This window comes from Actinoplanes sp. KI2, assembly GCF_025630775.1.
GTDB lineage: Bacteria > Actinomycetota > Actinomycetes > Mycobacteriales > Micromonosporaceae > Actinoplanes.
The window spans coordinates 111809-157962 of sequence record NZ_JAOSZE010000027.1 but is presented as its reverse complement, the minus strand read 5'-3'; the positions used below and the strand labels follow the sequence as shown (position 1 = coordinate 157962).

The following is a 46154-nucleotide window of genomic DNA, read 5'->3' as shown; positions in this document are numbered from 1 at the left end:
CGGAGGCGCCCGGCCGGCACGGCTGAACGCCCGGAGGCGCTCGGCCGGCACGGCTGAACGCCCGGAGGCGCTCGGCCGGCACGGCTGAACGCCCGGAGGCGCTCTGGCTCGACGCCGACGGACGGGTGCTGCCGTTTCAGCGCCACGTCAGCTCGGTATCAGCCCGCTGAGGAGGCTGTGCATGCCGGGAGCACGAGGCTGCTCGACGGACGGCCGGCGCGGGTATGGCGAAGGCAATCTGGTGGCCCCTACGGCGCGCAGGCGTCGGGATGGATCCCGGCCTCGAACGCACAGGGAGGACACAGATGAACGGCCGTTGGCAAGCAAGGCTGTTGGGCGCGGTGGTGCTGGCGGGATTGACGGTGGCGTCGGCCGCAAGTCCGGCCGGCGCGGACGAGCCTCCGGATCCGGCTCCGCCGCCGTCGTTCTCGGTGGCGTTCCAGGGGTCCAACGGGGATCTGTGGACGCTCGACACGGCCGGCACGCCGCACGACCGGGGCCTCGGCATGGCGGCACGCACGAGCCCGTCCGTCGTCAACTCCTGCGCCGGAGGGTGCCGGAACACCATCGCGTTCCAGGCGAACACCGGGACCCTGTGGCTGCTCGACCTCCTGACCGGAGCAGCAACCAATACCGGGATCCGGATGGCCTCCGGAACCAGCCCCAGCGCGTCGTCCACGCTGGCGGGCACCGTGAAGATCGCCTACCGCGGTACCAACGGACACCTCTGGACGTACGTGCTCGGGAGCAGTCCCGTCGACACCGCCCTGCCGATCCGCAACAGCCCCAGTATCAGCCAGCCGCTGAACTTCGTCCGGGAGGCGGTCATCGCCTACCAGACGCCGACCGGGAACCTGATGTGCCTGCTGACCGGCGACGGACAGAACTCGTGTCCCGGTGTGGCCATGGATCCGGCCACCAGCCCGAGCATCGCCGTCATCGGGTCGACCTCGCTGCTGGACGGTGTCGCGGTCGCCTACGAGTCGGCCGACCACGTGCTCTACACGTACAACTCGGTCAAGCGCACCAACTCCCGGATCGACCTGGGCCTGACACCCGGAGCCGGGCCCGGTGCCGCCGCGGACGGGCTGATCGGGCCGGACGGGTCCGGCGAGATCCAGGTTTCCTTCCGGGCCGTCACCAGCGCACTGTGGCGGGTCACTCCGGCCATCTCGTTCCAGGAGAGCTGGACGGTCGGCGTGGCGACCGGGACCACGCCGTCGGTCATGCCATGGATCCTGGCGTTCCAGGGCAGTGACGGGCACCTGTGGACCGAGGCGAGCTTCGGCGCTCCGGTCCAGAGCCCCGCGCTCATGGCGGCCGGCACCAGCCCGGATCTCTACTGAGCGGACACGTCGGCCGCGGATGAGCGGTGGCGGTGGCCGGGCACGCGTGCTCAGGGGGCGCGGTTGTCCTCCGAGTCTCGTGGCCGCCGCCGCTGCCGGCCGCGGCTGACGGCGCCAACGATGACTTTGAGTCCGAGCCCGAGGAAGACGATGTCGGCGATCATCTGGCCGGTGACCACCAGCCGTGCCGTCTGGGTCTTGGCGGTGATGTCGCCGAAGCCGACGGTGGAGAACACGGTGACGGTGAAATACAGCGCGTCCGCACGCGTCAGCGGGGCGCTGAAGCTGTGCGGGGCGAACCTGGCCATTTCGAAGTACGTGCTGGCGAACAGGATCAGGAACAGCGGGCCGGTGGTGGCGAGGGCTTCGATCGCCCGCAGGCGTGGCCGCGGGTCCATGACGATCTGCCGGACCTGCCAGGCGACCAGCACGATCAGCAGGACGAGCCCGACGATCAGGACGGTAATGGCCGCCTGGCTCGGATAGCGATCGAGGGGGAGCCAGAAGTACACGGCCAGCAATGCGGCAACGGACACCAGGACGCGCAGGATCGTCCACGCGACCTGACGGTGGAGGCTGCCATCGGGCTCTGCCACGCCACCATCATCCCTAGGATGAGGGCAAGCGGCGAGCCGCTGGGTTCGCCGAAACCTGCCGATGCCCGGGATGGGATGGGAGAGTGCGCGAAGCCGACATGAGCGAGAGTCGTCCGGAACGGCCTGCGATCGAGCCGCCGGTCACTCAGAAGCGGGAGTTCTGGGTCCTGATCGGCTACGCGGTGGCCCTCGGGGCGTTCGGCGCGGCCGCCGCGCTGATCTTCGTCGGCGCGATCACCTACGGCGGCAAGTGGTACAGCGACTCCCATCCGGGCTGGTTCGGCGGCCATTGGTGGTGGGTGGTGGTGGCCGCGGCGGCGGGTGTCGTGGTCGGCCTTGTTCGCCGCCTGACCCGCCTGCCCTGGAAGACTCCCGGCCTCTTCGACGACCTGCAGACCCAGCACGTCGACCCGGCGCTGGCGCCCGGTATCGCGGCCGTCTCCCTGGTGTCGCTGATCGGCGGAGCCAGCCTCGGCCCGGAGAAGGCTCTGGGGTCGATGGGCGGCGGTCTCGGCAGCTGGATCGCTCAGCGACGAAGCCTCGCGACGGAGGACGCCCAGGCGAGCACTCTGGCGGGCTTCGCGGGCGCGTACGGCGGGCTGTTCTCGAGCCCCGTGATCGTGGTGATGCTGATCATGGAGATCGCCCGACCGGGCGGACAGCGGTTCGTCAAGTCCCTCGCCGCCCAGATCGTGGCGTCGAGCGTCTCGTTCGGTGTCTACTTCGCCATCGCGGGCGCCGTATTCCTGGACTTCTACCAGGTGCCGCCCTTCGAGTACGAGGACTGGCAGCTACTCGCCGGAATCCCTCTCGGCCTGTTCGCGGCCGCGGTGGTGACGGTGCTGATTGGAATCACCGCGGTGACGACGCGGCTGTTCGACCGGCTGAAGGTCCCGGACCTCGCCAAGTCCGCGCTGGGCGGACTGATCTTCGGGGCCGTCGGCGTCGCGCTGCCGCTCACCATGTTCAACGGCGGCGACCAGCTCAAGGTCGTGCTGGGCGGCGCGGGGACCTTCGGCCTCGGGTTCCTCATCGCCGCGCTGGTGGCCAAGATGCTCACCTTCGGCGTCAGCCAGGGCAGCGGCTTCGTCGGCGGACCGATCTTCCCGGCGCTGTTCATCGGCGGAACGGCCGGGGTCATCGTCCATCATGTCATTCCCGGTGTGCCGCTCGGGCTGGCGTTCGCCTGCCTGCTCGCCGCCGTCCCGGGGTCGCTGGCGGCCGCGCCGTTCGCGATGGTCCTGACGGCCGCGTTCCTGACCCAGGTGGGTGCCCTGCAGACCGCGCCCATCCTGATCGCGGTCATCACCTCCTTCCTCACCATGGAGGGCGTGAAGTACCTCCTGGTCAGTCGGAAGGGTCGGCGAAGGAGCTAGAAGGGGCAGGTTTCGTTAACAAGCCTTGCTGATATCTGTTCATAGTCATCAATATGTGAACTGTGAAGCGCGTCGTCGTCGCGGTTGTCACGTTCCTCGCCGTCGTCCTGAGCGGGTCGCCCGCGCAGGCCCGGCCCACCCGTCCGGGAGCCGTGGCTTCCGCCGCCCCGCTTGCCGCCGCGGTCGTCTGCTCGGTCAGCTGCGACCAGCTCGACCCCTCGCGGGCCAAGCAGGACACCTTCCCGGTCGCCGACCGGATTCAGAACGGCCGGCGGATCTCGCTGCATCTTTCCGACGCCGACGCGATGGCGTGGGGCAGCATCGACAACGGCGGCACCGGCGACTCGGTGTGGCTCGATCGCACCTTCGACGGCGGCGCCACCTGGGACGGCCTGCTCGGCAAGGCCTCGATCCCGAGCACCTGGACGGGCACCCGCACGCTCATGTACAACCTGGCCGACCCGTCACATCACCGGCGCGGCATGATCCGGGCGTGCGGCGACGCGGCCGGCGTGCAGTGCACCGACTGGGTGCACGCGCAGGCGTGCGACGTGGTCTGCGACGGGGTCACCACCGCCGTCGGCGACACCCAGCCGGTACCGGCGACGACACTCAGCGGGCGCACCATTGCGCTGCACATCGACACCCGGGGCATGGCCTGGGCCACCATCGGCGGCGGCGCGCCCGGCGACGAGGTGTGGCTCGACCGGTCGTGGGACGAGGGCGCGTCCTGGCCCGGCGGGTCCTCGCTGGGCCGGCTGAGCACGCCGAGCGGCGCCACCGGCACCAGGACGGCCCTCTTCGCGTCCCGGGACACCAAGGCCCTGCTGTACGGCGGCGCCCTGCGCGCGTGCGGCCGGGCGGTCACCGGCAACAACGGCAGCTGCACGGCGTGGGCGCGGCCCGCGGACAACCGGGCCGCGGCCGCGGCCGACGCGCTGATGTGGGCCTATCAGCCGGACACCGCCTGGTGGCCGTCGAGCTGGTGGAACTCGGCCGACACGATCACCACGCTGATGGCCTGGATGAAGCGCTCCGGCCGCACCGACTACCGGTGGGTGGTCGACCGCACGTTCACCGTCAACCGGGTGGCCTTCCCGGCCGGGGTGAAGAGCGGCGACCCGATCGAGGGCGACTTCATCAGCCGCGCGGTCGACGACGCGGGCTGGTGGGGACTGGCCTGGCTGCAGGCGTACGACCTGACCGGCGACGGTAAGTATCTGACCGAGGCGGTGACGATCGCCAACTACGTCAGCGGCTTCTGGGACACCTCGACCTGTGGTGGCGGCGTCTGGTGGGACCGCGAGCGCACGTACAAGAACGCGGTGACGATCGGCCTCTACATCCGGCTGTCCGCGGCCCTGCACAACCGCATCGCCGGCGACACCGCGTGGCTCAACCGGGCCACGACCGGCTGGAACTGGTTCGTCGCGAGCGGCATGATCAATTCGTCGAACCTAGTCAACGACGGCCTGACCACCTCGTGCGCGAACAACAACGGCACGGTCTATACGTACAACCAGGGTCTGGCGATCGGCGCCGCGGTGGAGCTCTACCGGGCCACCGGCGCGAGTGCCGTCCTGGCCAAGGCGCGGGCGCTCGCCGACGCCGCGACCGCCAACGGCGTACTCACCAAGAACGGCATCCTGACCGAGTCCTGCGACGCCGCCGACCGCACCTGCGACGACAACGGCAAGCAGTTCAAGGGCATCTTCATGCGCGGCCTGCTGGAGCTGGCCGACGTGACCGGCCAGGCGAGCTACCGCACGTACGCCCAGACCCAGGCCGATCGCATCTGGACCGCCGACCGCGACTCGCTCAACCGGCTGGGCGAGCGCTGGACCGGCACGACGTCGGCCGCCTACCCGAACGCCCGCGACTGGCGCACCCAGACCTCGGCCCTGGGCGCCCTGATCGCCGCGGCCTCGGGGTAGTTCTCGACCACGCGGTTGCCCGCCCACGCGATCAGCGAGTCGGTCCCGATGATCGCGCGGGCGTCACTTCACCATCGGGGCGGAGCGCGATCCGTCCCGGTAGGGATGCGCCTCGAGGTCGGCGAGGACGCCGAAATGATCGCTGGCCCACACCTCGCCGTCCGGTTCCGCGAACGCCTGCCGGCAGTCGGCGACCCGTAGCGTCGGTCCGTGCCTCGTGGCCCGGACCAGCACGTAGTCGATGCGGCGCCCGATCTCCAACGGCATCTCGCCGAGCCGCACCAGCGGATTGACGGGCGTGAACGTGTGCCCGCCGGCAACCCCGTTCACCGCTTCCCAGGCATCGCGGTACATGACGCTGGTCCGCTCCAGCGACTGCCGCCCGGTCCAGAACCGTACGCTGGCCGCCTCCGGCACCGCGTCGAAGTCACCGGCCAGGACAACGTGCCCGAACTCCCTGCCGACCAGCGCCTCAACGGCGCGGGCCGCCTTCACCGCCTGCAACTCGCGCTCGTACTCGTAACCGCATTGCCACGTCGGTTTGTGGTTGACGAAGATCAGGCCGCCGATCGGATCGGGAGCGTGGAGACGGGCGATGATCGAGACGCCCGGGAACTCCGCGGCACGGTCGGTCACCGACAGATCCACTTCCTGTACGTCCACGAGCGGCCACCGGCTGGCCAGCGAGATCCCGGCGCCGTCCGCGGAACGTTCCCGTTGATGGTGGACGAACCAGCCCGGCCCCAGCAGATCGCGGACCTGGTCGTAGTCCGCGGTCACCACCGTTTCCGCCAAGGCCACCAGGTCCGGTGCGTACTCGCGGAGACCGTTGCGGAGCAGCACCCGGCGGCGGCCCCAATCCGCGGTCCGATGAAAGATGTTCATTTGCAGAACGCGTACGACGCCGGGCCCCTTGATCATCGTCTCACCCTTCGACGCTGCGCAGGACCGTGCCCGGGCACGTCAAGGGGTAAACGTCGCCGGGGACCGGCGTGCCCGCAGGGCGCGCAGCCGGCGCGCCTCGGCCGGGTCCGCGACCGGCACGGCGGCGAGCAGCTCCTTGGTGTACGGGTGCCGCGGCCGGTCGTACACGTCGGCCGTATCGCCGATCTCGACGATCCGGCCCTCGGAGAGCACCGCCACCCGATCGGCGATCTGCCGGAGCACGGCCAGGTCGTGCGAGACGAAGACCATGGTCAGGCCCAGTTCCTCGCGCAGGTCCTCGAGCAGGGCCAGCACCTGGGCCTGGGTGGTCACGTCCAGCGACGACACCGGCTCGTCGCAGACGATCAGCCGCGGGCGCGGGGCGAGGGCGCGGGCGATGCCGACCCGCTGACGCATGCCGCCGGAGAGCTGGTGCGGGTAGCGGTCGTACTCGCGGCGGGCCAGGCCGACCCGCTCGAGCAGGTCCTCGACGCCGGGACGGGGATCGCGTACGCCGGAAAGGCGCAACGGGTCCGCGATGCTCTCGCCGATGCTGCGTCGCGGGTTGAGCGACGACAGCGGGTCCTGGAACACCATCTGCACCGAGCCGCCGCGGCGCCGGGCGATGTCCACGCCGTCCAGCGTGATCGTCCCGGCCGACGGCGCGAGCAGTCCGGTCATCAGCCGGGCGAGGGTGGTCTTGCCGGTGCCGGACTCCCCCACGATGCCCAGCGTCTCCCCGGCCCGCACGTCGAGCGTCACGTCGTCGACGGCCCGGACCGGTTCCCGGCGGCGCTGCCTGAAGTGCTTGCGGACGCCGGCGAGCCGCAGCAGCGGCTCGCCGGCGATCTTCCGCGGCGGCGTCGGATGGGGTGCGGCTTGGAGCAGTTCCCGGGTGTACGCGTCGGTGGGCGCGCCCAGCACGGCGGCGGTCTCGCCCTGTTCGACCGCGACGCCGCGCCGCATGACCACGACCCGGTCGGTGGATCCCGCGACCACGCCGAGGTCGTGGCTGATCAGCAGCAGCGACGTGCCGGTGGTCTCGCGCACCTCGTCGAGCAGGTCGAGGATCTGCGCCTGCACGGTGACGTCGAGCGCGGTGGTCGGCTCGTCCGCGACGATGAGCCGGGGGCGGCAGGCGAGAGCCATGGCGATCAGCGCCCGCTGCCGCATGCCGCCGGAGAACTGGTGCGGGTAGTTCGACGCGCGGCGGGCCGGGTCGGGGATGTGAACCTGGCCGAGCACCTCGACGGCCCGCTGCCGGGCGGCCTTGCGGGAGGCCCCGGTGTGCAGCCGGTACACCTCGGCGATCTGGTCGCCGATGGTGTGGAACGGGCTGAGCGCGGTGAGCGGTTCCTGGAACACCATGGCGATGCGGGCGCCACGTATCTGCCGCCACCGCCGGTCGTCCAGGCCGGTGAGGTCGAGGCCGTCGAAGCCGATCCGCCCCTCGGTCGTGGCGTCGGTGTGCAGGCCGAGCAGGGCCAGCGCGGTGGCGCTCTTGCCGGAGCCGGACTCGCCCACGATGCCGAGCGCACCGCCGGCAGGCAGCTCGAAACACAGGCCGTCGACCGCGACCGTGTCGGCGAAGCGGATGCGCAGGTTCTCGACGGTCAGCGTGCTCATCGCAGCTCCACCCGCGGGTCGACGACCCGGTACAGCAGGTCGGCGATCGTGTTCGCGACGACGATCAGCAGACCGGCCAGCAGCGTGACGCCGACGACCACCGGCAGGTCGATCTGGTTGACCGCGCCGACCAGCAGCTGGCCGACGCCGGGCAGGCCGAACATCGTCTCGGTCAGCACCGCGCTCGTCATGATCGCGGCGAGATCGATCGCGGTCAGCGTGACCAGCGGCAGCAGTGCCCCGCGCAGCGCACGCCGCCGGATGATCCGGCCTTCCGGCAGACCGTACGCGCGGGCGGTGCGAATGTGGTCCTCGGCGAGGGTCTCCTGAATGCCGGCGCGGGTCAGGCGGGCGTACGCGGCGGTCTGAATGACGGCGAGCGCAACCCAGGGCAGAAGCAGGTTCTGCGCCCAGGCCAGGGGGTCCGTGGTGAGCGGCACGTAGCTGGGGAACGGCAGCCATTGCAGCTGCACACAGAAGACGAGCAGGAGCAGCAGTCCGACCAGGAAGACCGGCACCGCGTAGCCGGCCAGCACCAGGCCGTTGACGACCCGATCGAGCCATCGGTGGCGGCGCAGCCCGGAGAGCACGCCGGCGCCGATGCCGGCGGTCAGGGCCAGCACCTCGGCGCCGAGGGCGAGCGACGCGGAGACCGGCAGCCGGTCCAGCAGCAGCCGGGTCACCGGCTGGTCGGTCTCGAACGAGTAGCCGAGGCAGGGCGCCGGGCAGTGCCGGGTCGCCGGTCCGGCCGGGTAGTCACGGCCGGCGACCAGGCCGGTCAGGAAGTGCGCGTACTGGGTGGGCACCGGGTCGTCGACGCCCATCGCGTGCCGCACCTCGGCGAGCCGCTCGGGGGTGCAGCCCTTGCCGCAGGTGAGGATCGCCGGGTCGGAGGGCGCGAGGTAGAAGAGCCCGTAGAGCAGCAGGGAGAGTCCGAACAGGACGAACACCGCCCCGCCGATCCGGCGTACGAGATAGCCGATCATCGCAGCACCTCGCTCTGCCGCGGGTCCAGCACGCGGCGCAGCCCGTTGGCGACCAGCACGAACGCCAGCAGGGTCAGGAACAGCAGGCCGCCCGGGACGAGCACGTACATCGGGTCGGCGCGGAACCAGGTGGTCGCGGTGGACAGCATCTGGCCCCAGGACGGGGTCGGCGGGCGCACGCCCACGCCGAGGAACGAGAGACCGGCCTCGACGACCATGTTGGTGGGCAGCAGCAACGCCGCGTACGTGAGCACCGGCGCGGCCAGGCCGGGCGCGATCTCGCGGCGCGCGATCCGGAACCAGCCCGCGCCGGACAGGCGAGCCGCCGCCACGTAGTCGCGGGTGCGCAGCGTGAGTGTCTCGCCGCGGGTGATCCGCGCGGTACCGCCCCAGCCGAGGACGGCGATGACCGCGGCCAGCAGCAGCGGGCGCGGCCAGTCCTGCGGCACGATCGCCAGCAGCGAGATCGCCAGTACCAGGCTGGGCACGGCCAGGACGAGGTCGACGACCCGGGTCAGCGCCGCGTCGGCCCAGCGGCCGCCGAGCCCGGCGGCGGTGCCGACCAGCACGCCGAACAGGATCTGCAGGATGGTCGCGCCGACCGCCACACCGAGCGACACCCGGGCGCCGTAGACGACCCGGGCGAACAGGTCGCGGCCGGTGCCGGGCTCCACGCCCAGCCAGTGCTCGGCGCTCAGGCCGCCGAACCGGCCCAGCGGCACCCCGCCGCGGGCCGAGTCGAGCAGGTTGTCGTGATAGGTGGTGTAGTCCTGGCCGGCCGCCGCGGCCAGCAGCGGAGCCGCGGCGGCGACCAGCACCATGAGCAGGGCGACCACGGCGCCGGCCAGGAAGCCGCGGTCGCCCCGCAGACGGCGGAGCAGGGTCACTTGACCGAGATCCGGGCCAGGTCGTAGGTGCCGCGCCAGCCGTCCGGCACGGCGTTCTTCACGTTCTTGCCGAACAGGTAGACGTCCTTCTCGTGGGCGAGCGGGACGGTCAGGGCCAGCTTGCCGATCTTCGCGTCCAGCGCGCCCCACCGGGCCTGGGCCTGGGACTGGTCGGTGAGGGCGTTGATCGCGTCGATCTCCGCGTTGACCGACGGGTCGTCGTACTGCGCATGGTTGAAGTTGCCGCCGGCCTGGATGATCTGGCGGCCGTCGAAGATCGGGATCAGGAACGGGCCGCCGGACGGCCAGTCGGCGCCCCAGTACTGCAGCGCCAGGCCGGGCTGGGTGGCCGGCTTGCCGGTGACGTCGCGGTAGGTGGCGGCGTCGATCGCGGTCAGCTTCACCGTGATGCCGGCCTGCTTGAGCGCCTCCTGGACGGCGGCGGCGACCTTGGGGCCGAGGCCCTCGTCGTCCGCGTTCTCGTGGGCGAGCTCGATCGTCAGGTTGGTCACGCCGGCCTCGGCGAGCGCCTGCCTGGCCTTGGCCGGATCGCCGGTGTCGCCGGCCGGGAAGTAGTCGTAGGGCTGGTAGCCGAGCGCCTTCTGCGGCGGCAGGAACGTCGTCGAGGCGCCGGCCACGGTGCTGCCGCCGAGCGCGTTTACGACCGAGGTGCGATTGACCGCGTACGAGATGGCCTCGCGCACCTTCTCGTTGTCGAAGGGTGCCTTCTTGGTGTTGAAGGCCAGGTAGTACGTGGCGGGGAACTCGCCCCGCGCGACCTGCTTGTCCAGCGGGCCGCCGGTGCCGAGCTGGGCCAGTTGCTCGGGGCCGACCACGGCGTCGGTGGTGACCGCGTTCGCGTCCTGGCCGGCGCCGCTGACCAGGCGCTGGTTGATCACGGCGGCGTCCAGGCCCGCGGTCACCTCGATGCGATCGGGGCAGGCGTAGCGCAGGGTGTCGCTCTTGGCCGACCAGTGCGGGTTGCGGACCAGCACGAGCGACTTCTTCGGCTCGTACGACTCCACCTGGTACGGACCGGAGGAGACCGGGTGGGCCTCGTACCCGACGCCTTTGTCCTTGGCCTTGGGGACGGGGGCGAACTGGGTGGCGGTGGCCAGATACGGGAAGTCGCCCTCCGGCTTGCGCAGCTTGAAGACGATCGTCTTGTCGTCCGGCGTCTCGATCGCCTTGATCCCGTCGGGCTGCTTGTACGGCCCCTGGTAGCTCGCCGCGTCCTGCAGCCAGTCGCGCAGGTAGGGCGCGCCGCCGGGCAGCTCGGGGGCGAACGACCGCTCGATGCCGTACTTGATGTCGGCCGCGGTGATCGGGGTGCCGTCCTCGAAGAAGACGCCGTCGCGCAGGTGGTAGGTCCACGTGCGCGCGCCGTCCGACGGCGTGCCCAGGTCGGTCGCCAGGTCGGGGGCGGGCTTCGCGCCGGCCTCCCCCTGCTGCCGGTTGCGCGTGGTCAGCGTCCGGAACAGCAGCGACGGGATGTTGCCGCCGCCGGAGGTGTAGAGCCGAGCCGGGTCGAGGTGGGTGATCCCGCCCTGGTTGAGCACCGACAGCGTGCCGCCCTGGCAGGTCGCCGGGTCGAAGGCCGCGCTCGGCGACGTGGCGCCGCCTCCGCCGTCGCATCCGGCGGCCAGCAACAGGGTGCCCGCCATGACGGCGGACGCGATCCTACGCATCGACACTCCTAAAGATCTATGGGTTTTGCATGCTATCGGATCCGCCGCCGGTCTTGCCAAATTCCCACATCGGCTATAGGAAAAGAATATGTCCTACCTATCGCGCGGACCGCTGGCCCCGGCATGACCGTCCTGCTGAAGACCGCCGACCGGCACCTGACCGACGACGAGCTGCTCGCGGCCCGGGTGGCCCGGCCGCGCCGGACCGGGCAGTGGCTGGCTGCCGTCGTCGCCGGGGTGCTGCTGGCCATGCTGGTGCACACGGTGCTGACCAATCCCCGCTTCCAGTGGGCGGTGGTCGGCCAGTACTTCACCAGCACGGCCATCCTGCGCGGCCTGGTGCTCACGCTGTGGCTGACCGCCGCGGTGATGGTCTGCGGATACCTGCTGGGCACCGCGCTGGCCGTCATGCGGCTCTCGCACATCTTCCGGCGGGTGGTGCTGCCGCAGGCGATGCCGGCCATCGTGCCCGCCTCCGATCGCCCCGGCGCTGCGCGACGCCGTGAACAAGCTCATCGACTCCGGCGACTACGCGAAGATCCTCGGCAAGTGGGGCGTGCCGGACTCCGGGATCCAGCAGTCGGCGATCAACCCGCCGTCGTCACTGTGATGCGAGGATGCAGATGACCGACCTCAACACCCCGTCGTTCCCGACCAACCAGGATCTCAACCCGGTTCGCCTGCGTCAGGCGTTCGGCATCTTCCCCAGCGGTGTCGTCGCGGTCGCCGCCCAGGTCGACGGCCGCCTCGTCGGGCTGGCGGCCAGCTCGTTCACCTCGGTGAGCCTGGACCCGCCGCTGGTGTCGTTCTCCATCGCCAACGCCTCCAAGACGTGGCCCGACCTGCGCCGCGCCGCTCACCTGGGGGTGACCATCCTGGCGGCCCGGCACGGCGCGCTGGCCCGCCAGCTCGCCGGCCCGCCCGAGTCCCGCTTCGAGGGGGTCGAGGTGCTGCTCAGCGCGCACGGCGCGGTCACCCTGCCGGACGGTCTCGCCCAGTTCGACACCACCATCTACCGCGAGGTGGAGGCGGGTGACCACACGATCGTGCTGCTGCGCCTGCACGGGGTGCGGCACGCCGACCACTCCTTGCCGCTGGTCTTCCATCGCAGCGCGTTCGGTCTGCGCGGCGAGCGCTGACCAGGCCTCAGCGTCCGGGCGCCGGCAGCTCCAGATGCTCGCGCAGGGTGTGGCCGGTGTACGCGGTGCGGAAGATGCCGCGCTCCTGCAGCTGCGGCACCAGGCGGTCGACGATGTACTCGACCGAGCCCGGCAGCAGCTGCGGGATGATGTTGAAGCCGTCCACCGCCCGGTCGCGCAGGTAGCGGGCCCATTCGTCGGCGACCTGGCCGGGGGTGCCGACGAAGGTGTTGTGCCGTGGGGTCACGGCGATGACCAGGTCGCGGATGGAGAGCCCGCGCTCGGCGGCCAGGCGCCGCCAGCCGGCGATGCGCTCGAGCTTGCCGGTGCGGTGCTCGATGGAGATGGTGCCGCGGGACGGGTCCAGCTCGCCGTCGGCCGGCTCGATGTCCGGCAGCGGGCCGTCCGGGTCGTAGCCGGAGAGGTCCTTGCCCCAGTACTGCTCGAGGAACGCGAGGGCACGCGGTCCGGTGGTCTGTTCGCGTTCGATCCAGGCGGCCTTCTCGGCGGCCTGCGCCGGGGTGTCGCCGAGGACCACCGACGCGCCCGGCAGGATCCGCAGCGAGTCGGCGGAGCGGCCGTGGGCGGCCAGTCGGCGGCGCAGGTCGGCGGCGTACGCGATCGCCTTGTCGTAGTCGGTGTTGGCGGAGAAGACGACATCGGCGTGCCGGGCGGCCAGCTCCCGCCCGCCCGCGGAGTCGCCGGCCTGGAACAGCACCGGCCGGCCCTGCGGGCTGGGCGGCACGGTCGGCGCCGCGGTCAGCTTGACCAGATCGGTGTGCCGCTCGACGGTCTCCCCGCGCCACAATGCCTTGGCCGCCTCGACGAACTGGCCGGCCCGCTCGTAGCGCCGCTCGTGCGGCAGCCATCCGCCGTACCGGAAGTTCTCCCCGGTCCACGCGTTGTCGGTGGTCACGATGTTCCAGCCGGCCCGGCCGGCCGAGAGGTGATCGAGGCTGGCGAGCCGCCGGGCAAGGTCGGCCGGGAAGTTGTAGGTGGTGTTCTGGGTGGCGACCAGGCCGATCCGCTCGGTCTCCGCGGCCAGGGCCGCGAGCTGGGTGATGGCGTCCGGCCGTCCGGCGACGTCCAGGTCGTGGATGCGACCGCGATTTTCCCGTACGCGTAACCCCTCGCCCAGGAAGAACGCGTCGAACAGGCCGCGCTCGAGCGTCCGGGCGGTGGCCACGAACGTGTCGATGTGGGTGTGCGAGGCGAAGTCGGGCTCGGCCCACAACAGCTGCGGCCCGACGCCGGTGAAGAACACTCCGAGGTGCAGCATGCGTCCCCCTATCGGGCGGTGGCGAACCGGTTGGCCGGGCGCGGCAGGCGCAACCGGTCCCGCAGCGTGCCGCCGGATCCCGGGCCGGGCCGGAGGGCGGCGGCCAGCCGGGGCAGGTCGGTGGCGAGCACGGCCGGGTGCAGGCGTACGCCGTCCACCAGGCCGGCCAGCCGGGCGAGCAGGGCGCGCAGTTCCTCGGCGCGGCCGGTGTGCCGGAGCCGGACCGGTGGCCCCCATGGGCGGACCGCGTCCAGGCCGGCCAGCCGCTCCGCCCCGAGCAGCACGTCGAGCTCGGCGAAGACCAGCGGCGCGCCGTCGGCGCGGGCCTGCCGGGCGCGCTCGGCCACCTCGTCGAGGCTCGGCGCGGCGATCAGCGCGACGTCCAGGCGGCCGGTGACGCCCAGCGTGTCGGCGCCGAGCACGACCACCTGGCCCTGTGGCGGCCGTGGGGTGATCAGCGGGCCGGTCACGGAGAACCGGGCGCCGGCGAAGTTCACGTGATGCACCCGGTCGGCGTGCAGGAACCGGCCGGTGGCCCGGTCGCGGATGATCGCGTCGTCCTCCCACGAGTCCCACAGCCGGCGGCACACGTCGATGACGTCCGCGACCTCGCGGCGCAGATCCTCGGCCGGCAGCGGCCGGTCGCCGACGGTGGCCAGGGCCGCCGCACTGTTGTCGGCACCGACCACCCAGCCGGCCCGGCCCAGCGACGCGTGGTCGAGCGAGGCGAGCTGGGTGGCCAGATGGAACGGCTCGGTGACGGTGACGTGCAGGGTGGGCGCGATACCGATCCGGCGGGTGCGCCGAGCCAGATAGGCGGCGCGGACACCGGCCTCGAGCCGGAGACCCCCGCCGGGCGGCGGCAACGCCGAGTCGGCCTGCGTGACCAGGTCGAACCCCGCTGTCTCGGCGGCTCGCGCCGCCGCCTGCCCGGCGGTCGCCGCCGCGAGCGAATCCCCATCCCCGTCGGCGGCAGGATGTGCGCCGGCTCCGTCGATCTCCACTGCGAAGTACATCGAACCCCCCGGTCGCCCTCCTCCGCAAATCCTATCGGCGAAATAGGCCAATTGGCGTTCACATGTGTGTACGGCTGCCGCGGTTGCGCTTCTCGACCTCCGCGGCGGCGTCGGCCACCGTACGGCCGTGTGCGGCCGGCCGCCCGCCGTAGGGATCCTGGTCGCTCCAGAGCGTCGTGGGCGCGGCCTTGCGCACGACCGGGATCACCTCGGCGGCCAGGCGTTCGAGCATGTGCAGTTGCTGCTCGTGCGGGATCATCGTGGGCAGACTGAACGACTGCAGGTCATGCCGGTAGGCCTCGTGGAACCAGAGGATCTTCTCGGCGATCTGCTGCGGCGAACCGACCAGGACCGGGCCGCGGGCGACCGCGTCGTCGATGGTCGCGAAGGTCATCTCGTTGCCGGGGGTGTGGTTGCCCGGCTGGTTGAAATAGGCGACCAGCCGCTCGTACGTCGGGCCGAACGCCTCCCGCGCCTGCTGGGTGGTGTCGGCGAGGTAGAGGAACCCGGCGCCCGCGGCAACGTAGGCCAGGCGCGGATCGTGGCCGTGCTCGGCGTACCGCCTCCGGTAGTGCTCGATGAGGACCGTGTAGTTGTCGCGGGGCTGGATTGCGTTGGCGGAGAAGAGCGGGTCGCCCCACCGGGCGGCCAGCTCCGCCGAGGTCTGCGTGGTGGCCGAACCGTGCCAGACCCGCGGTGCGCCGGCGTACGGCCGCGGCAGGCTGGTCACCTCGTGCAGCGGGCCGCGGAACCGGCCCTGCCAGGTGACGCTCTCCTCCCGCCACAGCCGCCGCAGCAGCTCGTACTTCTCGGCCAGGGCGTCCCACTGCTCGCCGTTCTCGACGTTGAACATCGGCAGTTGCCGCAGCTCGTTGCCCTTGCCGATGACCAGCTCCAGCCGGCCGCGGGAAAGCTGGTCGACGGTGGCGTAGTCCTCGGCGACGCGCAGCGGGTCGTGGATCGACAGCACCGAGACCCCGGTCTGGATCCGCACCCGGCTGGTGGTCGCGGCGATCGCGCCGAGCAGCACGGTGACCCCGCTGGACAGGAACGCCCCGGCGTGCCGCTCGCCGAGCGCGACCCCGTCGTAGCCGAACTGTTCGGCGTACCGGGCCGCGGTGAGGGCCTGCGCGAACCGCTCGTCGGGCCGGATCTCACGGCCGGTCACCGGGTTCGTGAGGTGCGGCAGGATGTCGAGGACCTGGAATCGCACCGCTGCCTCGCCTATCTCGCCGGGGCGAGGCGTTCGTACGGGATCTTCTCGCCGGCCTCGACCGCGATCGGCAATCGGTTCTCCGCCGGGGGCAGCGGGCAGGTGGCGAAGTCGGTGTAGGCGCACGGCAGGTTGGTGGCCCGGGTGAAGTCGAGCACCACCGTGCCGTCGGCGGCCGGCGGTTCGATGGCCAGGCTACGATTCGCCGCGTACGTGGTGACGCCGGACGTCCGGTCGGCGAACAGGGCGAAGAACGAGCCCGGCGTACGTCCGTTGAAGACGGTCAGGGCGAGCGGCGTGCCGTCCACCTCGAACTCGACGCGACCCGGCGACTCGTACACGTGCTCCAGGCCCTCGACCGCCGCGCCGACGGTGACGTCGCGGGGCGCGTCGAACGGCACGAACCGGCCGGTGACCACCCAGCGGGGGTCCGGCTCGTAGGCCGGTGTGCCGTGGAACGCCAGGCGCAGCGGGTGGTCCGGATGGCGGGGGCGGACGATGTCGAAGCCGCCGCGCTTGGCCACCTCGATCACGGCGTCGCCGGCCCGGACGTTGACGCCGCTTCGCTCGCCGATCACGCCGAACGCGTGCCGCCCGGTCACCGTGCGGCCGTCGACGATCAGCGTCTCGCCGTCGGCCAGGTCGACGACCACGCCGTCGGCCCTGGTCGACCACTCGCCGGGCGCGTCGGGAAAGCGCCGCGGGATGCCGGTGAGGAAGTTCAGGCTGGTGATGGCGAGGAACCCGTGCGGGTCGGCCAGTTGACGTTCGTGCTCGGCATGCCACTGCGCCCACGGCTGTACGGTCATGGCCCGAGCCTATCCCTACTCGCTAGATAGGAATACGGGTGCGTGTTCACGGACTTGTGACAGAGTCGTGTCGGGCCCCGCTTCGGGCCGCAAGCCGAGCAGCGCGGCACCGAGCAGCGCGACGCCGAAGACGGCGAAGCAGACCGTGTAGGCGGCCGGCGACGGCTGGCCGTCGACGGTGGCGGTCGCCGCCAGCAGCATGCCGGCCAGGTTCGTGCCGAGCGTGCCGCCGACCGTACGCATGATGGTATTGATGCCGGTGGCCACCCCGGTCTGATCGGCGGGCACGGATCGCACGGTGCGAACCGCCACCGCCGCGAACGCCAGCCCGATGCCGGCGCCCTCCAGCAGCAGCGCGAGCAGCAGGCTGACCCGGCTGCCGTGGGCCACCGCCATCCAGCCGTAGGAGACCGCCGCCGCGAGGCCGCCCAGAAACAGCGCGGACCGTGGCCCGGACGCCTCGCCGATCCGCCCCACCAGCGGGGTCACGGCAAGCGTCCCGGCCGCCGTCGGCAGCAGGTAGAGCCCGACGGCGGCGGCCGGCGCGCCGAACCCGACGCCGGTCCGAGGGTCCTGCTGGACGAGCAGCGGCACGATCATCCAGGCGGCGAACATGCCGAGGCCGAGCAGCAGCGTCGCAACGTTGGTGTCCCGCATCTGCGGCCGCCGCAGGGTGCGCAGGTCGACCATCGGCTGGGCGGCACGCAGCTCCCACCACGCCCAGCCGGCGGCGAGCGGCAGCGTAATTCCGGCGAGCGCCAGCACCGTGCCCGGACGGCCCGCGGGCAGTTCGGTGATGGCCATGAGCAGCGTGGTCAGCCACCCGGCGAACAGCAGGACGCCGGGCACGCTGATCCGCCCAGCGTGGACCCGCCGAGTCTCCGGCGCGAACTTCAGCGTGGCACCGGCCGCGGCCACGGCGAGCCCGGCCGGCAGCCAGAACAGCCAGTGGTAGGAAAGCAGCTCGATTACCGGGCCGGCCAGCAGGGTCGCGGCCGCGCCGCCGACGCTGAGCACCGCCGAGATCGCCGCGATCGCCCGAGCCTGCAAGCCGGGCGTCACGTGGTCGCGGATGATCGCGAAGGCGAGCGGGAAGACCGCACCACCGGCGCCCTGGATCACCCGGCCGGCCAGCATCGTCGGAAGGTCCTGAGCGACCGCGGACAGGGCCGCACCGGCCGCGAGCGCGGCCAGGGACCCCACCAGGGCACGCCGCTTGCCGAACAGGTCGCCCAGCCGGCCGATCACCGGGGTGAGCACCGACGCGCTCAGCAGGTACGCGGTGAGCAGCCATGCGACGCCGCTCGCCGTGGTGTCCAGCTGCCGCTGGAACGTTCCGAGCGCCGGAACGACCAGCGACTGGAGCACGGAGTAGGAGGCGGCGGCGCCGCACAGCACGACGACCACCGCCGCGCCAGAGGTGCTACGAGGACGCGTACGGGTTGAAGGCATTGGTGTAGAAGTCGCCGGGCTTGACCTGACCCGCCGTCAGCTCGCCCTTGCGGGTCAGCTGATCGATGTAGAAGTTGATGTCCTCGTCCTTGATCAGCGCGTTGGGACGGCTGCCGAACGGGTAGACGTACTTGCTCAGTGACTCGTCGCCGTTGAAGTCCTTGATGATCGCGGCGGCCTTCTGCTGCAGCTCGGCCGGGTGTTCCCAGGCCCAGGTCCAGGCCTTCACATAGCCCGCGACGAACTGTTTGACCGCCTCCGGGTGCTTGTCGAGGAAGTCCTGTGAGAAGGCGAAGCCGCCGGTGACGAAGTCGCCGAGCATGTCCCCTTCGGTGGCGACCACCTTCACGTTCGGGTCCTCCTGCCCCTTGTTGTAGGCGGGCGTCCAGGAGTAGGCCGCGTCGACCTGGCCCTGCCGCAGCGCCTGGATCTCGTTGGGCGGGGCGACGACCACGTAGTCGATCTTGTCGGGGTCGGCGCCGCCGGCCTGCGCCCACTTGCGGATCGCGTATTCGGCCTGCGCCGAGCGGACGTTGACGCTGACCTTCTTGCCCTCGAGGTCCTTGGCGGTGGTGATGTTGCTGCTCTTCTTGGCGAGCAGCCCGCCGATGGAGATGGTTTTGCCGTTCAGGTCCTTGGTGAGGGTGGTGCCGGCCGCCACGATCGCCTTGATCTTCAGGCCGGAGACGTCGGCGTGGATGATCGGGGCGGTGTTGGTCCACGCGATGTCGTTGGAGCCGGCCGCGATGGCCTGGATGTCCTCGGGCCCCGACTTGGAGATGCCGACGCTCTTGATCTGCACGCTGGTGCCCTCGTAATAGCCCAGCTTGGTGGCCAGCTCGAACGGCGCGATCGAGCCGTACGAGGCGCCGCTCTGGTAGCGGAAGACCACCTTGGGGCCGCCGGCCGCGGCCGCCGCGCCGGACTCCGGTTTCACGTCGGCCTCGCCGGCCTTGCCCGCGCAGCCGCCGAGCAGCAGGGCGGTCGCCAGCAGAGCGATGGTACGTCTCATCGGGGTCACCTTTCTTTCCATCGGGTGGCTCGGCGTTCGAGGCGGACCAGCGCGATGTTGGTGGACAGGCCGAGAATCGCGAGGATCACGATCGCGGCGTACATCTTGGGGATGAGGAAGGCGTACTGGCTGTTGATGACCAGGGCGCCGATGCCGGCCTTGGCGCCGACGTACTCGGCGACGACCAGCATGAGGATCGAGAAGGTCGCGCCCAGCCGGATGCCCGTCATGATCGAGGGCACCGTGGCCGGCAGGATCACCCGGCGGAACAGGTCGAGACGGCGGGCGCCCATCGACCGGGCCGAGGTGACGACCACCGGGTCGACGTCCTTGACCCCGGCGATGGTGTTGAGCAGGATCGGCCACACCGTGCCCCAGAAGATCATGACGACCTTCGACGTCTCGCCGATGCCGAAGAACAGGATGAACACCGGGAACAGCGCCAGCACCGGGGTCTGCCGCAGGGTTTGGACCAGCGGGTCGACGTACTCCTCGACCTCGCGGAACCAGCCGATGAGCAGGCCTGCCGGCACCCCCACGGCCACCGCGAGGGCGAAGCCCTCGAAGCTGCGCGACAGGCTGATCGACAGGTGCTCCCAGATCTCCCCGGTCACGAACAACTGCACGGCGGCGCGCACCACCGTGGAGAACGGCGGCAGGTAGCCGGGTTCGACGAGCGTGCGCGGCAGGACCTCCCAGAGCGCCAGGAAGGCGGCCAGGACCACGCTGCGTTTGAGTCCGCGTCTCATCAGCCGACCGCCACGAGCGGCATCTCGGATTTCAGCAGTGTCCACAGGTCGTGGCGCACCTGGGTGAACTCGTAGCTGGTGCGGATGTCGTCCGCGCGGGAGGCGTCCAGCTCGACGTCGACGATCTGCTTGATCCGGCCGGGGCCGGCGGTCATCACGGCGACGCGTTGGCCGAGGTAGACCGCCTCCTCGATGCTGTGCGTGATGAACACGACGGTCTTGCGGGTCTGCTGCCAGATCCGCAGCAGCTGGCCCTGCAGGCTCTCCCGGGTCTGCGCGTCCAGCGCCGCGAACGGCTCGTCCATGAGCAGCACGTCCGGGTCGTAGGCCAGCGCCCGGGCGATGGCGACGCGCTGCTTCATGCCGCCCGACAGGGTGTGCGGGTAGTTGTCGGCGAATGCGGTCAGTCCGACCAGGGCGAGGTGGTCGGCGGCGATCCGGGCCCGTTCCCGGCGTCCGACTCCCTTGGACTGCAGGCCGAACTCGACGTTCTCGCGGGCCGTCCGCCAGGGGAAAAGGGCGTACTGCTGAAAGACGATCCCGCGGTCGAGGCCCGGGCCGACGATCGGTCGGCCGTCGAGCAGCAACTCCCCGTCCGTCGGCCGGTCCAGGCCGGCGATCAGGTTCAGCGCGGTGGACTTGCCGCATCCGCTGGGACCCACCACGACGAGGAACTCCCCGTCGCGGACGTCGAGGTCCAGGTCGCGCAGCGCCACGAAGCCGGGGCCTTCCCCGCCCGCCGGGGCGGGGAAGGCCTTGGTCACGCCGCGGGCGCTGACCTTGATACCGGCTTCAGACACCGGAGACCGCGGGTTCGCGCTGGGCCCGGAACTCGGTACCGGAGATCAGTTCCGAGACGAAGCCGTCCGGGCCGACCGGGCGGTCGCCGATCAGCGTGACCCGGTGCAGGGTGCGTTCGACGTCGAGATGCTCGAGGTCCTCGGGGGCGAGGTGGGCGGTGGCCGGGTTGTCCCAGAACGCGATGTCACCCGGACGCCAGCGGAACCGCACGGTGTAGGCGGGCCGGGCGATCTGGCTGAACAGCAGGTCGAGGATCTGCCGGCTCTCGGCCGCGGACAGCCCGAGAATCTTCTTGGTGAAGCCCGGGTTGACGAACAGCGCCCGCTCGCCGGTCTCCGGGTGGACCCGCACCACCGGGTGCACCGCGACGAGGAGGTTCTTGCTGATGCGCTCCTGATAGCGGCCGCTGTCGTCGGTCTCCGAGCCGGCCAGGAAGCGGTGCTCGGCACGCAGCCCGTCGGCGAGCCGGCGCAGCGGCTCGGACAGCCCCTCGTACGCGGCCACCAGGTTGCTCCACGCGGTGTCCCCGCCGAACGGCGGCACCGTCTCGGCACGCAGGATGGACGCGGCCGGCGGGTTCACCGCGGCGGTGACGTCGGTGTGCCAGCCGGAGTAGTAGCTGTACTGCCGGCGGGTCTGTTGCCGGCGGTCCAGCCCGTACAGCTGCTCGTAACGCCGCGGGTCGATGGTGAGGATCTCCGGGAAGTCCTCCGGCGGCGCGTCCTCGTGCGGGTGGGCGTGGGTGAGCTCGCCGAACTGGCGGGCGAAGGCGATCTGCCGGCCGTGGTCGAGGTGCTGACCGCGGAAGAAGATCACCTTGTGGGCGAGCAGCGCGGCGCGGATCGCCGCGACGGTGTCGGCGTCCAGCGGCGCGGACAGGTCGACTCCGGAGATCTCCGCTCCGATGTGGCCGGCGACGCGTTCGACGGTGATCGTGGACATGGTCCTACCTTCCGGGGGTGTAGTGGTCGGCGGCGTCGCCCTCGAGGATCTGGCTCGGCCGGCCGTCGATCCCGGCCGGCACGTCGCCGGCGACGGTGACGCGGAACAGCTTGCGGGGCTGGGTGCCGTAGTCGTCGGGGGCGTAGTGCTGGGTGATGCGGTTGTCGAAGACGACGACGTCGCCGACGTTCCACTGCACGCGCAGCACGTTCTCGGGGCGGGTGACGTACGCCTGCAGCAGGCGCAGGATGTCCCGTGACTCGGTGCCGGACAGCCCGACGATCCGCTGGGCGAACCCGCCGATGAACAGGCCGCGCTCGCCGCTCTCCGGGTGCACCCGGACCACCGGGTGGGCGGTCTGGTAGCGGCGGGACACGAACACCTTGTGGTATTCGGCCGCCTCCTCGGTGGCGAACTGGGGCTGCACGTAGTCGTAGTCGTTGGTGTGCACGGCCTGCAGCGAGTCGGCCAGCACGCGCAGCGGCTCGGGCAGGTCCTGGTAGGCGGCGGCGGTGTTGGCGATGAGCGTGTTGCCGCCGTACGGCGGGATGACGTCGGCGCGCAGCGTGGAGACACTGGGCGGGCTCTGCACGAAGGTGACGTCGGTGTGCCACTGGTTGGCGCGCACGCCCTCGTCGCCCTCGACCGGCAGGATGTTCGGCCGGCCCTCGACCGACGGGACGGTCGGGTGGGCGGTGGTGAGCGGGCCGAACCGGGCGGCGAACCGCAGCTGCTGTTCGTCGTCGAGGTGCTGGCCGCGGAAGACGAGCGCCTTGTGCGCCAGCAGGGCGGCCCGGATCTCGGCGAACACCGCGTCGTCGAGCTCGGAGCGCAGGTCGACGCCGCGGATCTCGGCGCCGATGCGGCCACCGATCCGCTGGAGATCGAGCGCGACGGTGGGGCGGGTGTCTACGGACATGGTTCCTCCCGGATAGGGGTGTTGCGGAGTGGACCGCGCGGCAGCCAGGCAGCGCGGTGCACGAGGGACTGCCGCGGCACCGGTGCGCACGGCTGGGCAGCGGGATGAGCTGCGCGAGAAAGCGGAGAACGCGGGTCAGCGCTCGAACGGCTGACAGACGGCGCTGGCCACCCGCCCCAGATCCAGGTAGATCCGGGCGATCGGGTGGAAGGCCACGCAGCCTCCGGCGTCACGCACCGCGTCGGCGGCGAGACGGGTGGAGGGGTGCGTGGTCATGTCCCACATCAAATATCCCGAACTCCTATATGTCAAGTATGGATTTGGAGGCCGCGTCGCCGTAGCGTGACTGAGATGAACGCCCCGCTGCCTGACCGCCGCGCCGACTGGTTCCCGCCCGAGCGGCCCTACGCGGCCACCGGCGCCGGCCGGCCGAAAGACCGGCCGAACATCGTTTTCGTCTTCGCCGACGACCTCGGCTGGGGCGACCTCGGCTGCTACGGCTCGCTGCACCACCACACGCCGGTGCTCGACCGGCTGGCCGCCGACGGGGTGCGGCTGCGCCACGGGTACGCGGCGTCGCCGACCTGCTCCCCCACCCGGATCGCGCTCTACACCGGACGATTCCCGGGCCGGCTGGCGGCCGGGCTGCAGGAGCCGTTGGTGCAGCGGGACGAGCACAGCGGCATCCCGCACGCGCATCCCACCCTGCCCTCGCTGCTCAAGGACGCCGGCTACGACACCGCCATGTTCGGCAAGTGGCATTGCGGCTGGCTGCCCTGGTTCAGCCCGGTCAAGGCCGGCTTCGACGTCTTCTTCGGCAACCTCGACGGCGCCCTCGACTACTTCAGCCACATCGACAGCAAGGGCCAACCCGACCTGTACGAGGGCGAGACGCCCGTCGAGCAGACCGGCTACTACACCGAGATCGTCAGCGCCCGCGCCGCCGAGTACATCCGCGCCCGCGACCCCGGAGAGCCGTTCTACCTCCAGGTCAACTACACCGCGCCGCACTGGCCGTGGGAGGGACCCGGGGACGAGGCGGTCAGCGCGAAGGTCACCGCCGCCACCCGGCGGACCCAGCTCACCGGCCTCTTCCACTTCGAGGGGGGTTCGCTCGACACCTACCGGCGGATGGTCGAGGCCCTCGACACCGGGATCGGCCAGGTCCTCGACGCCCTCGACGAGAAGGGCCTGCGCGACAACACCGTCGTCGTGTTCGCCTCCGACAACGGCGGCGAACGGTTCGCCTTCCTCTGGCCGTTCGTCGGCGAGAAGGGCGACCTCGAGGAGGGCGGCGTCCGCGTACCGTTTCTCGTTCGCTGGCCCGCCGCCATCGCCGGCGGGCAGGTCACCGACGTACCCACCATCACCATGGACTGGACCGCCACGCTGCTCGACGCGGCCGGCGCCCGGCCGCACCCGGACTACCCGCTCGACGGCGTCTCGCTGCTGCCCTGGCTGCTCGACGGCGACCCGCCACCGGAACGGGATCTGCTCTGGCGCACTCGCGGGCAGGGCGCCGTCCGTCGCGGCCGGTACAAGCTGCTCGTCGACCGGACCGCGCAGCCACTGCTGCGCTGGCTGCCCGCCGGGCCGGGCGAGAGGGTACGGCTGTTCGACGTCTCCTCCGACGGCCGGGAGAAGGCCGACCTCTCCGGCGAGGACCCGGCGCTGACCGCCGAGCTGCTCGACGCCTGGCGCACCTTCGACAAGGCGCTGCTCCCCTATCCACCGCCACGCCGGCGCGACGACCGGACGAACGGAGAGGCCGACTGATGTCCATCACCGCGCGATACGGCGACGACACCGCCACCCTCGACATCCTCAACGACGTCCTCGCCGTACAACTGGCTCACCGCTCCGTGCGCAGCTTCCTGCCCCGCGAGATCGGCGACGACGAGCTCACGGCGATCGTGGCCGCCGCCCAGTCCGCGCCGACGTCCTCCAACTTGCAGGTGTGGAGCGTGGTCGCCGTTCGCGATCCGGCTCGCAAGGCGCGACTGGCCGCGCTCGCCGGTGGCCAGGCCTTCATCGCCCAGGCGCCGCTGTTCCTCGTCTGGGTCGCCGACCTTGGCCGGGCCCGCCGGCTCGCCGACCGTGCCGGGACGCCGCTGGACGCCGCCGACTACCTGGAAACCACCATCACCGGCTTCATCGACACCGCCCTGGCCGCCCAGAACGCGGTGGTCGCCGCCGCGTCGCTCGGCCTGGGCACGGTCTTCGTCGGCGCCGTGCGCAACCACCCCGAACAGATCGCCGCCGAGCTGGCCCTGCCGCCGCACACCGTCGCCGCCTTCGGGCTGGCCGTCGGCGAGCCCGACCCGACCGAGAACGCCGGCATCAAGCCCCGCCTGCCGCAGGACGCCGTCCTGCACCGCGAGCAGTACGACACCGCCGCCGACGCACACATCGACCCGTACGACCAGACCCTGAAGACCTACAACACCCGTTTCGGGCTGTCCGGCGCCTGGAGCGACCGGGTCCTCGCCCGGCTCGCCGGCCCGGCGTCGATGGCCGGCCGTCACGAGCTGCGCTCGACACTCGAGCGACTCGGCCTGCCCTCGCAGTGACCAGCGCCGCCAAAACCGCACGGTGACCCGTGCTGCCGAAACCGCACGGTGACCCCGGTCGCCGAAACCCAGGAGGAACCGTGATCGACATCTTGGACCTCACCGCCGACGTCCTGGTCGCCGGCGGCGGCCCGGCCGGCGCGTGGGCCGCGCTCAAGGCCGCGCAGGCCGGCGCCGACGTCGTCCTCGTCGACAAGGGATACACCGGCACGAGCGGCGCCACCGCCTCCGCCGGCACCGGCGTCTGGTATGTCGAGCCCGAGGCCGGGGCCCGCGAGGCGGCCATGGCCAGCCGGGAGAGCCTCAACGGCCACCTGTCCGACCGGCGCTGGATGGCCCGGGTCCTCGACCAGACGTACGCGAACATCAATGAGCTGGCCACCGCCGGCCGTTACCCGTTCCCGGTTCTGGACGACGGCTCCGAACTGCGCCGCGGCGTGCAGGGTCCGGAGTACATGCGCCGGATGCGCGCCTGGCTCAAGCGCAGCGGGGTCCGCATCCTCGACCACAGCCCCGTCCTCGAACTGCTCACCGACCCGATCGGCGCGGTCGCCGGAGCCGCCGGCCATCGGCGGCAGCTCGGCCGGCCCTACCGGGTGCGGGCCGGCGCCGTGGTCCTTGCCACCGGCGGCTGCGCGTTCCTCTCCCGGGCGCTGGGCTGCGACGTCAACACCGGCGACGGCGCCCTGTTCGCCGCCGAGGTGGGCGCGACCTTCTCCGGCATGGAGTTCTCCAACGCGTACGCCATCGCCCCGGAATTCTCCACCGTGACCAAGACGGCCTATTACAACTACGCCACCTTCTACCGCGAGGACGGCAGTGTGCTGGCGGGGGCCGGCAGCCAGGGCGGCCGGTCGGTCATCGCCCGCGAGCTGCTGACCGGGCGGGTCTTCGCCCGCCTCGACCGTGCCGACCAGGCCGTGCAGGCGGCCATGCGGCGCGGCCAGCCCAACTTCTTCCTCCCCTTCGACCGGATGCGCATCGACCCGTTCACCGATCGGTTCCCGATCACCCTGCTGCTGGAGGGCACCGTCCGCGGCACCGGCGGCATCCGGGTGGTGGACGACGACTGCTCGACCGGCGTGCCGGGCCTCTACGTGGCCGGCGACGCCGCCACCCGGGAGCTGATCTGCGGCGGCTTCACCGGCGGCGGCTCGCACAACTCCGCCTGGGCCATGTCCTCCGGGACCTGGGCGGGCACGGCGGCGGCCCGGCACGCGACGGCGCTCGGGCCGGCCGCGAGGCGGCGCAGGCTGGTCGCCGCGGGCCGGGCGGGACTGCGCCCGACCGGCGCGGAACTGGGGACGCACGACGACATCGTGCGAGCGGTGCAGGCCGAGACACATCCGTACGAGAAGAACTACCTGCGCCGCGGTGACGTGCTCGCCGGCGCGCTCGCCAACCTGGACGAGCTCTGGACCTACACCGGCGCGCACACCCGCGGCCCGGACCCGGTCGGCGCGCGGCAGGCGGCCGCCATGGTCGCGCACGCCCGCTGGATGTACACGGCGGCCCTGGCTCGCACCGAGTCCCGCGGCATGCACAAGCGCCTGGACCACCCCTCGGCCGACCCGGCCTCGCGGCACCGGCTCATGGTCGGTGGGCTCGACGAGCTGTGGACCGCGGCCGACCCGGTGCGCCCGCACACCCCGCTCGACCTGGCGGTGGCCTCGTGATCGAACTGGTCAGCCCCGGCCGGTGCATCACCTGTGACCGGTGCATCGAGGCCTGTCCCACCAACGTCTTCGACCGCGGCGCCGACGGCATCCCGGTGATCGCCCGGCAGTCCGACTGTCAGACCTGCTTCATGTGCGAGGCCTACTGCCCCACCGACGCCCTGTTCGTGGCGCCCACGGCCGCCCCGCTGCCGGCCGGCGACCCGCTGCGCGACGAGGACCATCTCGTCGCCACCGGACTGCTCGGCAGCTACCGCGCCGGCATCGGCTGGGGCCACGGCCGCACCCCCGGATCCCGCCTCGCCGTGGGCCCTGACATCACACCCCCGTGATACAGCAGGTGGTGTGCCCACATCGGGCACACCACCAGTCCGAACCGAGGCGTTACGAGAGAACCCCCGCTCGCCGGCCGGCCGTGTTCCGGTTCTCCGGCCGGGGCAGTCCTAGGTGCTCCCGCAGCGTGTGACCCGAGTACTCGGTACGGAACAACCCACGTTCCTGCAGGATCGGCACGACCTGGTCGACGAAGGCGTCCAGCCCGGCGGGCAGCACCGGGGGCATGACGTTGAACCCGTCCGCGGCACCCTCGTCGTACCACCGCTGGATGGCGTCGGCGACCTGGACCGGTGTGCCGGCGAAGGTCAGGTGGCCGCGGCCGCCGCCGAGGCGGGCGATCACCTCGCGCACGGTGAGCCGTTCCCGGCGGGCCAGGTTGACCACGAGCGTGCGGCGGCTCTTGGCGCCCTCGATCTGCTCCTCCTCGGGCAGCCCGGCCGGCAGTTCGTCGTCGAGCCGCAGGTCGGCCGGGTCGACGCCGAGGAGCTCGGCGAGCTGCGGCAGCGCGTACTCGGGGCGGATCAGGCGGTTGAGCTCGGCCTCCCGTTCGCGTGCCTCGGTCTCGGTGGACCCGATGACCGGCACGATGCCCGGGAGGATCTTGACGTGGCCGGGGTCGCGGCCGAACTCCAGGGCCCGCCGTTTCAGGTCGTCGTAGAACGCCTGCGCGTCGCCCAGTGTCTGATGTGCGGTGAACACCGCCTCGGCGTACTTCGCCGCGAAGGTGCGGCCGTTCTCCGAGGATCCGGCCTGGACCAGCACCGGATGGCCCTGCGGCGAGCGCGGGACGTTGAGCGCCCCGGCCACGCGGTAGAACCGGCCGGCGTGGGCCGGCGGGTAGATCTTGGCGTTGTCGCCCCAGACGCCGGACTCCTTGTCGGCGAGGATCGTGTCGTCGTCCCACGAGTCCCAGAGCTTCAGCGACACGTCGACGAACTCGGCGGCCCGCTCGTAGCGTTCCTTGTGCGCGGGCAGGTGGTCGAGGTTGAAGTTGCGGGCCGCGTCGAGCCCGGCGGTGGTGACGATGTTCCAGCCGGCCCGGCCGCCGCTGACCTGGTCGAGGGAGGCGAAGCGGCGGGCCAGGTTGTACGGCTCGTTGTAGGTGGTGGACGCCGTGGCGATCAGGCCGATGTGGGTGGTGGCCACGGCCAGCGCGGTGAGCAGCACGGTCGGTTCGAGCGCGCCGGCGGGACGGCGGGCCACGTCGCTCCAGAGAACGGGGCCGTCGGCGAGGAAGAGCGAGTCGAGCTTGCCGCGCTCGGCCGTCCGCGCGAGGTTCGTGTAGTGGGCGACGTCCACGTGGGCGTACGGGTTGCTCTCCGGCAGCCGCCAGGAGGCCTCGTGGTGCCCGACGTCCATCAGAAAGGCGTTCAGGTGCAGGTGTCCGGGGCGGCGGGTCATGAGGTGGTCCTCCAGGTGGAGAAGCGGCGTTCGAGCGCGATGAGTAGCTGGTTCACGAGGAGGCCGATGGCCGAGATGGTGATGATCCCGGCGTACATGTCGGGCACCGCGAAGTTGTACTGGGCGTAGTTGATGAGGTAGCCGAGACCGGACTTCGCGCCCACCATCTCCGCGGCGATCAAAATCAGGATTGAGTACGCCCCGGCCAGCCGGATGCCCGTGAAGATCGTCGGTACGGCGGCGGGCAGCACGACCTTCTGGAACAGCCGCAGCGGACCGAGTCCGAGCGAGCGCGCCGACTTGATCAGCAGTGGATCGACGGTACGGACGCCGCTGATGGTGTTGAGCAGGATGGGCCAGGCACACGCGTACGTGATGATGGCGATCTTGGAGGTTTCGCCGAGCCCGAGGATCAGCACGAAGACCGGCAGCAGCGCCAGCGCGGCGGTGTTGCGGAAGATCTCGAGCAGCGGGTTGAGCAGGTTCGCGACCGGCTTGTACCAGCCGATCACCAGGCCGAGCGGGATGGTGATGGCGATCGCGAGGGCGAAACCGGACAGCGACCGGATCAGGCTGGCCTCGGTGTGCTCCCACAGCTGGCCCGATCGCAGCAGCTCCCACCAGTCGGCCAGCACCTCGGACAGCGGTGGCAGGAAGATCGAGTTGACCAGGCCGACGCGGGGGAAGACCTCCCAGATGACGGCCAGGGCGACCACGGCCGCCGACCGGGTGGTGACGGTGCCGGCTCCGCGCAGGACGCGCCTGCGCCAGCCGTACGACGTGGGTGGGGTGACGGCCTCGGAACCGGGCCGCGGCACGCCGGCCTGGGACGGCCGGATCGTGACCCGAGTTTCGGTGACGCTAGACACCGGCGGTCTCCTTCCGTGTCCGGCCCAGCTCCGCGCTGCGGGCCTTGTCGACCTCGTCGCGCAGCAGGCTCCAGATCTCGTGCCGGTAGCGGGCGAACTCCGGGTCGCTGCGCAGGTCCGCGGTGGCCGACCGGGAGGTGATCGGGATGTCCACGACCTGTTTGATCCGGCCCGGCCGGGAGGTCATGACGGCGACCCGCTGGCCGAGGTAGACGGCCTCCTCGATGCCATGGGTGATGAAGACGACGGTCTTTCCGGTCTGCTCCCAGATGCGCAGCAGCTCGTCCTGCAGGCCGTCGCGGGTCTGCGCGTCGAGCGCCGCGAACGGCTCGTCCATCAGCAGCACCTGCGGGTCGAAGGCGAGGCTGCGGGCGATCGCCACCCGCTGCTTCATGCCGCCGGACAGCTCGTGCGGGTACCGGTCGTGGAAGCCGGACAGGCCCACCAGGTCGAGGTACTCGCGGGCGCGGGCTGGCCGCTCGCGGCGGGGCACATGCTTGGCCTCGAGTCCGAACTCGACGTTGCCCTGGGCGGTGCGCCAGGGCAGCAGCGCGTACTGCTGGAAGACCACGCCACGGTCCAGACCAGGTCCGGTGACCTCCCGGTCGTCGATGGTGATCCGCCCGCTGGTCGGCGTGGCCAGGCCGCCGAGCAGATCGAGCAGGGTGGACTTGCCGCAGCCGCTCGGGCCGACGATGACCAGGAACTCGCCGTCGCGTACGTCGAGGTCGATGCCGTCGAGGGCGGTCACGCTGGTGCCGCGGGCGTGGAAGACCTTGCCGACGTTCTCGAAGCGGATCATGCGGCGCCACCGCCGGTCGCGTACGGGTTGAACTCGTTGGTGTAGATGTCGGTGGCCTTGACGTCCTTGCCGTTAAGCTCGCCGGCGCCCTTCAGCCAGTCGATCCAGGTGCTGAACTCCTTCTCCTCGATGACGCCGCCCTTGCCGTTGACGCCGTAGCTCTTCCAGAACTGCAGCTGGGTGTTGTCCTCGTTGCGGGCCCGCTTGGTGAGGATCTGCTGGAACCGGGCGATGACCTGGTCGCGCGGGGTGGTGCGGGCCCACTCGACGGCCTTCGCGACGCCGGCCACGAAGGTCTTCACCGTGTCCGGGTTCTTCTTGATGAAGTCGTTGCGGAAGACGTAACTGCCCGCGGTGAAGTTGCCCAGAAGCTGGTAGTCGGTGAAGAGCGGCCGGATGCCGCCGTGGGCGAGCGCCTTGTCGCGCAGCGTGCCGCCGAGCGCGCCGGCGTCGATCTGCTTCTGCCGCACCGACTGCTCGGTGTTGACCGGCGGCACCACGACCAGCTCGACCTGCTTGATCTCGTCCGGGGTGAGGCCGGCCCGGGTCAGATAGGTCTTGATGACCGCCTCGTGGTGCGCGCCCAGCGTGTTGACGCCGACCTTCTTGCCGATCAGGTCACGGGCCGTCTTGATCGGACTGTCGCCGAGCACGTAGTAGCCGGTGTACGAGTCCTTGTCCACGCCGTAGTAGCCGATCACCGCCTTGATCGGCGCTTTGGCGGCGGCGAGCTTGACGATCGCGCCGTTGAACGCGCCGCCGAAGTCGGTGTCGCCGGTGGTGGCCGCCTGGATGTCCTGCGGGCCACTGATCGTGTTGCCGATCCACTTGAGCTTGACGTTGCCCAGGTAGCCGAGGTCCGCGGCGAGCTCGGGCAGCGTCACGGCGCCCACCGAGCCCTGGTATCGCAGCTCGGTGACCTCCTTGCCGCCGGCCGAGCCGCTGGAGGACCCGCAGCCGGTGAGGGCGGTCGTCGCGAGGACGGCGCCGGCCAGCGCGGTGGCCAGGACGGTTCTGCGTTTCATGGAGATCTCCTGCGTCTTTACGTCGAAATTTCGGGTATGCGGCGATGCCCGTTCCGTGCGGCGTGGCGCACGGAAGGCGGCGAAAGTGGTGCACGGAAGGTGGCGGAGACGGGGCCGGTCCGCCGGCGTCGTCGCTCGGTTCGGGTCGGCTCAGGGGAGATGGCGGGGCGCGCGCGCTTCGCCGTCGAACCTCAACAGGTGCTGCTGGACACCCGGAGGAAGTCGACGAAGCGACGCTTGGTGAGAGGCGTGCTCCGGTTCATGAGAGCAACGTAGACGCCGCCATCCGGGCGCGTCAGCTACTTTGTGACCGGAGTCACATATTATTCCTATGGGCGAACTAGGTATTTGACAAATCCTACTTTTCGAGTAGGTATTATGACCTCCCCCGCACACCCCAGCGATAGGGAGAGCTCGATGAGAACGTCGGTGCGCAGCCCGGGACACCCGATCCGGCACGGAGTCGACGACCAGGCATTCCGGCTGCAGTTCGACGGCGGCGCGATCTGGAACCGGATGGTCGCCGCCGGTCACCGCCTGCCCGACATGCCGCTGGTCGAGGTGGATCTGGGACCGATTCACCTGAACCGGCTACGCGACACCGGCCCCGTCGTCCTCGTCTTCTTCCGGCACGCGGCGTCGCCGGAGTGCGAGGCGGCCCTGCGGAGATACCGCGACGCCCTCGAGCCCACGCTGACCGCGCTGGACACCCACCTGGTGGCCGTGAGCCCCCAGGCACCGGACCGCCTGCAAGCCGTCAAACGGCGAAACGATCTCGGCTTCTTCGTCGCGTCCGACGGCCGGCACGCGCTGATCGATGCCTTCAACATCGGCTTCACCAGCACCGGCGCCGACGTCATCCTCGGCACCGGACGCTCCGTGCTCCCGTTCGCCACGGTGGTCGCCGCCGACCGCGCCGGCGTCATCCGCTTCGCCGACATCCATGCCGACTGGTCCACGACCACCGACCCGGAACGAGTCCTCGCTGCCGTACGCACCATGAGCCGATCCGCCGGCTGACGGTTGCATCCCGTGAACCGGGGTACGCAATCGATAACCAGAACCGGACGGAGGCCCAGCATGAGCACCGCACGAGAGATCATGACTTCCGACGTCACCTGTGTCGGCGAGAACGAGACCGTGGCCGTGGCCGCGCAGAAGATGGCGGACCTGGGCGTCGGGTCCTTGCCGATCTGCGGCGACGACGACCGGCTCAAGGGCATGGTCACCGACCGCGACATCGTGATCCGGGTGATCGCGAAGGGCCGCGACCCCAAGAACGTCAAGGCCGGCGAGCTGGCCCAGGGCAAACCGGTCACCATCGGCGCCGACGACGACACCACCGAGGTGCTGCGCACCATGGCCGGGCACAAGGTGCGCCGGCTGCCGGTCATCGACGGGCATCAGCTCATCGGGATCGTCGCGGTCGCCGACGTCGCGCGGGCGCTGCCCGACCGGCCGGTGGGCGACCTGATCGACGCGATCAGCTCCTGAGGTGGGGGGAAACATGGCCGAGAACGCCAACACCCCCGACGTGGTCGACGTGCTGACCGCCGACCACCGTGACGTCACCGCGCTGATCGGCGAGATCTGGACCATCCGCGACCCGATGATGCGCCGCGACCTGGCCGACACCGCGATCAGCGAGCTCGTCCGGCACGCCGTCGCCGAGGAGATGTACGTCTACCCCGCGATGCGCGAGCACCTGCCGGACGGCGACAAGGCCGTCGCGCACGACACCGAGGAGCACCAGGAGCTCGAGGAGGCCATGAAGGACCTCGAAGGGCTCGAGGTGAACGACCCGCGGTTCGACCAGACGCTGCGCCGGCTGGAGACCATGCTCGCCGACCACATCCAGGACGAGGAGTCCGAGCAGTTCCCCGAGCTGCGTCAGCGCATTCCGCGCGACGAGCTGGTGACGATGGCGGCCAAGGTCGAGCGGGCCAAGAAGCTGGCTCCGACCCGGCCGCACCCGAGCGCGCCGCACAGCGAGCTGTTCCACAAGATCGCCGGCCCCGGTGTCGGCCTGGTGGACCGACTCCGGGATCTGATCACCCAGCGCGCGACCCGCTGAGCGTGCCGAGGACGTCCGTCACGGCGTCGAGCACCTCGCGCTCGCCGACGGCGAGCAGAGCGGGATGCACGCCGGGGCCGCTCTGATCGCCCGGCTCGCTCCGGGTGCCGTGCCAAATCGCGCGGTGGTACGAGCCGGGCGGCGGCCCCCAGCGCCGCGGCGACATCGGGCCGAACAGCGTGACCGACGGCGTGCCGTAGGCGGTGGCCAGGTGCGAGATCCCGGTGTCGCCGCTGAGCACGAGACGAGCGTGTGCGACCAGCGCGGCGAGCTCGGCCAGGCCGGTCACCGGCAGCTGGGCGGTGGGCAGCCCGGCGCGCTCGGCCACCCGTACCCGCAGATCCTGCTCGCCGGCGGAACCGGTGATCACGACCCGGTGTCCCGCCCGGGTGAGATGCCGGGCGACGGCCGCGAAGCGGTCGGGCGGCCAGCGGCGCGCCGGTGACTTCGCGCCCGGATGGATGACCGTCACGCCGCGCGGCACCGGCAGCCGCGGCACCGCGAGGGCCAGATCGGTCTCGTCGGTCGCGACGCCGTAGTGCCGCAGCAGCCGGCACCAGCGGTGCACCTCGTGCTCCTCGTCGATCCAGCCGGGACCGTCGAGGTGGTCGCCGTCCGGGTTGGCGAACGCCCACAGCCTGTCCGGGGCGGCGGCGTGCAGCAGGCGATGCGACTCGGGGCCACGGCCGTGCAGGTTGACCGCGAGCCGGGGCGGCGCGACGTCCCAGCGGTGCAGAGTGAGCCCGTCGGTGGGCAGCACCTGGCTGACCCCGCCGATCAGGTCGACCAGTGGGGTGAGCCACCGCGGCGCCGCGAGAGCCAGCGGCTCGCGATAGTAGGCGGCGGACAGGCCGCGCAGCGCGGGCACGGCGGTGACCAGGTCGCCGACGCCGAGCGCGCGGAGCACCAGGATCACGGGTACGAGGCCTCCTTCTCGGCGGCGACGACCAGTTCACGCACCGAGCAGCCGGGCGGCCGGGTGAGCGCGAAGACGACCGCGGCGGCGGTGTGCGCGGGGTCGTTGAGCGAGGCGTCCGGGCCGGGCTTGTACCGCTCCTCGCGGTCGTCGAAGAACCGGGTCCACATCCCGCCCGGGATCAGCAGCGTGACGTTGACCTGGCCGGCCAGTTCGGCGGCGAGCGACCGGGTGAAGCCGACCACGCCGAACTTGGCGGCGCAGTACGCGGTGGCGTCGCCGACCGCCTTGACGCCCAGCGTGGAGGCGACCGTGACGATGCCGCCGTGCGACCGTTTCAGCGCCGGCAGCGCGGCCCGGATCACCGCCGCGGTGGCCAGCAGGTCGACGGTGACGATCCGCTCCCACACCTGCGCGGGGACGTCGGCCAGCGCGCCCGGCACGTCGAAGCCGGCCGCGGTGACCACGCCGTCGATCGACCCGCCGGCCAGCTCGATCGCCCGGCGGGTCGCCTCCTCGGCGGCGCGGGTGTCGGCCAGGTCGCACTCGACCCATTCGAGGCCGTCGGCGGGCCGCTGCCGGTCGATGACCAGCGGCCGGCCGCCGTCCTTGGCGACCGCATCGGCCACCGCGGCGCCCAGGCCGCTCGCGCCGCCGGTGATCAGTACTGCGTCCATCGGGGTTACCTCCTGCCGCCGCGGGCCGCGGCGATGGTTCGGGTGGTGGATCGTCCGTCCAGGTACGGCACGATGACCGTCTGCCCGCCCCAGCGCTCGACCAGCGCCGACTCGGGCAGCTCCGGGCCGCCGTCGGCGTAGTCGCCGCCCTTGACCCAGATGTCCGGGCGCAGCCAGGACAGCACCGCCTCGGGGGTCGGCTCGTCGAAGACCACCACCGCGTCCACGCAGTCCAGCGCGGACAGCAGCCGGGCCCGGTCGTGCTGGTTGTTCAGCGGGCGGTCCGGGCCCTTGAGGTCGCGGACCGAGGTGTCGCTGTTGAGGCAGACGACCAGGCAGTCGCCGAGCTGCCGGGCGGCGCGCAGGGTGGCCAGGTGGCCGGTGTGCAGCAGATCGAAGCAGCCGCCGGTGGCCACCACGACGCCGTTGCGCGCCCGCACCTCGTCGATGGTCGCCCGGTGGTCGTTCTTGTCCTTGCTGTCGTGGCCGATATGGGCGGTGGCCGCCGAGACCGCCCGCTGCACGGCCTCGGACAGCAGCGCCCCCTCGGCCAGCGCCAGTGCCGCGGTGACCGCGAACCGGTCGCCCGCGCCGCACGTGTCCCCCTCGGCCACGTACGGCGCGGGCACCACCAGTGGAGTAGGTCCGGAGTGGCACAGCACCGCACCGCCCGGGCCGCAGGTCACCGCGACCGCGGCGGTCCGCCAGCGCTGCCGCAGCACGTGCCCGGCGCGCTGCGCCGTGGTCAGGGTGGAGCCGTCCCCCGCGTCGCCGGCGAAGGCGCACACCTCGGCGAGGTTCGGCGTGACCAGGCGGCAGTCGGCGACCGGGGCCGGGCCCCTCGGGTGCGGGTCCCAGACCACCGGCGCGGTGGCCCGCTCGAGCGCTGCGCGCAGCGCCGGGTGCCGAGCGACGCCCCGGCCGTAGTCGCTGACCAGGATCGCGTCGACGTCGCGCAGCACGTCCAGGGCGGCCGGCGGCGCCTCGCCCGGCGGCTCGGGGTCGCCGCCGCGGTCGAGGCGCAGCAGCACCTGACCGTTCGCGCGCAGCCGTACCTTCTCCGGGGTCGCGCCGGGCAGCGGCAGCGGGTACAGCTCCACGCCGGCCGCGGTGAGTAGCTCACTCAGCCGGGCCCCGGCGGCGTCCGAGGACAGCGCGGTGATCAGCGCGACCCGGTGCCCGTCGCCGGCGGCCAGCAGCGCCGCCAACCCCGCGCCGCCCGGTCTCTCGTGGACGGTCCGCTCGTCGAGCACCGGCGCCGGCGCGTCCGGCGCGATCCGGCTCACGTCGCCGTCGACGTCCCGGTCGAGCAGCGTGTCACCGACAATGACCAGCCTTCTCATCGTCATCCTCCGCAGCGTGAGATCGACGTGTTCGCACATCACGTGCACCGCGAGCAGGTGCAGTTCCTGCACCACCTGGCTGTTCGGCGAGGGGCAGCGCAGGACCTCGTCGCACGCGTCGCCGACCGGGCTCGGGCCCGCGCCGGTCATCGCCCAGGTGCGCAGGCCGCCGTCGCGGGCGGCGCGCACGGCGGCGAGCAGGTTGGGGCTGCGCCCGCTGGTGGACAGCACCAGCAGCACGTCGCCGGGGCGGCCGTGCGCGCTCACCTGCCGGGCGAAGACCTGCTCGTAGCCATAGTCGTTGCTGATCGCGGTCACCGCCGAGGAGTCCGGGGTGAGCGCGATCGCGGACAGCGGCCGGCGGTCCTCGCGCAGCTTGCCGACCAGCTCGGCGGCCAGGTGCTGGGCCTCGGCGGCGCTGCCCCCGTTACCGGCGATCAGCAGGCGGCCACCGCCGCCGAGGTGTCTCGCGAGCTCGGCACCCCAGTCGGCGAGCCGGGCGCCGACGGTGCGGAACGGGTCGGCGGCCGCGGCGAGCGCGGTCAGGTGCTCCTCGAGCGGGTCCATCAGGCGGCCGCCTCCGCCGGGGTGCCGGCGACCGTCTCGTACACGGCGGTCAGCCGGCGGGCGATCCGCGGCCAGGAGTAGGCCTCGGCGGCCCGGTCCTGCGCCGCGGCGCCGTACGACAGGCGCCGGGTCTCGTCATGCAGCAGCCGGTGCAGCGTGCGGGCCAGCCCAGCCGGGTCCCGGGCCGCGACCAGCTCACCGGTCACCCCGTCGACCACGGTGTCGACCAGACCGCCGACCGCCGAGGCGACCACCGGCACACCGCAGGCCATCGCCTCCAGCACAGTCAGCCCGAACGGCTCGTACCACGGGGTCGCGGCCAGCAGGTCGGCCGAGCGGTACCAGGCCGGCATCTCGTGCGCGGGCACGGCGCCGACCAGCCGGACCCGATCCCCGACGGCGCAGTCGCTCGCGAGGGCGCTCAGCCGGCGCGCGTACGGGTCGGCGGCGAGCTCGCCGCCCGGCGGGCCGCCCACGACGACCAGCTCGGCCGCCGGCACCCTCGGCAGCGCCCGGATCAGGTCCTCGACGCCCTTGCGCTCGACCAGCCGGGCCACCGTCAAGATCCGGTGATAGCCGGCCCGGCGCGGCACGGCCGGCCCGTCCGGGCGGAAGGCGGCGGTGTTGACCCCGGACGGGACCAGCGCCATCCGGGATCGCGGCACCCCCATCCGGAGCAGCTCGCCGATCTCGTCGTGGCACTGCACCACGACCCGGTCGACGGCCCGGCCGAGCGCCCGTTCGTACGCGATCCGCTGTGGCGGGCTGGTGTCCGCGGCACCCTGGTGGCGGCGCTTCACCGAACCGAGCGCATGGAAGGTCTGCAGCACCGGCACGCCGAGCTCGCCGGAGGCGGTGACCGTGGCCAGCCCGCTCATCCAGAAGTGCGCGTGCGCGACGTCCGGCTTCCAGGTCCGCCGCCAGTCCGCCGCCAGCCGGCGGCCGAACGCGCCCATGTGCGGCAGCAGCTCGTCCTTCGGCAGCGCCGCAGGCGGCCCGGCCGGCACGTGCACGACCTCGACGCCGTCCCCCAGCGGCACCACCTCCGGCAGGTCGGTGCTATCTCGGCGGGTGTAGACGCGCACGTCGTGCCCGTCCGCGGCGAGCGCGGCCGACAACTGCGCCACGTGGATGTTCTGACCGCCCGCGTCGACGCCCCCGAGGGTGGCGAGCGGGCTGGCGTGCTCCGAGATCATCGCGATCCGCATGTCTCCTCCTCCAGCAGCCGGTCCCAGTCCGCGAGGAACCGGTCCAGGCCATATCGGGTCAGGGCCACCTGCCGCCCCCGGTCGCCGAGGCGCCGCGCCGCGTCCGGCTCGTCGAGCAGCCAGCGCGTGGCCTCGGCGAGCAGGCTCACGTCGGTGGAGAGCAGGCCGGCATCCAGCGGGACCGCCTCGACCGCCTCGGTGGTGGCCAGGCCGATCACCGGCATGCCCATCTGCATCGCCTCGATCAGGCTCAGCCCGAGCGAGGTCCAGCGGGTCAGGTGCAGGTACGCGCCGCGCCGCGCCACCTCGGCGTGCATCGCCCGCTGCGGCGGGTCCTCGAAGGTGGCGATCCGGTCGCCGGCCAGCCCGGCCACGCCCATGCCGAACACGTCGAGCGGCGCCACCGGGGTGAACCGCTCGTACAGGTCGGTGCCGGTGACCCGGCCGCGCCGGACCGGCTCGTTGGTGACCACGGCGAGCCGCCGCAGCTCGCCGGTCCAGCGGGCCTTCGGCTCGACGATGCCGTGCTCGACGACCGTGGTCCGGGTGTCCCCGCAGTCCCAGAACAGCTGGTTGAAGTGGGTCACGTGGACGATCAGCACGTCGTCCCGGTCGGCCAGCGGGTGCCGGGTGCATGGCACGTCACCGCGCGGGGTGTTGTGCTCCACGTAGATGATCGGGATACCCGGCGGCACCAGCGCGAGCTCCTCCACCCGCTGCACGATCGCCACGTCGGCGTCCCGGATCGCGGCGGGCGGCAGCTCCTCCACTGTGGGCGGCCAGTCATAGGTGCGTGCCCGGCCGCGGCCCCACTCGTCGCGGGCCGCGTTGACCGGGATCAGGTAGCGGTGCTTGCCCTGGACGAACGCGGTCGTCCAGGAGCCGTGCACATGCCAGAGCAGGACATTCATGCGGCAACCTCACGCTGGGCGTTCGGCCGGGCTCCCAGCACGCGTACGGCGTGCAGCACCTCGGCCGGGTCGATGCCGGACAGACAGGGATGGCCCGGGACCGGGCACTCGGTGGCCCTGGTGTCCCGGCAGGCGGCGTCGGGCACGCCCAGCCGCACGGCCGGTACCCGATAGGGGCCCCAGCGTCCGAACGGGACGGTCGGCGCGTAGAGGCTGACTACCGGGGTTCCTACCGCGGCGGCCAGGTGCGCCGGGCCGGTGTTGCCGGCGATCAGGCAGGAGGCACCGGCCAGCAGCCCGGCCAGGTCACGCAGCGAACCGGGCGCCGTCCAGCTCGCCGCGTGTCCGGCCACCTGCGCGGCCGGCATTTCCTCGCCGGGGCCCGCGGTCACCAGGACGTCGTGGCCGGCCTGGGCGAGCGCGCCGACGATGCGCCGCAGGGTCTCGGGTGGGCAGGCGCGGGCGGGGGCGGCGGTGCCGGGATGGACGACCACGTAGCCGCCGGGCCGCTCGCGCCCGACGGCGACCCGCAGGCGGCCGTCGTCCGCCGCCGGCAGGCCGAACCCCGCGGCCGCGGCCACGCTGCGGGCCCGTTCCGGTTCCGGCACGTCGTCCGGTACGCGATGACGGACGTCCAGCAGCGAGCCGGGGTAGTCCTCGCTGATCGCCGTGATCCGGGTGAATCCGGCCAGCCGCAGCAGCAGGGCGAGCGGCAGCGCCGACTGGTGGAACGACGTGAAGACGACCGCCTCCCGGGCGCCGGTGGCCCGCAGCCGGGCGGCGAGTCCCGCGGTGTCCGCCGGGTCGATCGGGCCGGGATCGGGGTCGATCCACGGCAGCCGCCACTCGATGATCTCGTCGACGCCCGGCAGCAGCTCGGCCGCCGCCCGGCCGCGTGGGCCGCACAGCAGGACCACCCGGTCGGCCCCGGCCGCGACCGCCCGGATCGCCGGCCCGGTCACCAGCACGTCGCCGGCCGAGTCGGAGCGCACCACCAGCACGGTCCCGGCCCGTCCGGCCCGGGTCGCCGGTGTGACGTGCTCCTCCCTCCGCAGGATGGTGTCGGCCGCGGCGGCGATGCCGTCGGCGACCGCCGGCGCGGCGGCCACCTCCACCGCCCGGGTCACCGGCGTCGGGACGAGAATGCCGGCCGCGCCCGCCGCCGCCGCGGCCGTCATGTCCCGGCCGATGTCGCCGACCACCACGCAGCGTCCCGGGGTCGTGCCCAGGGCCGCGGCGGCCGCCGCGATCAGGCCGGGCGCGGGTTTGCGGCATGCGCAGGCGGCGCTGTCGTCGTGCGGGCAGACCTGCCAGGTGTCGAACGGGCCGAGCAGCTCGGTCACCCGGCGGTTGACCGCGCCGAGCTGCTCCCGGGTGAAGTGGCCGCGAGCCAGTCCGGACTGGTTGGTGACGACGCCGAGGCGCAGGCCGGCGGCCCGCAGCCGGTCCAGAGCCTCGCGGGCGCCGGGCATGGGGACGACCTCGGCCGGGTCGCCGTTGTACGGAACATCGACGATCAGCGTGCCGTCCCGGTCGAAGAGGACGGCATCGAAAAGGCGGCTCATCTGCGCGACTCCACGGGTTCCCGAGCCGGACCTTCGATCGGGAGGGGCCGGGCGCCGCGCCAGCGCCACCAGCCGCGCAGCCAGTGGGCGACCGCGACGGGCGGGATCGCCACGCTCGTGGCGAGCATGGCGGCCACCTCGCGGGGGTCGCGCGGGCCGGGCCGGATGCGGGCGGCGGCGAACTCGGCGGTGCCGGCCGCCCAGGCCGCCGCCGCGAGCACGGCCGCGCCGGCCCAGTCGCGGCGACCCCGGTCTCGGCGACCCCAGCTGCGGCGACGCCGGTCGCGGCGGCCCGAGACGACGGCCGCGAGGCCGCACGCCAGCGCGGAGGAGCCGGCCGCGACGATCGCGGCGTGCCGGCGACGGCGGCCGGGCGGCACCCCCAGCTCGGATCTCCACTGAGGACCGTAAAGGCGGCGCAGCAGCGCGTCGTCGGCGTTGCCGCGCTGCGTGCGCAGGCTGACCCACGGACCCTCGGGCCGCACCGGATGGGTGACCCGCCGCGCGCCCCGGGTCAGGGCCCAGCCGGCTCGGCGTACGCGAAATGCCAGCTCGGCGTCCTCCCGGAAGGCTCGCGGCAGACGCTCGTCGAAGCCGCCGGCGCGCGCCAGCGCGCCGCGGCGGTAGGCCATGTCCGCGGTGATCCACTTGCCGGTCGCGAGACCGGCGGTGACCCGCTCCCAGTCGGTGGGCCGGCGGCCGGCCGGCAGCGGCACCCGCAGCTCGCCCTGCACGCCACCGACCTGCGCGGGCGCGGCAGCCAGGTCTTCGGCCAGCCGGTCGAGCCAGCCCGGATCGGGCAGCACGTCGTCGTCGAGGAACGCGACCCACTCGGTGGCCGCGGCCCGCCAGCCCACGTTGCGCGCGGCGGCCGGGCCCCGAGCCGGACCGGGCACCACGGTCACCCCTGCGGGAACGGGCAGCGGCTGCGAGCGGTCGCGCCGATCGTCCACCACCAGCACCTCCGCCGGGCCGGCCAGCGCGGCCAGCAGCCGGCCGAGGCTGGGGCGGCCGAGCGTGGGAACCACCACCGTGCAGCTCATGCGCCGAACGCCTGCCTGCGGTGCACGGCGAACGGCCCCATCGCGAGCAGGTCGACCGGGGCCGAACCGAACAGCTCCATCGCCTCGCGCGGAGTGTCGACCATCGGCCGCCCGGCCGTGTTCAGCGAGGTGTTGACGACGACGGGCAGGCCGGTGAGCCGGTCGAACTCGGCCAGCATCGCGGCGACCAGCGGCTCGGTGTCCGGATGCACGGTCTGCACCCGGGCGGTGCCGTCCACATGGGTCACCGCGGGTATCCGATCGCGCCACTCGGGACGTACCCGGTGCACGAACAGCATGTACGGGCTCGGGCAGACCCCGTCGAAGATCTCGCCGAACCGTTCGGCCCGCACCATCGGCGCGATGGGCCGGAACTGCTCGCGGCCCTTCACGTCGTTCATCCGCCGCTGGGTGTCCGCGTCGCCGGGGTGGGCGAGCAGCGAGCGGTGCCCGAGCGCGCGCGGCCCGTACTCGGACCGCCCCTGATACCAGGCGACGATCCCGTTGCCGGCCAGCACCTTCGCGGCCTCGGCGGCGATCGACGCCGGCCGCTCGTACGGCAGGGCGGCCCGGCGCAACTCGGCCTCGAGCTCGTCGTCGCTCCACCCGCGACCGAGCGCCGCGGTGGTGAACACGCTCGGCGTACGGCCGAAGGCGAGCGCGGCGCCGAGCGCGGTCCCGGAATCACCGGCCGCGGGCTGCACCCAGACCCGCTCGAACGGGCCCTCCGCGGCGATCCGGGCGTTGGCCACGCAGTTCAGCGCGGTGCCACCGGCCATGGTGAGCGTCTTCGGGCCGCCGGCCGCGTCGAACGTCCACCGGACCAGGTCGAGCAGCACCTCTTCGAGCCGCGTCTGCACGCTCGCGGCCAGGTCGGCGTGCGCCTCGGTGAGTTCGCCGTCGGCCGGGCGCGCCTTGGTGAGCGCGTGCCAGTCGATGCGCTCGACCCGGAAACCGCCGTCCCCGGTCGCGTACACCAGGTCTCGGAAAAGATCCAGGAACCGCGGGCTGCCGTACGACGCGAGCGCCATCACCTTGTACTCGTCGCTCGAGTGCTGGAACCCCAGATGCCGGGTCAGGTCCTCGTAGAGCAGGCCGAGCGAGTGCGGCAGCTCCTGCGTGCGCAGCGTGCTCAGGTCGCCGGCGCGGTAGACCCCGGCCAGATGACTGGCCACCTCGCCACGCCCGTCCAGCACCAGCACCGCGTTGTCCTCGGGCACCGACAGCCCGGCCGACGCGGCATGCGCGACGTGATGCGGCACGAACCGCACCCGGTCCGGATCCAGACCCGGCAGCGCGTTGGCGAGGAACTGCGGCGCCCGGCGGGCATAGTCGACCCGCAGATGGTCCGACGGATCGGTCACGCCCAGCTCGGTGAGATCCCGGCAGAGGCCGGGATCGAAGGAGTATGCAACCGCATCGACATCACCGGGCGACAGGTCACCCGCGCGCAGGCACCACGCGGCCGAAAGCTCAGGCAGTTCCCACGCCGCGAACGGCACCGGCCGCTTGCCGTGCTTGCGCCGGCTGAACCGCTCCTCCTCCGCGGCCGCCACCACGCGGCCGTCCACGACCAGTGCCGCGGCCGGGTCGTGGAAGATCGCATTGATTCCCAGAACACGCATGGCGCGGCGGGTACCCCTCGATCACCGACTTATCCGCTCGATCATCGACTTCTCCCGGAATTCTTCGGCACTTTACTGAGCTGCACAGATGTTTACATTGCATGCTGCGGGGCAAGCGCCCGCCATGCTCGAGACCGCACAGCTCGTCGCCGGCACGTGGAGCTCCGGCGGCGCCGGCCGGGACCTGATCGTCGTGAATCCGCGGGACGACTCGCCGGTCACCCGCCTCCCCTGCTCCTCCCCCGAGGACGTCGCGCTGGCGGTCCGCGCCGCGCGTGCCGCCGCTCCCGGCTGGGCGGCGACCGCGGCCGCGGAACGGGGCGCGACGCTGCACGCTGCCGCCGCCGCGGTCGAGGCCGGCGCCGGCGAGCTGGCCGAGATCATGTCGGCCGAGATGGGCAAGCCGGCCGGCGAGGCACGCGACTCGATCGCGGCGGGGGTCGGCACGCTGCGGCAGTACGCCGAGCTCGGCCCGGTCCACCGCGGCCGGGCGCTGGCCGGCGACGCTGCCGCGACCGACCTGATGGCCGTCGAGCCGCGCGGCGTCGTCGCGGTGATCACGCCCTGGAACGACCCCGTCGCGGTCGCCTGCGGCCTGCTCGGCGCGGCGCTGGTCACCGGCAACACGGTCGTGCACAAGCCCAGCGAGCGCACCCCGGCCACCGGATGGCGGCTGGTCCAGCTGCTCGCCCCGCACCTTCCCGACGGCGTGCTCAACCTGGTCAACGGCGACGGCCCGGTCGGCGCCGCGCTGGCCGCCTCGACGGTCGACGTCGTCGCGCACGTGGGAGCCACCACGACCGGCCGCGCCATCGCCGCGGCGTGCGCCCGTACCGGCGCGAAGGCGCTGCTGGAGAACGGCGGCAGCGATCCCCTGATCATCGACGCCGGGGTGGACCCGCGGTGGGCCGCCACGCAGGCCGCGCTCGGTGCGTTCGCCAACGCGGGGCAGATCTGCGTGTCGGTCGAGCGGATCTATGCACACCGGGCGCTGGCGGAGCCGTTCCTCGAGGCGCTGGCCGACGAGGCCGCCCGGTGGCGGTCCCGGATCGGGCCGCTGGTCGACCGGCGGCTGCGGGACACCGTCGACGAACAGGTCCAGCTGGCGGTCAAGGCGGGCGCGACTGTGCTGCGCGGCGGATCGGCGCCGGCCGGACCGGGAGCCTGGTATCCGCCGACCGTGCTGGCCGAGTGCACCGACGACATGGCGGTCATGCGGAAGGAGACCTTCGGGCCGGTCGCACCGGTGGCCGAGGTCGACTCCTTCGAGGAGGCGCTGGGCCGGGCCGCGGACTCGCCCTACGGGCTGGCCGCGACGGTGCTGACCCGGTCGATGAGCCACGCACAGCGGGCCTGGCGCTCGCTGCCGGTCGGCACGGTCAAGGTCAACGCGGTCTTCGGCGGGGCGCCGGGTGGCGCCGCGCATCCGCGTCGCGGCAGCGGGCAGGGGTTCGGGTACGGCCCGGAACTGCTCGACGAGATGACGGCGACGAAGGTCGTCCACCTGTCCGCGCCGCCCACCGGCTGGTAGCCGCCGATCAACGCGGGCCGTGAGCATCTCACCCAGCCCAGACGCACAGCTCAGGAACGCAACTCCGCCAAGGTGGCACCGGCGACGATCCGTGCGATGTTTCCGTCGTGGTCGCGACCGGCCAGTCGCCGGGCGAGGTCGTCCAGGTCGGTAAGGTCGCCGTAGGTCGCCCGTAGGAGCGCCCGCATTCCGTCGACACGACCCTGCTCCAGGCCCTGCTCCAGGCCTTGCTGTCGGTTTTCGCGGGCGATTTCGCGGCCCGTCTCCGTCTGCCTGAGAACGTCGGTCATGCCTCTCCTTCGCAATGCGTCGGCCGCGGAGGCGCGACACCGGAGGAAACACTGCTGGTCATGGTTCCTCCTTCCGCGCCTACCTCCGACGCGAAGACAGCTTCCCGTACGGCATGACTACTAGTCAAGAGACGGGTTGTCACCCGCCCAGGAACGCCCGATACAAGGCCGCGCACGAGCCGCACGCACAGCTCGTACATGCTGGTCAGTGGCGACGCTGGAATTCGGTGAGCCGCGGATCAAGCAGTTCAGCTACACGATCGCGCCTCGCAAATGGCTCAGGCGGGCTGCTCGGCGGGCCGCCGCAAGCCCGGCAGGGGCACACCGGTGGTCCGGGCGAGGCCCACCGCGCCGCAGATCGCCGCGGCCGTCGTGACCGCCCCGCACACGACGAGGCCGCCGCGGGCGCCGAGCGTGTCCGCGAGCCACCCCACCGCGGGCGCGCCCACGATGCCGGACAGTGACGACACGATGCCCATCGTCGCCAGCACGCGGCCGCGCATGTCCTCGCGGGTGTCGAGCTGAACCCGCGTGGCGACGACCGTGTCGAAGACGACCGCACCGGCCGCGATCGGCAGCAGCAGCGCGGCGAAGCCCAGAACGGAGGGGGCGAACCCGGCGCAGAACTGCAGGACACTGATCGCCACCCCGGTCACGACCAGCACGGGCAGCGTCGACCGGCCGCTGCCGGCCAGCAGCAGCCCGCCGGCCACCGCGCCGACCGCGAAGACCGTGGACAGCAGCCCGTACGTGCCGGACCCGCCGTGCAGCGGCCCGGACGCCATCGCGGCCATGCTGACCTGGTAGTTGCGGCCCAGTGAGCCGAGCACGAACGCCATCGCCAGCACGACGAGCACGACCGGCCGGCCCAGGACGTACCGCAGACCGGCCACGACGCCGCCCTCGCCGGCCGCCGCCCGCGGCAGCAGGCGCAGCTCGCCGGTGCGCATCGCGGCCAGGGCGGCGATCACGCCGAGGTAGGAGATGCCGTTGATGAGGAAGAGCACGGCGGGGCCGGTGACGCCGACCAG

At 72.3% G+C, this 46154-nt stretch carries 44 protein-coding genes and 1 pseudogene (1 of these 45 cut by a window edge); 13 read left to right on the top strand and 32 right to left on the bottom strand.

Going from position 1 to position 46154, the window contains the following annotated elements; translation table 11 throughout:
• Positions 1–305: 305 nt before the first annotated feature.
• Positions 306–1346: a hypothetical protein gene (locus ODJ79_RS27935; protein WP_263026562.1), complete on the top strand. Its 1041-nt coding sequence runs from the start codon at positions 306–308 to the stop codon at positions 1344–1346.
• Positions 1347–1396: 50 nt separating this feature from the next.
• Here ODJ79_RS27935 and ODJ79_RS27930 read toward each other — a convergent pair whose 3' ends face one another.
• Positions 1397–1942: a potassium channel family protein gene (locus tag ODJ79_RS27930; protein WP_263026561.1), complete on the bottom strand. Its 546-nt coding sequence runs from the start codon at positions 1940–1942 to the stop codon at positions 1397–1399.
• Positions 1943–2040: 98 nt separating this feature from the next.
• On the opposite strand from ODJ79_RS27930, the gene ODJ79_RS27925 reads away from it, so the two are divergent.
• Both ODJ79_RS27925 and ODJ79_RS27920 read left to right on the top strand, forming a co-directional pair.
• Positions 2041–3318 carry a chloride channel protein gene (locus ODJ79_RS27925; protein WP_263026560.1) on the top strand — a complete coding sequence of 426 codons (1278 nt, stop codon included), beginning with the start codon at positions 2041–2043 and terminating at the stop codon, positions 3316–3318.
• A gap of 62 nt (positions 3319–3380) precedes the next feature.
• Complete coding sequence (locus ODJ79_RS27920; RefSeq protein ID WP_263026559.1) at positions 3381–5252, top strand: glycoside hydrolase family 76 protein; 1872 nt, start codon at positions 3381–3383, stop codon at positions 5250–5252.
• A 63-nt stretch (positions 5253–5315) separates the two neighbouring features.
• Here ODJ79_RS27920 and ODJ79_RS27915 read toward each other — a convergent pair whose 3' ends face one another.
• Genes ODJ79_RS27915 through ODJ79_RS27895 form a run of 5 tightly spaced genes read right to left on the bottom strand, consistent with a single transcriptional unit; the run spans position 5316 to position 11363 of the window.
• The gene (locus tag ODJ79_RS27915; RefSeq protein ID WP_263026558.1) at positions 5316–6173 is read right to left on the bottom strand and encodes an endonuclease/exonuclease/phosphatase family protein; all 858 of its coding nucleotides are present in this window, start codon (positions 6171–6173) and stop codon (positions 5316–5318) included.
• Between the two features lie 42 nt (positions 6174–6215).
• Positions 6216–7802 (bottom strand): dipeptide ABC transporter ATP-binding protein, encoded by a 1587-nt coding sequence (locus ODJ79_RS27910; RefSeq protein WP_263026557.1) that lies wholly within the window; start codon positions 7800–7802, stop codon positions 6216–6218.
• Positions 7799–8788, bottom strand: coding sequence for an ABC transporter permease (locus ODJ79_RS27905; RefSeq protein ID WP_263026556.1), 990 nt, complete (start codon positions 8786–8788; stop codon positions 7799–7801). The genes ODJ79_RS27910 and ODJ79_RS27905 overlap by 4 nt, the downstream gene beginning before the upstream one ends.
• Complete coding sequence (locus ODJ79_RS27900; RefSeq protein WP_263026555.1) at positions 8785–9675, bottom strand: ABC transporter permease; 891 nt, start codon at positions 9673–9675, stop codon at positions 8785–8787. The genes ODJ79_RS27905 and ODJ79_RS27900 overlap by 4 nt, the downstream gene beginning before the upstream one ends.
• Positions 9672–11363: an ABC transporter substrate-binding protein gene (locus ODJ79_RS27895; protein WP_263026554.1), complete on the bottom strand. Its 1692-nt coding sequence runs from the start codon at positions 11361–11363 to the stop codon at positions 9672–9674. The genes ODJ79_RS27900 and ODJ79_RS27895 overlap by 4 nt, the downstream gene beginning before the upstream one ends.
• A 123-nt stretch (positions 11364–11486) precedes the next feature.
• On the opposite strand from ODJ79_RS27895, the gene ODJ79_RS27890 reads away from it, so the two are divergent.
• Complete coding sequence (locus tag ODJ79_RS27890) at positions 11487–11990, top strand: hypothetical protein (RefSeq protein ID WP_263026553.1); 504 nt, start codon at positions 11487–11489, stop codon at positions 11988–11990.
• Positions 11981–12502 carry a flavin reductase family protein gene (locus tag ODJ79_RS27885; protein WP_263026552.1) on the top strand — a complete coding sequence of 174 codons (522 nt, stop codon included), beginning with the start codon at positions 11981–11983 and terminating at the stop codon, positions 12500–12502. The genes ODJ79_RS27890 and ODJ79_RS27885 overlap by 10 nt, the downstream gene beginning before the upstream one ends.
• A 7-nt stretch (positions 12503–12509) precedes the next feature.
• Here the strand turns inward: ODJ79_RS27885 and ODJ79_RS27880 are convergent, their stop codons facing one another.
• From ODJ79_RS27880 to ODJ79_RS27830, 11 genes are all read right to left on the bottom strand, one after another.
• Positions 12510–13781 carry an LLM class flavin-dependent oxidoreductase gene (locus ODJ79_RS27880; RefSeq protein WP_263026551.1) on the bottom strand — a complete coding sequence of 424 codons (1272 nt, stop codon included), beginning with the start codon at positions 13779–13781 and terminating at the stop codon, positions 12510–12512.
• Positions 13782–13789: 8 nt separating this feature from the next.
• Positions 13790–14797 carry an LLM class flavin-dependent oxidoreductase gene (locus tag ODJ79_RS27875; protein WP_263026550.1) on the bottom strand — a complete coding sequence of 336 codons (1008 nt, stop codon included), beginning with the start codon at positions 14795–14797 and terminating at the stop codon, positions 13790–13792.
• Positions 14798–14855: 58 nt separating this feature from the next.
• Positions 14856–16010: an LLM class flavin-dependent oxidoreductase gene (locus tag ODJ79_RS27870; protein ID WP_263026549.1), complete on the bottom strand. Its 1155-nt coding sequence runs from the start codon at positions 16008–16010 to the stop codon at positions 14856–14858.
• An 11-nt stretch (positions 16011–16021) separates the two neighbouring features.
• The gene (locus ODJ79_RS27865) at positions 16022–16819 is read right to left on the bottom strand and encodes a DUF1684 domain-containing protein (RefSeq protein WP_263026548.1); all 798 of its coding nucleotides are present in this window, start codon (positions 16817–16819) and stop codon (positions 16022–16024) included.
• Positions 16820–16834: 15 nt separating this feature from the next.
• Positions 16835–18226: an MFS transporter gene (locus ODJ79_RS27860; protein WP_263026547.1), complete on the bottom strand. Its 1392-nt coding sequence runs from the start codon at positions 18224–18226 to the stop codon at positions 16835–16837.
• A gap of 16 nt (positions 18227–18242) precedes the next feature.
• A complete protein-coding gene (locus ODJ79_RS27855; RefSeq protein WP_263026546.1) occupies positions 18243–19283 on the bottom strand; it encodes an ABC transporter substrate-binding protein in 1041 nt (346 codons plus the stop codon).
• Positions 19284–19288: 5 nt separating this feature from the next.
• Positions 19289–20032: an ABC transporter permease gene (locus ODJ79_RS27850; RefSeq protein ID WP_263026545.1), complete on the bottom strand. Its 744-nt coding sequence runs from the start codon at positions 20030–20032 to the stop codon at positions 19289–19291.
• Positions 20032–20832 (bottom strand): ABC transporter ATP-binding protein, encoded by an 801-nt coding sequence (locus tag ODJ79_RS27845; protein WP_263026544.1) that lies wholly within the window; start codon positions 20830–20832, stop codon positions 20032–20034. The genes ODJ79_RS27850 and ODJ79_RS27845 overlap by 1 nt, the downstream gene beginning before the upstream one ends.
• A complete protein-coding gene (locus ODJ79_RS27840) occupies positions 20825–21775 on the bottom strand; it encodes a TauD/TfdA dioxygenase family protein (protein WP_263026543.1) in 951 nt (316 codons plus the stop codon). Before ODJ79_RS27840 ends, ODJ79_RS27845 begins: the two co-directional genes overlap by 8 nt.
• 4 nt (positions 21776–21779) lie before the next feature.
• Entirely contained in the window at positions 21780–22694 is a 915-nt protein-coding gene (locus ODJ79_RS27835) for a TauD/TfdA dioxygenase family protein (RefSeq protein WP_263026542.1), read from the bottom strand.
• Between the two features lie 135 nt (positions 22695–22829).
• Positions 22830–22970 (bottom strand): hypothetical protein, encoded by a 141-nt coding sequence (locus ODJ79_RS27830; protein ID WP_263026541.1) that lies wholly within the window; start codon positions 22968–22970, stop codon positions 22830–22832.
• A 75-nt stretch (positions 22971–23045) separates the two neighbouring features.
• Here ODJ79_RS27830 and ODJ79_RS27825 point away from each other — a divergent pair, with 75 nt between their 5' ends.
• The 4 genes from ODJ79_RS27825 (at position 23046) to ODJ79_RS27810 (ending at position 27272) form a co-directional block, all read left to right on the top strand.
• Positions 23046–24470, top strand: coding sequence for a sulfatase-like hydrolase/transferase (locus ODJ79_RS27825; RefSeq protein ID WP_263026540.1), 1425 nt, complete (start codon positions 23046–23048; stop codon positions 24468–24470).
• A complete protein-coding gene (locus ODJ79_RS27820; protein WP_263026539.1) occupies positions 24470–25264 on the top strand; it encodes an NADPH-dependent oxidoreductase in 795 nt (264 codons plus the stop codon). The genes ODJ79_RS27825 and ODJ79_RS27820 overlap by 1 nt, the downstream gene beginning before the upstream one ends.
• Positions 25265–25344: 80 nt before the next feature.
• Positions 25345–26940, top strand: a complete 1596-nt coding sequence (locus tag ODJ79_RS27815; RefSeq protein ID WP_263026538.1) for an FAD-binding protein — start codon at positions 25345–25347, stop codon at positions 26938–26940.
• Positions 26937–27272 (top strand): ferredoxin family protein, encoded by a 336-nt coding sequence (locus ODJ79_RS27810; RefSeq protein ID WP_263026537.1) that lies wholly within the window; start codon positions 26937–26939, stop codon positions 27270–27272. The genes ODJ79_RS27815 and ODJ79_RS27810 overlap by 4 nt, the downstream gene beginning before the upstream one ends.
• Before the next feature lie 52 nt (positions 27273–27324).
• Here ODJ79_RS27810 and ODJ79_RS27805 read toward each other — a convergent pair whose 3' ends face one another.
• From ODJ79_RS27805 to ODJ79_RS27790, 4 genes are read right to left on the bottom strand one after another with little or no spacing between them, the layout of a single operon-like run.
• On the bottom strand, positions 27325–28677 hold the full coding sequence (locus ODJ79_RS27805; protein WP_263026536.1) for an LLM class flavin-dependent oxidoreductase: 1353 nt from the start codon (positions 28675–28677) through the stop codon (positions 27325–27327).
• Positions 28674–29546 (bottom strand): ABC transporter permease, encoded by an 873-nt coding sequence (locus ODJ79_RS27800; protein ID WP_263026535.1) that lies wholly within the window; start codon positions 29544–29546, stop codon positions 28674–28676. The genes ODJ79_RS27805 and ODJ79_RS27800 overlap by 4 nt, the downstream gene beginning before the upstream one ends.
• On the bottom strand, positions 29539–30348 hold the full coding sequence (locus ODJ79_RS27795; RefSeq protein WP_263026534.1) for an ABC transporter ATP-binding protein: 810 nt from the start codon (positions 30346–30348) through the stop codon (positions 29539–29541). Before ODJ79_RS27795 ends, ODJ79_RS27800 begins: the two co-directional genes overlap by 8 nt.
• Complete coding sequence (locus ODJ79_RS27790; RefSeq protein ID WP_263026533.1) at positions 30345–31373, bottom strand: ABC transporter substrate-binding protein; 1029 nt, start codon at positions 31371–31373, stop codon at positions 30345–30347. The genes ODJ79_RS27795 and ODJ79_RS27790 overlap by 4 nt, the downstream gene beginning before the upstream one ends.
• Before the next feature lie 417 nt (positions 31374–31790).
• On the opposite strand from ODJ79_RS27790, the gene ODJ79_RS27785 reads away from it, so the two are divergent.
• Genes ODJ79_RS27785 through ODJ79_RS27775 form a run of 3 tightly spaced genes read left to right on the top strand, consistent with a single transcriptional unit; the run spans position 31791 to position 33447 of the window.
• Entirely contained in the window at positions 31791–32393 is a 603-nt protein-coding gene (locus tag ODJ79_RS27785; protein WP_263026532.1) for a redoxin domain-containing protein, read from the top strand.
• Positions 32394–32453: 60 nt separating this feature from the next.
• Positions 32454–32867 carry a CBS domain-containing protein gene (locus tag ODJ79_RS27780; RefSeq protein WP_263026531.1) on the top strand — a complete coding sequence of 138 codons (414 nt, stop codon included), beginning with the start codon at positions 32454–32456 and terminating at the stop codon, positions 32865–32867.
• Between the two features lie 13 nt (positions 32868–32880).
• Positions 32881–33447 carry a hemerythrin domain-containing protein gene (locus ODJ79_RS27775; RefSeq protein WP_263026530.1) on the top strand — a complete coding sequence of 189 codons (567 nt, stop codon included), beginning with the start codon at positions 32881–32883 and terminating at the stop codon, positions 33445–33447.
• Here ODJ79_RS27775 and ODJ79_RS27770 read toward each other — a convergent pair.
• The 9 genes and pseudogenes from ODJ79_RS27770 to ODJ79_RS27730 form a co-directional block, all read right to left on the bottom strand.
• The gene (locus ODJ79_RS27770; RefSeq protein WP_263026529.1) at positions 33425–34363 is read right to left on the bottom strand and encodes a glycosyltransferase family 9 protein; all 939 of its coding nucleotides are present in this window, start codon (positions 34361–34363) and stop codon (positions 33425–33427) included. The genes ODJ79_RS27775 and ODJ79_RS27770 overlap by 23 nt on opposite strands.
• Positions 34360–35040 (bottom strand): SDR family oxidoreductase, encoded by a 681-nt coding sequence (locus tag ODJ79_RS27765; RefSeq protein ID WP_263026528.1) that lies wholly within the window; start codon positions 35038–35040, stop codon positions 34360–34362. Before ODJ79_RS27765 ends, ODJ79_RS27770 begins: the two co-directional genes overlap by 4 nt.
• Before the next feature lie 5 nt (positions 35041–35045).
• Positions 35046–36383, bottom strand: a complete 1338-nt coding sequence (locus tag ODJ79_RS27760) for a PfkB family carbohydrate kinase (protein ID WP_263026566.1) — start codon at positions 36381–36383, stop codon at positions 35046–35048.
• A gap of 12 nt (positions 36384–36395) precedes the next feature.
• A pseudogene (locus tag ODJ79_RS27755) lies at positions 36396–36950 on the bottom strand (SIS domain-containing protein); the annotation flags it as partial.
• Entirely contained in the window at positions 36950–38158 is a 1209-nt protein-coding gene (locus tag ODJ79_RS27750) for a glycosyltransferase (protein WP_263026527.1), read from the bottom strand. The gene ODJ79_RS27750 and the pseudogene ODJ79_RS27755, both read right to left, overlap by 1 nt.
• A complete protein-coding gene (locus ODJ79_RS27745) occupies positions 38143–39069 on the bottom strand; it encodes a glycosyltransferase (protein ID WP_263026526.1) in 927 nt (308 codons plus the stop codon). Before ODJ79_RS27745 ends, ODJ79_RS27750 begins: the two co-directional genes overlap by 16 nt.
• The gene (locus ODJ79_RS27740) at positions 39066–40634 is read right to left on the bottom strand and encodes an HAD-IIIA family hydrolase (RefSeq protein WP_263026525.1); all 1569 of its coding nucleotides are present in this window, start codon (positions 40632–40634) and stop codon (positions 39066–39068) included. Before ODJ79_RS27740 ends, ODJ79_RS27745 begins: the two co-directional genes overlap by 4 nt.
• Positions 40631–41677: a glycosyltransferase family 2 protein gene (locus ODJ79_RS27735; RefSeq protein WP_263026524.1), complete on the bottom strand. Its 1047-nt coding sequence runs from the start codon at positions 41675–41677 to the stop codon at positions 40631–40633. Before ODJ79_RS27735 ends, ODJ79_RS27740 begins: the two co-directional genes overlap by 4 nt.
• The gene (locus tag ODJ79_RS27730) at positions 41674–43302 is read right to left on the bottom strand and encodes a carbamoyltransferase (protein ID WP_263026523.1); all 1629 of its coding nucleotides are present in this window, start codon (positions 43300–43302) and stop codon (positions 41674–41676) included. Before ODJ79_RS27730 ends, ODJ79_RS27735 begins: the two co-directional genes overlap by 4 nt.
• A gap of 124 nt (positions 43303–43426) precedes the next feature.
• Between ODJ79_RS27730 and ODJ79_RS27725 the strand changes: the two genes are divergently transcribed.
• Entirely contained in the window at positions 43427–44833 is a 1407-nt protein-coding gene (locus ODJ79_RS27725) for an aldehyde dehydrogenase family protein (RefSeq protein WP_263026522.1), read from the top strand.
• 50 nt (positions 44834–44883) lie between these two features.
• Here the strand turns inward: ODJ79_RS27725 and ODJ79_RS27720 are convergent, their stop codons facing one another.
• Complete coding sequence (locus ODJ79_RS27720; protein ID WP_263026521.1) at positions 44884–45123, bottom strand: hypothetical protein; 240 nt, start codon at positions 45121–45123, stop codon at positions 44884–44886.
• 278 nt (positions 45124–45401) lie between these two features.
• Positions 45402–46154, bottom strand: partial view of an MFS transporter gene (locus ODJ79_RS27715; RefSeq protein WP_263026520.1) — the 3' portion only. The gene runs 465 nt beyond the window's last position; the window shows 753 of its 1218 coding nt (coding positions 466–1218); its start codon lies beyond the right edge, outside the window; it ends in the stop codon at positions 45402–45404.

Coding starts and splice junctions, on each gene's coding strand:
- ODJ79_RS27890 (WP_263026553.1), top strand. CDS start 11,487: ATGACCGTCCTGCTGAAGACCGCCGACCGGCACCTGACCGACGACGAG.
- ODJ79_RS27785 (WP_263026532.1), top strand. CDS start 31,791: ATGAGAACGTCGGTGCGCAGCCCGGGACACCCGATCCGGCACGGAGTC.
- ODJ79_RS27750 (WP_263026527.1), bottom strand. CDS start 38,158: ATGCGGATCGCGATGATCTCGGAGCACGCCAGCCCGCTCGCCACCCTC.
- ODJ79_RS27830 (WP_263026541.1), bottom strand. CDS start 22,970: ATGACCACGCACCCCTCCACCCGTCTCGCCGCCGACGCGGTGCGTGAC.
- ODJ79_RS27895 (WP_263026554.1), bottom strand. CDS start 11,363: ATGCGTAGGATCGCGTCCGCCGTCATGGCGGGCACCCTGTTGCTGGCC.
- ODJ79_RS27760 (WP_263026566.1), bottom strand. CDS start 36,383: ATGAGAAGGCTGGTCATTGTCGGTGACACGCTGCTCGACCGGGACGTC.
- ODJ79_RS27865 (WP_263026548.1), bottom strand. CDS start 16,819: ATGACCGTACAGCCGTGGGCGCAGTGGCATGCCGAGCACGAACGTCAA.
- ODJ79_RS27730 (WP_263026523.1), bottom strand. CDS start 43,302: ATGCGTGTTCTGGGAATCAATGCGATCTTCCACGACCCGGCCGCGGCA.
- ODJ79_RS27875 (WP_263026550.1), bottom strand. CDS start 14,797: ATGTACTTCGCAGTGGAGATCGACGGAGCCGGCGCACATCCTGCCGCC.
- ODJ79_RS27775 (WP_263026530.1), top strand. CDS start 32,881: ATGGCCGAGAACGCCAACACCCCCGACGTGGTCGACGTGCTGACCGCC.
- ODJ79_RS27740 (WP_263026525.1), bottom strand. CDS start 40,634: ATGAGCCGCCTTTTCGATGCCGTCCTCTTCGACCGGGACGGCACGCTG.
- ODJ79_RS27795 (WP_263026534.1), bottom strand. CDS start 30,348: ATGATCCGCTTCGAGAACGTCGGCAAGGTCTTCCACGCCCGCGGCACC.
- ODJ79_RS27825 (WP_263026540.1), top strand. CDS start 23,046: ATGAACGCCCCGCTGCCTGACCGCCGCGCCGACTGGTTCCCGCCCGAG.
- ODJ79_RS27720 (WP_263026521.1), bottom strand. CDS start 45,123: ATGACCGACGTTCTCAGGCAGACGGAGACGGGCCGCGAAATCGCCCGC.
- ODJ79_RS27840 (WP_263026543.1), bottom strand. CDS start 21,775: ATGTCCACGATCACCGTCGAACGCGTCGCCGGCCACATCGGAGCGGAG.
- ODJ79_RS27885 (WP_263026552.1), top strand. CDS start 11,981: ATGCAGATGACCGACCTCAACACCCCGTCGTTCCCGACCAACCAGGAT.
- ODJ79_RS27910 (WP_263026557.1), bottom strand. CDS start 7,802: ATGAGCACGCTGACCGTCGAGAACCTGCGCATCCGCTTCGCCGACACG.
- ODJ79_RS27805 (WP_263026536.1), bottom strand. CDS start 28,677: ATGACCCGCCGCCCCGGACACCTGCACCTGAACGCCTTTCTGATGGAC.
- ODJ79_RS27725 (WP_263026522.1), top strand. CDS start 43,427: ATGCTCGAGACCGCACAGCTCGTCGCCGGCACGTGGAGCTCCGGCGGC.
- ODJ79_RS27880 (WP_263026551.1), bottom strand. CDS start 13,781: ATGCTGCACCTCGGAGTGTTCTTCACCGGCGTCGGGCCGCAGCTGTTG.
- ODJ79_RS27905 (WP_263026556.1), bottom strand. CDS start 8,788: ATGATCGGCTATCTCGTACGCCGGATCGGCGGGGCGGTGTTCGTCCTG.
- ODJ79_RS27915 (WP_263026558.1), bottom strand. CDS start 6,173: ATGATCAAGGGGCCCGGCGTCGTACGCGTTCTGCAAATGAACATCTTT.
- ODJ79_RS27925 (WP_263026560.1), top strand. CDS start 2,041: ATGAGCGAGAGTCGTCCGGAACGGCCTGCGATCGAGCCGCCGGTCACT.
- ODJ79_RS27780 (WP_263026531.1), top strand. CDS start 32,454: ATGAGCACCGCACGAGAGATCATGACTTCCGACGTCACCTGTGTCGGC.
- ODJ79_RS27765 (WP_263026528.1), bottom strand. CDS start 35,040: ATGGACGCAGTACTGATCACCGGCGGCGCGAGCGGCCTGGGCGCCGCG.
- ODJ79_RS27735 (WP_263026524.1), bottom strand. CDS start 41,677: ATGAGCTGCACGGTGGTGGTTCCCACGCTCGGCCGCCCCAGCCTCGGC.
- ODJ79_RS27855 (WP_263026546.1), bottom strand. CDS start 19,283: ATGAGACGTACCATCGCTCTGCTGGCGACCGCCCTGCTGCTCGGCGGC.
- ODJ79_RS27850 (WP_263026545.1), bottom strand. CDS start 20,032: ATGAGACGCGGACTCAAACGCAGCGTGGTCCTGGCCGCCTTCCTGGCG.
- ODJ79_RS27745 (WP_263026526.1), bottom strand. CDS start 39,069: ATGAATGTCCTGCTCTGGCATGTGCACGGCTCCTGGACGACCGCGTTC.
- ODJ79_RS27790 (WP_263026533.1), bottom strand. CDS start 31,373: ATGAAACGCAGAACCGTCCTGGCCACCGCGCTGGCCGGCGCCGTCCTC.
- ODJ79_RS27935 (WP_263026562.1), top strand. CDS start 306: ATGAACGGCCGTTGGCAAGCAAGGCTGTTGGGCGCGGTGGTGCTGGCG.
- ODJ79_RS27835 (WP_263026542.1), bottom strand. CDS start 22,694: ATGTCCGTAGACACCCGCCCCACCGTCGCGCTCGATCTCCAGCGGATC.
- ODJ79_RS27820 (WP_263026539.1), top strand. CDS start 24,470: ATGTCCATCACCGCGCGATACGGCGACGACACCGCCACCCTCGACATC.